49 protein-coding genes and 1 riboswitch (1 of these 50 only partly in view) are annotated in these 57,359 nt (G+C 73.0%); of the genes, 15 read left to right on the top strand and 34 right to left on the bottom strand.

What is annotated here, in order from left to right; all coding sequences use genetic code 11:
- From AB0G32_RS16445 to AB0G32_RS16430, 4 genes are all read right to left on the bottom strand, one after another.
- Positions 1–1,973, bottom strand: the 5' portion of a protein-coding gene (locus tag AB0G32_RS16445; protein WP_361163090.1) for an ATP-binding protein. Its footprint begins 766 nt before the window's first position; only the first 1,973 of its 2,739 coding nucleotides appear in the window; its start codon is at positions 1,971–1,973; the stop codon falls past the left edge of the window.
- Between the two features lie 267 nt (positions 1,974–2,240).
- A complete protein-coding gene (locus tag AB0G32_RS16440; protein WP_361163088.1) occupies positions 2,241–2,996 on the bottom strand; it encodes a DUF3710 domain-containing protein in 756 nt (251 codons plus the stop codon).
- Position 2,997: 1 nt separating this feature from the next.
- Positions 2,998–3,549 carry a dUTP diphosphatase gene (gene dut, locus AB0G32_RS16435; protein WP_361163086.1) on the bottom strand — a complete coding sequence of 184 codons (552 nt, stop codon included), beginning with the start codon at positions 3,547–3,549 and terminating at the stop codon, positions 2,998–3,000.
- Entirely contained in the window at positions 3,546–4,130 is a 585-nt protein-coding gene (locus tag AB0G32_RS16430) for a PaaI family thioesterase (protein ID WP_361163084.1), read from the bottom strand. The genes dut and AB0G32_RS16430 overlap by 4 nt, the downstream gene beginning before the upstream one ends.
- Before the next feature lie 66 nt (positions 4,131–4,196).
- On the opposite strand from AB0G32_RS16430, the gene AB0G32_RS16425 reads away from it, so the two are divergent.
- Positions 4,197–4,661 (top strand): DUF3093 domain-containing protein, encoded by a 465-nt coding sequence (locus AB0G32_RS16425; RefSeq protein ID WP_361163082.1) that lies wholly within the window; start codon positions 4,197–4,199, stop codon positions 4,659–4,661.
- On the opposite strand, the gene AB0G32_RS16420 is transcribed toward AB0G32_RS16425, so the two are convergent.
- The 4 genes from AB0G32_RS16420 to AB0G32_RS16405 form a co-directional block, all read right to left on the bottom strand.
- Positions 4,662–5,582 (bottom strand): hypothetical protein, encoded by a 921-nt coding sequence (locus AB0G32_RS16420; protein WP_361163080.1) that lies wholly within the window; start codon positions 5,580–5,582, stop codon positions 4,662–4,664.
- Between the two features lie 13 nt (positions 5,583–5,595).
- Positions 5,596–5,892, bottom strand: a complete 297-nt coding sequence (locus AB0G32_RS16415; protein WP_003993510.1) for a DUF4193 domain-containing protein — start codon at positions 5,890–5,892, stop codon at positions 5,596–5,598.
- Positions 5,893–6,316: 424 nt separating this feature from the next.
- A complete protein-coding gene (locus tag AB0G32_RS16410) occupies positions 6,317–7,546 on the bottom strand; it encodes a HAMP domain-containing sensor histidine kinase (protein WP_361163078.1) in 1,230 nt (409 codons plus the stop codon).
- A gap of 6 nt (positions 7,547–7,552) precedes the next feature.
- Positions 7,553–8,206 (bottom strand): response regulator transcription factor, encoded by a 654-nt coding sequence (locus AB0G32_RS16405; RefSeq protein WP_003993508.1) that lies wholly within the window; start codon positions 8,204–8,206, stop codon positions 7,553–7,555.
- A gap of 585 nt (positions 8,207–8,791) precedes the next feature.
- On the opposite strand from AB0G32_RS16405, the gene AB0G32_RS16400 reads away from it, so the two are divergent.
- Positions 8,792–8,965, top strand: a complete 174-nt coding sequence (locus tag AB0G32_RS16400) for a hypothetical protein (RefSeq protein ID WP_361163076.1) — start codon at positions 8,792–8,794, stop codon at positions 8,963–8,965.
- Positions 8,966–9,072: 107 nt separating this feature from the next.
- On the opposite strand, the gene AB0G32_RS16395 is transcribed toward AB0G32_RS16400, so the two are convergent.
- Together AB0G32_RS16395 and AB0G32_RS16390 are read right to left on the bottom strand one after the other, a co-directional pair.
- Positions 9,073–9,897 (bottom strand): inositol monophosphatase family protein, encoded by an 825-nt coding sequence (locus AB0G32_RS16395; protein ID WP_361163171.1) that lies wholly within the window; start codon positions 9,895–9,897, stop codon positions 9,073–9,075.
- Between the two features lie 20 nt (positions 9,898–9,917).
- A complete protein-coding gene (locus tag AB0G32_RS16390; RefSeq protein ID WP_361163074.1) occupies positions 9,918–11,045 on the bottom strand; it encodes a ferrochelatase in 1,128 nt (375 codons plus the stop codon).
- Positions 11,046–11,222: 177 nt separating this feature from the next.
- On the opposite strand from AB0G32_RS16390, the gene AB0G32_RS16385 reads away from it, so the two are divergent.
- On the top strand, positions 11,223–12,467 hold the full coding sequence (locus AB0G32_RS16385; RefSeq protein ID WP_361163072.1) for an MFS transporter: 1,245 nt from the start codon (positions 11,223–11,225) through the stop codon (positions 12,465–12,467).
- Positions 12,421–13,746, top strand: a complete 1,326-nt coding sequence (locus tag AB0G32_RS16380) for a D-arabinono-1,4-lactone oxidase (protein WP_361163070.1) — start codon at positions 12,421–12,423, stop codon at positions 13,744–13,746. Before AB0G32_RS16385 ends, AB0G32_RS16380 begins: the two co-directional genes overlap by 47 nt.
- On the opposite strand, the gene AB0G32_RS16375 is transcribed toward AB0G32_RS16380, so the two are convergent.
- Entirely contained in the window at positions 13,670–14,536 is an 867-nt protein-coding gene (locus tag AB0G32_RS16375; protein WP_361163068.1) for a hypothetical protein, read from the bottom strand. The genes AB0G32_RS16380 and AB0G32_RS16375 overlap by 77 nt on opposite strands.
- 437 nt (positions 14,537–14,973) lie before the next feature.
- Between AB0G32_RS16375 and sepH the strand changes: the two genes are divergently transcribed.
- Positions 14,974–16,023 (top strand): septation protein SepH, encoded by a 1,050-nt coding sequence (sepH, locus tag AB0G32_RS16370; RefSeq protein WP_361163066.1) that lies wholly within the window; start codon positions 14,974–14,976, stop codon positions 16,021–16,023.
- Between the two features lie 106 nt (positions 16,024–16,129).
- Here the strand turns inward: sepH and AB0G32_RS16365 are convergent, their stop codons facing one another.
- Complete coding sequence (locus AB0G32_RS16365; RefSeq protein ID WP_361163064.1) at positions 16,130–16,981, bottom strand: sulfurtransferase; 852 nt, start codon at positions 16,979–16,981, stop codon at positions 16,130–16,132.
- A 252-nt stretch (positions 16,982–17,233) separates the two neighbouring features.
- Here AB0G32_RS16365 and AB0G32_RS16360 point away from each other — a divergent pair, with 252 nt between their 5' ends.
- Positions 17,234–18,040 carry a VOC family protein gene (locus tag AB0G32_RS16360; RefSeq protein WP_361163062.1) on the top strand — a complete coding sequence of 269 codons (807 nt, stop codon included), beginning with the start codon at positions 17,234–17,236 and terminating at the stop codon, positions 18,038–18,040.
- Positions 18,041–18,050: 10 nt separating this feature from the next.
- Here AB0G32_RS16360 and AB0G32_RS16355 read toward each other — a convergent pair whose 3' ends face one another.
- The 4 genes from AB0G32_RS16355 to AB0G32_RS16340 all read right to left on the bottom strand — a co-directional run bounded on the left by AB0G32_RS16355 (position 18,051) and on the right by AB0G32_RS16340 (position 23,449).
- Positions 18,051–18,701 (bottom strand): thymidine kinase, encoded by a 651-nt coding sequence (locus AB0G32_RS16355; RefSeq protein WP_361163060.1) that lies wholly within the window; start codon positions 18,699–18,701, stop codon positions 18,051–18,053.
- 41 nt (positions 18,702–18,742) lie between these two features.
- A complete protein-coding gene (locus tag AB0G32_RS16350; RefSeq protein WP_361163058.1) occupies positions 18,743–19,936 on the bottom strand; it encodes a nucleotide pyrophosphatase/phosphodiesterase family protein in 1,194 nt (397 codons plus the stop codon).
- A complete protein-coding gene (locus tag AB0G32_RS16345) occupies positions 19,936–20,532 on the bottom strand; it encodes a DUF5998 family protein (RefSeq protein WP_215170084.1) in 597 nt (198 codons plus the stop codon). Before AB0G32_RS16345 ends, AB0G32_RS16350 begins: the two co-directional genes overlap by 1 nt.
- Before the next feature lie 88 nt (positions 20,533–20,620).
- Complete coding sequence (locus AB0G32_RS16340) at positions 20,621–23,449, bottom strand: GNAT family N-acetyltransferase (RefSeq protein ID WP_361163056.1); 2,829 nt, start codon at positions 23,447–23,449, stop codon at positions 20,621–20,623.
- 180 nt (positions 23,450–23,629) lie between these two features.
- Here AB0G32_RS16340 and AB0G32_RS16335 point away from each other — a divergent pair, with 180 nt between their 5' ends.
- The gene (locus AB0G32_RS16335) at positions 23,630–23,911 is read left to right on the top strand and encodes an HPr family phosphocarrier protein (protein WP_361163054.1); all 282 of its coding nucleotides are present in this window, start codon (positions 23,630–23,632) and stop codon (positions 23,909–23,911) included.
- Between the two features lie 192 nt (positions 23,912–24,103).
- Here AB0G32_RS16335 and AB0G32_RS16330 read toward each other — a convergent pair whose 3' ends face one another.
- The 4 genes from AB0G32_RS16330 to AB0G32_RS16315 all read right to left on the bottom strand — a co-directional run bounded on the left by AB0G32_RS16330 (position 24,104) and on the right by AB0G32_RS16315 (position 28,866).
- Entirely contained in the window at positions 24,104–24,799 is a 696-nt protein-coding gene (locus AB0G32_RS16330) for a GntR family transcriptional regulator (protein ID WP_361163052.1), read from the bottom strand.
- A 186-nt stretch (positions 24,800–24,985) separates the two neighbouring features.
- Entirely contained in the window at positions 24,986–25,750 is a 765-nt protein-coding gene (locus tag AB0G32_RS16325) for a M23 family metallopeptidase (RefSeq protein ID WP_361163050.1), read from the bottom strand.
- A gap of 12 nt (positions 25,751–25,762) precedes the next feature.
- Positions 25,763–25,923: riboswitch (cyclic di-AMP (ydaO/yuaA leader) on the bottom strand.
- 202 nt (positions 25,924–26,125) lie between these two features.
- Positions 26,126–27,514, bottom strand: coding sequence for a pitrilysin family protein (locus AB0G32_RS16320; RefSeq protein WP_361163048.1), 1,389 nt, complete (start codon positions 27,512–27,514; stop codon positions 26,126–26,128).
- A complete protein-coding gene (locus tag AB0G32_RS16315; RefSeq protein WP_361163046.1) occupies positions 27,511–28,866 on the bottom strand; it encodes a pitrilysin family protein in 1,356 nt (451 codons plus the stop codon). The genes AB0G32_RS16320 and AB0G32_RS16315 overlap by 4 nt, the downstream gene beginning before the upstream one ends.
- Before the next feature lie 605 nt (positions 28,867–29,471).
- On the opposite strand from AB0G32_RS16315, the gene AB0G32_RS16310 reads away from it, so the two are divergent.
- Positions 29,472–31,928, top strand: a complete 2,457-nt coding sequence (locus AB0G32_RS16310; protein WP_361163044.1) for a DNA topoisomerase IV subunit A — start codon at positions 29,472–29,474, stop codon at positions 31,926–31,928.
- Here the strand turns inward: AB0G32_RS16310 and AB0G32_RS16305 are convergent.
- Positions 31,925–33,082, bottom strand: a complete 1,158-nt coding sequence (locus AB0G32_RS16305; protein WP_361163042.1) for a GTP-binding protein — start codon at positions 33,080–33,082, stop codon at positions 31,925–31,927. The two genes, AB0G32_RS16310 and AB0G32_RS16305, sit on opposite strands and share 4 nt — an antisense overlap.
- Before the next feature lie 283 nt (positions 33,083–33,365).
- On the opposite strand from AB0G32_RS16305, the gene AB0G32_RS16300 reads away from it, so the two are divergent.
- Complete coding sequence (locus AB0G32_RS16300) at positions 33,366–33,893, top strand: DUF6082 family protein (protein ID WP_361163040.1); 528 nt, start codon at positions 33,366–33,368, stop codon at positions 33,891–33,893.
- A 170-nt stretch (positions 33,894–34,063) separates the two neighbouring features.
- On the top strand, positions 34,064–34,300 hold the full coding sequence (locus AB0G32_RS16295; protein WP_361163038.1) for a hypothetical protein: 237 nt from the start codon (positions 34,064–34,066) through the stop codon (positions 34,298–34,300).
- A gap of 141 nt (positions 34,301–34,441) precedes the next feature.
- On the opposite strand, the gene AB0G32_RS16290 is transcribed toward AB0G32_RS16295, so the two are convergent.
- Complete coding sequence (locus AB0G32_RS16290) at positions 34,442–35,605, bottom strand: citrate synthase (RefSeq protein ID WP_361163036.1); 1,164 nt, start codon at positions 35,603–35,605, stop codon at positions 34,442–34,444.
- Positions 35,606–35,790: 185 nt separating this feature from the next.
- Here AB0G32_RS16290 and AB0G32_RS16285 point away from each other — a divergent pair, with 185 nt between their 5' ends.
- The 4 genes from AB0G32_RS16285 to AB0G32_RS16270 all read left to right on the top strand — a co-directional run bounded on the left by AB0G32_RS16285 (position 35,791) and on the right by AB0G32_RS16270 (position 40,695).
- Complete coding sequence (locus tag AB0G32_RS16285) at positions 35,791–37,029, top strand: citrate synthase family protein (protein ID WP_361163034.1); 1,239 nt, start codon at positions 35,791–35,793, stop codon at positions 37,027–37,029.
- A 100-nt stretch (positions 37,030–37,129) separates the two neighbouring features.
- Positions 37,130–38,080 carry a sucrase ferredoxin gene (locus AB0G32_RS16280; protein ID WP_361163032.1) on the top strand — a complete coding sequence of 317 codons (951 nt, stop codon included), beginning with the start codon at positions 37,130–37,132 and terminating at the stop codon, positions 38,078–38,080.
- A gap of 237 nt (positions 38,081–38,317) precedes the next feature.
- Positions 38,318–40,006 carry a sensor histidine kinase gene (locus AB0G32_RS16275; protein WP_361163030.1) on the top strand — a complete coding sequence of 563 codons (1,689 nt, stop codon included), beginning with the start codon at positions 38,318–38,320 and terminating at the stop codon, positions 40,004–40,006.
- Positions 40,003–40,695: a response regulator gene (locus AB0G32_RS16270; RefSeq protein ID WP_361163028.1), complete on the top strand. Its 693-nt coding sequence runs from the start codon at positions 40,003–40,005 to the stop codon at positions 40,693–40,695. Before AB0G32_RS16275 ends, AB0G32_RS16270 begins: the two co-directional genes overlap by 4 nt.
- Positions 40,696–40,809: 114 nt before the next feature.
- Here the strand turns inward: AB0G32_RS16270 and AB0G32_RS16265 are convergent, their stop codons facing one another.
- The 6 genes from AB0G32_RS16265 to AB0G32_RS16240 all read right to left on the bottom strand — a co-directional run bounded on the left by AB0G32_RS16265 (position 40,810) and on the right by AB0G32_RS16240 (position 47,720).
- Positions 40,810–42,402: a cation acetate symporter gene (locus AB0G32_RS16265; RefSeq protein ID WP_361163026.1), complete on the bottom strand. Its 1,593-nt coding sequence runs from the start codon at positions 42,400–42,402 to the stop codon at positions 40,810–40,812.
- Complete coding sequence (locus tag AB0G32_RS16260; RefSeq protein ID WP_361163024.1) at positions 42,399–42,938, bottom strand: DUF485 domain-containing protein; 540 nt, start codon at positions 42,936–42,938, stop codon at positions 42,399–42,401. Before AB0G32_RS16260 ends, AB0G32_RS16265 begins: the two co-directional genes overlap by 4 nt.
- A 69-nt stretch (positions 42,939–43,007) precedes the next feature.
- A complete protein-coding gene (locus AB0G32_RS16255; RefSeq protein WP_361163022.1) occupies positions 43,008–43,691 on the bottom strand; it encodes a response regulator transcription factor in 684 nt (227 codons plus the stop codon).
- Positions 43,688–44,842, bottom strand: coding sequence for a sensor histidine kinase (locus AB0G32_RS16250; RefSeq protein ID WP_361163020.1), 1,155 nt, complete (start codon positions 44,840–44,842; stop codon positions 43,688–43,690). Before AB0G32_RS16250 ends, AB0G32_RS16255 begins: the two co-directional genes overlap by 4 nt.
- Positions 44,839–45,369, bottom strand: coding sequence for a DUF1453 domain-containing protein (locus tag AB0G32_RS16245; RefSeq protein WP_361163018.1), 531 nt, complete (start codon positions 45,367–45,369; stop codon positions 44,839–44,841). Before AB0G32_RS16245 ends, AB0G32_RS16250 begins: the two co-directional genes overlap by 4 nt.
- 227 nt (positions 45,370–45,596) lie before the next feature.
- The gene (locus AB0G32_RS16240) at positions 45,597–47,720 is read right to left on the bottom strand and encodes a DNA topoisomerase IV subunit B (RefSeq protein WP_361163016.1); all 2,124 of its coding nucleotides are present in this window, start codon (positions 47,718–47,720) and stop codon (positions 45,597–45,599) included.
- A 441-nt stretch (positions 47,721–48,161) separates the two neighbouring features.
- On the opposite strand from AB0G32_RS16240, the gene AB0G32_RS16235 reads away from it, so the two are divergent.
- On the top strand, positions 48,162–48,392 hold the full coding sequence (locus AB0G32_RS16235; protein WP_361163014.1) for a hypothetical protein: 231 nt from the start codon (positions 48,162–48,164) through the stop codon (positions 48,390–48,392).
- Between the two features lie 131 nt (positions 48,393–48,523).
- Here the strand turns inward: AB0G32_RS16235 and AB0G32_RS16230 are convergent, their stop codons facing one another.
- From AB0G32_RS16230 to AB0G32_RS16205, 6 genes are all read right to left on the bottom strand, one after another.
- A complete protein-coding gene (locus AB0G32_RS16230) occupies positions 48,524–49,411 on the bottom strand; it encodes a serine protease (protein WP_361163012.1) in 888 nt (295 codons plus the stop codon).
- A gap of 163 nt (positions 49,412–49,574) precedes the next feature.
- Positions 49,575–51,101 (bottom strand): RNA polymerase sigma factor, encoded by a 1,527-nt coding sequence (locus tag AB0G32_RS16225; protein ID WP_361163010.1) that lies wholly within the window; start codon positions 51,099–51,101, stop codon positions 49,575–49,577.
- Between the two features lie 422 nt (positions 51,102–51,523).
- Positions 51,524–52,411, bottom strand: a complete 888-nt coding sequence (locus AB0G32_RS16220; RefSeq protein ID WP_361163008.1) for an FCD domain-containing protein — start codon at positions 52,409–52,411, stop codon at positions 51,524–51,526.
- A 162-nt stretch (positions 52,412–52,573) separates the two neighbouring features.
- Complete coding sequence (locus AB0G32_RS16215; protein WP_361163006.1) at positions 52,574–54,619, bottom strand: ABC transporter ATP-binding protein; 2,046 nt, start codon at positions 54,617–54,619, stop codon at positions 52,574–52,576.
- Positions 54,620–54,739: 120 nt separating this feature from the next.
- Entirely contained in the window at positions 54,740–55,498 is a 759-nt protein-coding gene (locus AB0G32_RS16210; protein ID WP_361163004.1) for an NUDIX hydrolase, read from the bottom strand.
- Between the two features lie 232 nt (positions 55,499–55,730).
- On the bottom strand, positions 55,731–56,558 hold the full coding sequence (locus tag AB0G32_RS16205; RefSeq protein WP_361163002.1) for a glycogen debranching N-terminal domain-containing protein: 828 nt from the start codon (positions 56,556–56,558) through the stop codon (positions 55,731–55,733).
- Positions 56,559–57,359 lie beyond the last annotated feature (801 nt).

Genomic DNA, 57,359 nt, shown 5'->3' with positions numbered 1-57,359 from the left:
ATGCCTTCGAGCAGTTCGGCCTGGTCCTCCTCGGACCACGCCACGTCGTCGGACCGGAGGCTGGAGACGGCCGCCTTGATCCCGGCCAGCGGGGTGCGCAGATCATGGCTGACGGCGGCCAGCAGGGCGGTGCGGATGCGGTTGCCCTCGGCCAGCGTGCGGGCCTGGTCGGCCTCCGCGCGCAGCCGCCGCCGGTCCAGTACGACGGCGGCCTGGGCGGCGAAGGCGGCAAGGACCCGGCGGTCCTCGGCGGGCAGCACCCGGCCGGTGAGCGCCAGCGCCATGTGGTCCCCGATCGGCATGTCCACGTCGGCGTCCTCGGGGCGCTCGACCGGTGGTCCGGAGCCGGCCCGGCCGGCGCAGGTCCAGGGCGCCACGTCGCTCTCGCGCTCCAGCAGGGCGGCGGATTCCAGGCCGAAGGTCTCCCGGACCCGTTCCAGCAGGGCTTCCAGGCTGGTCTCGCCGCGCAGCACGTCGCCGGCCAGGAAGGAGAGGATCTCGGACTCGGCGCGCAGCCGGGCCGCCTGGTGGGTGCGCCGGGCCGCCAGGTCGACGACCGAGGCCACCGAGAGCGCGACGCCGACGAATATGGCCAGGGCGATGATGTTCTTGGGGTCGGAGATGGTGATGCGGTTGACCGGCGGGGTGAAGAACCAGTTCAGCAGCAGGGAGCCGACCGCGGCCGAGGCGAGCGCCGGGTAGAGCCCGCCGAGCAGGGCGGCCGCGACGGTGAGCGCCAGATAGAGCAGGACGTCGTTGGCGAGCCCGAGGTGGACGCTGTCCAGCAGGGGGGTCAGCAGGATCGGGCCGCCGATGCCCGCGAGCCAGCCCCACAGCAGCCGCCAGCGGCCCAGCCGGGCGCCGCGCGCGACGGGCAGTCCGCGGCCCTTGGCGACCTCCTCGTGGGTGACGATGTGCACGTCGAGGTCGGGCCCCGACTCGCGGGCCACCGTGGTGCCGACGCCGGGTCCGAGGACGTACTGCCAGGTCTTGCGCCGGGAGGAGCCCAGCACGATCTGGGTGGCGTTGACGCCGCGCGCGAAATCCAGCAGAGCGGCCGGTATGTCGTCGCCGACCACGTGATGGAAGGTGCCGCCGAGGTCCTCGACCAGGGTGCGCTGCACCGCCAGTTCCTTCGGGGAGGCGGAGGTCAGCCCGTCGCTGCGGGCTATGTAGACGGCGAGCACCTCGCCGCCGGCGCCCTTCTCCGCGAGCCGCGCGGCCCGCCGTATCAGCGTCCGGCCCTCCGGACCGCCGGTCAGCCCGACCACGATCCGCTCCCGCGAGCCCCAGATCTTGGACACCCGGTGGTCGCTGCGGTACTGCTTCAGATAGGCGTCGACCCGGTCGGCCACCCACAGCAGGGCCAGCTCCCGCAGGGCGGTGAGGTTGCCGGGGCGGAAGTAGTTGGACAGGGCCGCGTCGACCTTGTCGGGCTGGTAGATGTTGCCGTGCGCCATGCGGCGGCGCAGCGCCTCGGGCTCCATGTCGACCAGTTCGATCTGGCCGGCCCGGCGCACCACCTCGTCCGGCACGGTCTCCCGCTGCCGCACGCCGGTGATCGACTCCACGACGTCGCCCAGCGACTCCAGATGCTGGATGTTGACGGTGGAGATCACGTCGATGCCGGCGGCCAGCAGTTCCTCGACGTCCTGCCAGCGCTTGGCGTTGCGCGCGCCGGGGACGTTGGTGTGGGCCAGTTCGTCCACCAGGGCCACCCGGGGGCGGCGGGCCAGCACCGCGTCCAGGTCCATCTCCTCGAAGCGGGTGCCGCGGTACTCCAGCTCCCGGCGCGGCACCTGCTCCAGGCCGCGCAGCATCACCTCAGTGCGCGACCGGCCGTGGTGCTCCACGAAGGCCACCACGCAGTCGGTGCCGCGCTCCGCCCGCCGGTGTGCCTCGGACAGCATGGCGTAGGTCTTGCCGACGCCCGGCGCCGCGCCGAGGTAGATCCGAAGCCTGCCGCGTCCCATGTCCTCATTGTCTTCCGCCGCACCGTGACCACGCAGCGTCGACCCTACGGCGGCCGACCGGGGCAAATCGGACCGATCGCGGCACGGAGGAGCTCTTTGACGCAACCCTGACGCCACTGCGGGAACGGCGAAGGGCCGCGCCGCCCTGACGGGAACGCGGCCCTTGTCGACGCGGGGCGGCCAGACTCGCCCCTGAGGGGCGCGGGGAACTGCGCGAGCAACCACGAACCACCCGCAGCCGCCCACCCACAGCGAGCCCCGCGAAGGTCACCGCACCTCGGTGATCTCCGGCCCGCGCTGAAGCTGGCCCATGCCACCGGCGAAACGGGAGCCGCCCTCTTCCTGCTGGACCCCCTCGGGGACCATCTGCGCGTCGTTCGGCAGCTTCAGGACGATCGGGTCGCGGGGGGCCATCGGGCCCTCGCCGCGGACCACGACCGTGTCCCGGAAGATCTGCTCCAGCAGACCGGCCGCCTGCGGCTGCACCGCGCCCTGCCCGGAGATCACGCCGCGCAGGAACCAGCGGGGACCGTCCACGCCGACGAACCGCACGACCTGGAAGCCGCCGGTGCCGTCCGGCAGCTTGACCGGGACCTGGGCCCGCAGCTCCCAGCCGAGGGGGCCCTCGACCTCGTCGATGATGCCGCCCTGCTGGGTGATGCCGGTGGCGATCTCCTCGCGGACCTCGCCCCAGATGCCCTCGCGCTTGGGGGCGGCGAACGCCTGGAGCTGGACGGCGCTGTCGCGCAGCACGACGGTGGCGGCGACGATCGCGTCGCCCGCGACCTCCACCCGCAGCTCCATGCCGTCGACGCCGGGCACGAACAGGCCGCCGAGGTCCACCCGGCCCTCGGCCGGGTCGCGTACCTCGGTGCTGTCCCAGGGCCCGTCGGGCCGCGGCTCCGGCTCCAGCCGTACCCGCGTGCCCTCGTCGTCCGCCTCGGTCTCGACGCTGTCGACGACCTGCTCGGCCTCGCCGGCCGCGTCCTCGGCGGCACCCTTCTTCTTGCGACGTCCGAACACGTCACTGTCCTTCCCGGTCGGATACGACCGAAGCGTATCGATTCCCACCCGCCGGGCCGCCTGTGACGGCCCGACCGCTTGTGCCGCTTGCCGGGTCCGCGCCGGCGTGCCCGCCGGTGGACCCGAAGCCCCCCTCGGCCCGTGCCGAGTCGGGAAGTGCCGCGACCTGGCGGAAGCGGACCCTCTCGACCTGCTGGACGACCAGTTGGGCAATCCGGTCGAAGCGCTCGAACCGTACGGCCTCACGCGGGTCGAGATTCACCACGATCACCTTGATCTCCCCACGGTACCCGGCATCAATCGTCCCCGGGGCATTCACGAGGGCGACACCGCAGCGGGCCGCGAGGCCGGAACGGGGGTGCACGAAGGCCGCGTACCCCTCCGGGAGGGCCACCGACACCCCGGTCGGCAGCACGGCCCGCTCACCGGGGGCCAGCTCGCGGGCGACGGTGGTGCGCAGATCGGCGCCCGCGTCACCGGGGTGCTCGTACGCCGGCAGCGGTACGTCCGGATCGATCCGGCGCAGCAGCACCTCCAGCGGGGCGCGGCTCACGGGTTCACCTCGAAGGCGCGGGCCCGGCGGACCTGGTCCGGGTCGTCCATCGCGGCCCGGATCTCCGCGGGGCGGCCGTGGTCGGTGAAGTGCTCGACCTTGACCTCGACGAAGAGGGCGTCCGCGCGGACCGCGACCGGGCCGTCGGGGGCGCCGACGCGGCCGGTGGCGGTGGCGTAGATCTTGCGGCCGGCCACCGCGGTGGCCTCGGCCGCCAGGTGCAGGGTGGTGCCGACCGGCACCGGCAGCAGGAAGTCGGTCTCCAGCCGTCCGGTCACCGCGATGGTGCGCAGCAGCCAGCCGAGCGAGCCGAGCGTCTCGTCCAGGGCGCTGGCCAGCACGCCGCCGTGCGCGAGCCCCGGGGCGCCCTGGTGGGCGGGCTGGACGGTGAACTCGGCGGTGATCGTCACGCCCTCGCCGGCCCGCGCCGCCAGGTGCAGTCCGTGCGGCTGCTCGCCGCCGCAGCCGAAACACTGTCCGTAATGGGCGCCGAGCAGTTCGCCGGGCGCGGGGGCGTCGGGGTGCCGTACGGGCCGGACTGCGTCGGCGGGGGGCTGAAGGGCCGGGGAAGTACCACTCACAGGCGCAGACCTTACCGCTCCGCCCTGGCTGCGGCCCCGCTCGGAACCCGTGCCAAGCTTGGCTCCATGCAGCTCTCCGCCGCCCCGTACGAAGAACGCCTCACCGCGCCCCGCTCCGCGTGGCTGCTGTGCTTCCTGGTGGGTCTCGCGATCGCCATCGTCCTGGTGCCGTTCGGCACTCTCCCGATCCTCGGCGGTCTGGCCTGCGGTACGGCCGCGGCGGCGGTCGTCACCAGTTCGTACGGCTCGGTGCGGATCCGGGTGGTGGGCGGCTCGCTGATCGCGGGCGAGGCGAAGATCCCGGTCACCGCGCTGGGCGAGGCGACGGTGATGGACGCGGAGGAGGCCCGCGCCTGGCGTACGTACAAGGCCGACACCCGCGCCTTCCTGCTGCTGCGGGCGTACATCCCGACCGCGCTGCGGGTCGAGGTCACCGACCCCGACGACCCGACGCCGTACCTGTATCTGTCGACCCGCGAGCCGGAGCTGCTGGCCGAGGCCCTGGCAGCGGCGAAGGCCGGCGCCGCGTAGTCAGCGGCCGTCCTCGGGCCCGGGCCCCTCGCCCGGGCCCAGTTCCAGCGCGTTGGGCGGGGTCTCCAGGGGCGGCAGGGCGGGCAGCGCCTCCCAGGGCACCTGGATCTTGCGCAGGTCGGCCCGGATGCGGGCGGCGAGCTTGTGGGTGTCTCTGCGGTTCATCACCGCGCCGACGGCGGCGCCGACCATGAACGGCATCAGGTTGGGCAGGTTGCGCACCATCCGCTTCATGATCTGCTGGCGCAGCTGGCGCTTCATGTGGCCGTTCAGCGCCGTGCTGAACGTCGACGGTTTGGTCACGTCGATGCCGCGCTCGTCGGACCAGGAGCCCAGGTACGCGGTGCTGCGCTGGGTGAGGGAGCCGGGCGGCCGGATGCCGTAGACCTCGTGCAGCTCGGCGATCAGCTTCAGCTCGATGGCCGCGACGCCGGTCACCTCCGCGGCCAGCTCGGTCGGCATGGCGGGCGGCACGGGCAGCATCGCCGCCGCGCCGACCCCCGCGCCGACGGTCGCCGTGGCCCTGGTGGCACCGGCCACCAGCCGGTCGGCCAGCTCCTCGGGCCCGAGGCCGGGGAACTGCCGACGAAGCGTCTGAAGGTCCCGTACGGGGACCCGCGGGGCGATCTCGATGACGCGGTCGGCGAGGTGCGCCAGGGCCGCCCTGGCACGGTCGCCGCCCTTGCGGACGCCGTCTGTCGCCTTCTCCCGCAGCACCGCCGCCCGGCGTCGGGCAGCGGGCGCGGGGGTCGGCACCGGCACCGGGAGGTCAGTCCGGTCGGCAGCCGGTTCGAGCGAGGCCGTCCCCGGGAGGGTCGGGCCCCGCTCTTCGTCACGCGCGCGGTTCGGGCCGCCGGGCGGCCCTTGGTCCGCTCCTCGCCTGGAGAAGCGGCGCTTCCAGGGAGGGGTCGAGCCAGTCACGGCCGACCCCGCCTCAGTCGCAGTCGCGGCAGATCGGCTGGCCGTTCTTCTCCCGGGCCAGCTGGCTGCGGTGGTGCACCAGGAAGCAGCTCATGCAAGTGAACTCGTCCTGCTGCTTGGGCAGTACTCGGACTGCCAGCTCCTCGTTCGAGAGGTCGGCTCCGGGAAGCTCGAGGCCTTCGGCGGCCTCGAACTCGTCGACGTCCACGGCCGAGGCCGACTTGTCGTTCCGGCGAGCCTTCAGCTCTTCGAGGCTGTCCGAGTCGACGTCGTCGTCGGTCTTGCGTGGAGTGTCGTAATCGGTTGCCATGTCGCTCTCCCCCTCTGGGTGTCTGCGGTGTCTCCAGCGCACGTAACGCGTGAGAGGCCGGACTTGTGCCCGACCTGAGGCGGAGATTTTGCCTCACATCAAGGTCTGTTACTCAATCGACACCCAACCGGACTCCGCTCGAGTGATCGGCTTGGATGGCGATGGGGACCGTACACGGTCCCAATACCGCACGCCAAAGGCGTCTCACCGTGTACTTCCCGTGATCAAGACCCCTGAAAACCCGGACTTTCCCGGCTTTCCGACAGGCTTCTTGATCACGGAGAGTAGATGGCTGGAAAAGCCTCGCTGTGATCGATCACACACGCGAGCACCGGAGCGGCGGTCCGAAAATTCCGCGCAAAGCGAACAAGCCCGGACCCTCGGGGCGGCGATCGGCGCCATGATCTCAGATCGGCGGGCCGCCTCAGACCGGCAGGGTCACTCTCATCACAAGTCCTCCCCCCTCGCGCGGCTGGGCGTAGATGTGGCCGCCGTGCGCCCGGGCCACGGAACGCACGATGGACAGCCCCAGGCCGACGCCCTTGTCACTGCCGGTCCGCTCGGTGCGCAGCCGCCGGAACGGCTCGAAGATGTTGTCGATCTCGTACGCCGGCACCACCGGCCCGGTGTTCGTCACCACGAGCACCGCCAGACCGTGCTCCACCTCGGTGGTGACCTCGACCCAGCCGCCCTCGGCGATGTTGTACCGCACCGCGTTCTGTACGAGGTTCAGCGCGATGCGCTCCAGCAGGACGCCGTTGCCCTGGACGACGGCGGGCGCGCGCCGGCCGCGCAGCTCCACGCCCTTGGCGTCGGCCTCGGCGTGGGTCTGGTCGACGGCCTGGGTGGCGACCTCGGCGAGGTCGACCGGCTTGCGCTCGACGATCTGGTTGTCGCTGCGGGCCAGCAGCAGCAGGCCCTCGACGAGCTGCTCGCTGCGCTCGTTGGTGGCCAGCAGGGTCTTGCCGAGCTGCTGGAGCTCCACCGGGGCGCCGGGGTCGGAGAGGTGGACCTCCAGCAGCGTGCGGTTGATGGCGAGGGGGGTGCGCAGCTCGTGCGAGGCGTTGCCGACGAAGCGCTGCTGGGCGGTGAAGGCGCGCTGGAGGCGCTCCAGCATCTCGTCGAAGGTGTCCGCCAGCTCCTTGAGCTCGTCGTCCGGGCCGTCCAGCTCGATCCGGCGGGACAGGTCGGAGCCGGCCACCGCGCGGGCGGTGCGGGTGATCCGGCCCAGCGGCGACAGCACCCGGCCGGCCATGCCGTAGCCGAACGCGAAGGCGATCACCGCGAGGCCCAGCAGGGTCAGCAGGGAGCGGCTGAGCAGGCTGTCCAGGGCGTGCTGGCGCTGCGCGTTGACGCAGTCGTTCATGGCCGTGTTGAAGACCTCGGGCGTGGCCTTGGTGGGCAGATTGCACGTGTCGCTGGTGACACTGCCCGAGGTGATCTTGAAGGGCAGATCGCTGCCCGGGTTCAGCGCCTGGGCGGCCAGCAGGTAGATGATCGACAGCAGCACGATGCCGGCGATCAGGAACATGCCGCCGTACAGCAGCGTGAGCCGTATCCGGATGGTGGGGCGCAGCCACGGGAAGGGCGCGGCCGACGGCGGGTCCCAGGTGGGTTTCGGGGGCGCCTGCGGGGGCGCGGGGGACGCTGCCACGGGCGATCAGATCCGGTAGCCGGAGCCGGGCACGGTGACGATCACCGGGGGCTCGCCGAGCTTGCGGCGCAGGGTCATCACGGTCACCCGGACGACGTTGGTGAACGGGTCGGTGTTCTCGTCCCAGGCCTTCTCCAGCAGCTGCTCGGCCGAGACGACCGCGCCCTCGCTGCGCATCAGCACCTCCAGGACGGCGAACTCCTTCGGCGCGAGCTGCACCTCCTTGCCGTCCCGGAAGACCTCGCGGCGGTTCGGGTCGAGCTTGATCCCGGCGCGCTCCAGCACCGGCGGCAGCGGCACGCTGGTGCGCCGGCCGAGCGCACGGACGCGGGCGATCAGCTCGCTGAACGCGAACGGCTTGGGCAGATAGTCGTCGGCGCCGATCTCCAGCCCCTCGACCCGGTCGCTGACGTCGCCGGAGGCCGTGAGCATCAGCACGCGGGTGGGCATGCCGAGCTCGACGATCTTGCGGCAGACGTCGTCGCCGTGCACGAGGGGGAGGTCGCGGTCGAGGACGACCACGTCGTAGTCGTTGACGCCGATGCGCTCGAGGGCGGCCGCACCGTCGTACACGACGTCGACGGCCATGGCCTCCCGGCGCAGTCCGGTGGCCACCGCATCGGCGAGCAGCTGCTCGTCCTCGACGACGAGTACGCGCACGTCGCTTGTCCTTCCTCTGTCCGCCCGGCGGCGCCTGGCGGGCGCACGCGGGCAGGGCCTGGTGGGTGTGTTGACCTCCATCCTGCCCTTTTCGGCCATAAGTCGGCTGTAAGGCGGGCGGGCCCGGAGCGGGCGGGGGAACGGCCGCCCGGTCGCGGGCCCTTCAAGACCGGTCCCGGCGCGAGCGCCGTGCGAAGCCGGACCAGCCCCCGTGAGGTACCCCGGCGCGGGCCCCCGGCGGACGACCGGCGGACGACCGGCACGGGTCCCGGCGCGCGCCCCGGCGGGCGGGGCGGAGGGGGCGGGGGAGAAAGCGGGTCCGAACGGGAATGCGAGATTTTCTCGGACGGTTGAGGTTTCCGCGGAAGGGAGCGGGGGGAGGACGGCTTTACACCCCGCGATCACGCTCTGTCTGTACCGCACGTCCAGCGGTGCGCAGCGACCGTTCGCCGCAGGGCGGGCGTGGGTGTCCGGCACCGTCGCCGCCCGGCCGCGCGGCGCTGGGCACCTTCGAGACGTGATCGCCCCTTCCGATCGGCACACCCCCGTGCCACCGACCCACGACCCAGGACGAGGGGGCGCAGCATGGACGCATTCACCACAGGACTTCTGCAGCGCATAAAGGCGACCGAGTCCGACCTGACCCGGGCTCGTGACGAGGGGGACGACTTCCTCGTCGAGGTGGAGCTCGGTGAGCTGGACGACCTCCGCCGTCTGGCCGCCGAGCACGGCGTCGAGGTCACCGCGACCAGCGGCTGACCGCCCGGCGGCCCGCACCGCACCACACCGCAACGGCACTCACCCCCGGCGAATCCAGCGCCGGGGGTGAGTGCTGTCCGCAGGCCATGACCAGGGCCGGCCCCGGGTCAGTCGTGCCAGGCGCCGAGGTCTTCCAGGAGCCGCTGGAGGGGCTCGAACACGCCCGGCACCGCGGCGACCGTCAGGTCGTCCGTGGGCCGCTCACCGGGGCGTCCACCGGTCAGCGCGCCCGCCTCCCGGGCGATGAGGTCACCGGCGGCGCGGTCCCAGGGGTGCAGCCCGCGCTCGTAGTAGCCGTCGAGGCGCCCCGCGGCCAGGTCGCACAGGTCGACCGCGGCCGAGCCGCCGCGCCGGATGTCCCGCAGCCTGGGGATCAGCTGCCGGGCGACCTCCGCCTGGTGGGCGCGGACCTCGGCGACGTAGTTGAACCCGGTGGAGACCAGGGCCTGGTCCAGCGGCGGCGCGGGCCGGCAGGTCAGCCGGCGCTCGCCCGCCCAGGAGCCGGTCGCCCAGGCTCCGCCGCCGCGCACCGCGTGGTAGGTCTCGCCGCGCATCGGCGCCGCGACCACCCCGGCGACGGTCTCGCCGTCCTGCTCGGCGGCGATGGAGACGGACCAGGTCGGCAGCCCGTACAGGTAGTTCACCGTGCCGTCGAGCGGGTCGATCACCCAGCGGACGCCGCTGGTGCCCTCGGCGGCGGCGCCCTCCTCGCCGAGGAAGCCGTCGGCCGGGCGGCGGGCGGCGATCACCGTGGTGATCAGCTTCTCGGCCGCGATGTCCATCTCGGTGACCACGTCGATCGGGCTGGACTTGGTGGCGGCGACCGCGAGGTCGGCGGGGCGCCCGTCCCGCAGCAGCTCGCCCGCGCGGCGGGCGGCCTCCCGGGCGAGCTCCAGGAGTTCGGCGTGCAGCGGGTCGGTCGCGTCGGTCACGGGGCTGGTCACGAGGTTCCTCACGCGTAGGGGCTGTCGACGCCCGCGGCGGCGGGGCGGGCGGCGCGGGCCGGACAGCAGCCCACCGGGCAGACGTTGTGGCTCGCGCCCAGCGCGCCCAGGGCGCACGGTTGGACGCTCCGCCCCTGCTCCGCGGCGGCCCGCTCCAGGATCATGTCCCGGATCGCGGCGGCGAACCGCGGGTCGGCGCCGACGGTGGCCGAGCGGCGCACCGGCAGCCCCAGCTCCGCGGCCTTGGCCGTGGCCTCCGTGTCGAGGTCGTAGAGGACCTCCATGTGGTCGGAGACGAAGCCGATCGGGGCCATCACGACGGCCGGCACCCCGGCCGCGTGCCGCTCCTCCAGGTGGTCGCAGATGTCCGGCTCCAGCCACGGGATGTGCGGGGCGCCGGAACGGGACTGGTAGACGAGCTGCCAGGGCCGGTCGACGCCGGTGCGCTCGCGGACGGCGTCGGCGATCAGCTGGGCCACGTCCAGGTGCTGCTGCACGTACGCGCCGCCGTCGCCGTGCTCCGGCAGCGGGCCGGAGGTGTCGGCGGCGGAGGTCGGGATGGAGTGGGTGCTGAAGGCGATGTGCGCGCCGTCCCGGACGTCTTCGGGCAGGTCGTTCAGGGACCGCACCAGCCCGTCGACCATCGGCTCGATGAAGCCCGGGTGGTTGAAGTAGTGCCGCAGCTTGTCGATCTTCGGCAGCTCCAGGCCCTCCTCCTGGAGGGTGGCCAGGGCGTCGGCGAGGTTCTCCCGGTACTGGCGGCAGCCGGAGTAGGAGGCGTACGCGCTGGTGGCGAGGACGAGGATGCGGCGGCGTCCGTCGCGGACCATCTCGCGCAGGGTGTCGGTCAGGTAGGGCGCCCAGTTGCGGTTGCCCCAGTAGACCGGCAGTTCCAGGCCGTGCTCGGCGAAGTCCCCCCGCAGGGCGTCCAGCAGGGCGCGGTTCTGGTCGTTGATCGGGCTGACGCCGCCGAACAGGAAGTAGTGCTGTCCGACCTCCTTGAGGCGTTCGGTGGGGATGCCCCGGCCGCGCGTCACGTTCTCCAGGAACGGGACGACGTCGTCGGGTCCTTCCGGGCCGCCGAACGAGAGCAGGAGCAGGGCGTCGTAGGGGGTGGCATCGAGCACGTCTGGCATGGTCCCGATCCTGCCACCTGGCACTGACAGCCGGGCCACGGCGGGGGGTGTCATCCCGCTCCGGCTGGTCCGGACGGGTGCGGCCGGGCCGACCGGCAAGTAAGCTCTACAGGTTGTATACGGACCTTACCGACTTGCGGTGAGCCGTCCGCGCCGAGCCGTTTCCCGGAGATCCCGTTGCCCAGCCCCTACCGCGCTCTGTTCGCCGCCCCCGGCTCCAGGGGTTTCTCCGCCGCGGGCTTCGTCGGCCGGATGCCGCTGTCGATGATGGGCATCGGCGTGGTGACCATGGTCTCGCAGCTCACCGGGGAGTACGGGCTGGCCGGGGCGCTCTCCGCCACCATCGCGCTGGCCGCCGCCGTGTGCGGCCCGCAGGTCTCGCGGCTGGTCGACCAGTACGGGCAGCGGCGGGTGCTGCGGCCCGCCACCCTGGTCTCGCTGACCGCGGCGGCCGGGCTGCTGCTCACCGCGCACTTCCGGTGGCCCGAGTGGCTGCTGTTCGTGTGGTGCGTCGGCATCGGCTGCGTACCGAGCCTCGGCGCCATGGTCCGGGCCCGCTGGGCGGCGCTGTACCGGGGCACGCCGAAGCTGCACACCGCGTACAGCTTCGAGTCCGTGGTCGACGAGGTCTGCTTCATCTTCGGGCCGATCATCTCCATCGGCCTGTCCACGGCCTGGTTCCCGGAGGCCGGTCCGCTGCTGGCCGCCTGCTTCCTGGCGGCCGGTGTCTTCTGGCTGACCGCGCAGCGCGGCACCGAGCCCGAGCCGCACCCGCGCGGCCGCGGCGGCGCGGGCAGCGCGCTGCGCTCCAAGGGGCTCCAGGTCTTCGTCGGCACCTTCGTGGCCACCGGCGCCATCTTCGGGTCGATCGACGTGGTCACCGTGGCCTTCGCCGAGCAGGAGGGGCACAAGGCGGCCGCCAGCCTGGTCCTCGCCGGGTACGCGGCCGGGTCCTGCGTGGCGGGCATGGTGTTCGGGCTGCTGCGCTTCGCGGGGCCGCCCGCCCACCGCTGGCTGCTGGGGGTCTGCGCGATGGCCGTGAGTATGATCCCTCCCCTACTGGTCGGAAACCTGCCGTCTCTGGCCGTGGCGCTGTTCGTGGCGGGTCTGTCCATCGCTCCGACGATGATCACGACGATGTCCCTCATCGAAGAGCACGTACCACGCGCACAGCTCACCGAGGGGATGACCTGGGTGAGCACCGGCCTCGCGGTCGGCGTCGCGCTCGGCTCCGCCGCGGGCGGCTGGGTGATCGACGCGGCGGGGGCGAGCGCCGGGTACGGGGTGCCGGCCGTGGCCGGGGCCGTCGCGCTGGCGGTCGGTTTCCTCGGGTTCCGCCGGCTCAAGCGGCCGGCCGCGGGTCGGGGAGGCATCGTTGAGCAGCACAGCGAGCGGGAGCGGCAGGAACGGCACATGGCGTAACTGGGGCGGCAACGTCACGGCTCGCCCCGCGCGGGAGGTCGCCCCGGCCTCCGTGCCGGAACTGGCCGAGGCGGTCCGCCGGGCCGCCGAGGACGGTCTGCCGGTCAAGGCCGTGGGCAGTGGGCACTCGTTCACCTCCATAGCGGCCACCGACGGGGTGCTGATACGCCCGCACCTGCTGACCGGCATCCGGCACATCGACCGCGCGGCGATGACCGTCACGGTGGAGGCCGGCACACCGCTCAGGCGGCTCAACCTCGCCCTGGCGCGCGAGGGTCTGTCGCTGGCCAACATGGGCGACATCATGGAGCAGACCGTCTCCGGGGCGGCCGGCACCGGCACCCACGGCACCGGCCGCGACTCCGGCTCGATCGCCGCCCAGATCCGGGCCCTGGAACTGGTCACCGCCGACGGCTCCGTCCTGACCTGCTCCCGCGCGAAGCACCCGGACGTCTTCGCCGCCGCCCGCATCGGCCTCGGCGCGCTGGGCGTCGTCACCGCCCTCACCTTCGCCGTCGAACCGCTCTTCCTGCTCACCGCGCGGGAGGAACCCATGCCGCTGGACCAGGTCCTGGCCCGGTTCGACGAACTGTGGGCGGAGAACGAGCACTTCGAGTTCTACTGGTTCCCGCACACCGGCAACACCAACACCAAGCGCAACAACCGCAGCGCGGGCCCGCAGCGCCCGGTGGGCCGGCTCCGGGGCCTCTACGAGGACGAGTTCCTCTCCAACGGCGTCTTCCAGGCGGCCAACTGGGTCGGCCGCGCCGCCCCCGGCACGATCCCGTCGATCGCCCGGATCTCCAGCAAGGCGCTGTCCGCGCGGACGTACACGGACGTCCCGTACAAGGTCTTCACCTCACCGCGCCGGGTGCGGTTCGTGGAGATGGAGTACGCCGTTCCGCGCGCGGCCGTCGTCGAGACGCTGCGCGAGCTGCGGGCGTTGGTGGACCGCTCCCGGCTGCGGATCAGCTTCCCGGTCGAGGTGCGCACCGCCCCGGCCGACGACATCACGCTGTCCACCGCTTCCGGCCGGGACAGCGCCTACATCGCCGTCCACATGTTCCGCGGCACGCCCTACCGTGCCTACTTCACCGCCGCCGAGCGTATTTTCACCGCGCACGAGGGCCGGCCGCACTGGGGGAAGGTGCACACCCGGGACGCGGAGTACCTCTCCCGGGTGTATCCGCGCTTCGGCGAGTTCACTGCGCTGCGGGATCGTCTTGACCCGGACCGGCGGTTTCGGAACGACCACTTGCGGAGGGTGCTGGGGTCGTAGCCGACCCTCCGGAGTCCTGCTCCTGGTCCTGGGCCGCGGTGCCGCCGTCGCTCGGCGTGGGGGCCGGCGAGGAGGTCGTCCCGCCGTCCGGCGCCGAACCGCCGTCCGACGGCGTGCCCTCGTCGCCGGTGCCCGCCGACCCGGACGGGGTGGCGGCCGGGGCGTCGTCCGAACCGGTGCCGGTGGACTCCCCCGGGTCGGGCGACTGCGCGGACCCGTCGTCCCCCGTTCCGCCGGAGTCGTCCGAGTCTCCGGAGTCGGAGTCGGACGAGGACGAGGACGAGCTGCTGTGACCGGAGATCGCGTCGCTCACCGTCGTACTGCTGCCGCCGCTCAGGTTGTGACCCGTGATCAGTTCGTAGGCCGTGATGCCGCCCATGGTGACGCCGAAGACGACGGCCGCGGCGATCACCGGCCGTTTCCAGCTCCTGACCCGGGCGCGGTAGACCGTGCCCTCGCCGAACTCCCCCGGCAGCGCCGGACCGGACGCCGTGGACACCGCCGTCACCCGGGGCTGCTCGGCGGTGCGCCGGACCTTCAGCTGTTCGCCGGTGCGCCGGAAGACGTGCTGGAAGACCGTGCCGCCGCAAGTGGCGACCACGCTGACCACACCGGCGCCGAGGATCGTGCCGTACACCCCGAAGGAGGCGGCCAGTTTGGCGGCCACCACGGCCGCCAGGGCGCTGCCCGCGACCTGGGGGACGCTCAGATCGATCCGCCGGCCCGCCCCACCCTCCGTGTTGTCCTCCGTGCTCTTCTCCGTGACCTCGTCAACGGACCTTTCCCGCATCACCGGACCTTGCCTGTCTTTCCCGAACGTGAGCTGACAACTGCACGAGAAGGGGACGTACGAACGAAACCATTAGTTCCGTTTCTGGTGATTGCGTGAAGTACGCCACGTGAAAGATCCCCCGTGGAAGTCGGGCGGCGCGGCGATCCACGCACGTGGCCCGAATGGAGTACTGTTGCGAGCCCTGGGTCCGGTCTCCCGTCAGGGGGTTCAGGGCCTGCAAGGACCGCCGGGAGGGGGCTAGTTGCACTGGGTGACTGATACGGTCACTTAGCGTTGCGAACAGGTAACCGTGCCATAACGGCGATCCAGGGCCCCGGCCCGACACGCCGGGCAACTCGGCAAGGTTGTGGCAGGCTGCACCCGGGCAGGCCACACTCGACAGAGCGGAAGCAGCGACGCACGTGACGTCGGCAGGCACCACCCGGGAGGTCCCCATGCCCGAACTGCGTGTCGTGGCCGTCTCGAATGACGGCACACGGCTGGTGCTGAAGGCTGCCGACGCGACGGAGTACACGCTTCCGATCGACGAGCGTCTCCGCGCCGCCGTACGCGGCGACCGGCCCCGCCTCGGCCAGATCGAGATCGAGGTGGAGAGCCATCTCCGCCCCCGAGACATCCAGGCGCGTATACGAGCCGGCGCGACGGCCGAAGAGGTCGCCCAGATGGCCGGTATCCCCGTCGACCGGGTACGCCGGTTCGAGGGCCCCGTCCTCGCCGAACGCGCCTTCATGGCGGAACGGGCCCGCAAGACCCCGGTCCGCCGCCCCGGTGAGAACTCCGGCCCGCCGCTCGGCGAGGCCGTCCAGGAGCGGCTGCTGCTGCGCGGCGCCGACAAGGACACCGTCCAGTGGGACTCCTGGCGCCGCGACGACGGCACCTGGGAAGTCCTGCTGGTCTACCTGGTCGCGGGCGAACCGCACTCGGCGAGCTGGACCTACGACCCGCCCCGGCGGCTGGTCCAGGCCGTCGACGACGAGGCGCGGGCGCTGATCGGTGAGTCCGACGACCTCGCCGCGCCCGAGCCCAGCTTCCCCTTCGTGCCGCGCATCGCCCGGCTGCCGCGCGACCGTCCGCTGGACCGGCCCGGCGACCGGGAGCGCGAGCGGCCCAGCCTGCCCGCCCAGCCGGCCGAGCCCGTCGCCGAGGAAAGCGAGCGGGACTCGCTGACCAGCCTGCTGGAGGCGGTGCCGAGCTTCCGGGGCGACCTGGTCGTGCCCGAGCGCCCGGCCACCGCGCCCGAGCCGGTGGAGGAGCCGCCCGAGGAACCGGAGGCCGAGGAGCCCCCGGCGCCCGCCGCGTCGGCCGGCGCGGGTTCCGCGTACGCCGATGTGCTGATGCCGCGCTCGGTGGGCAGCCACCGGGACCGGCTGGTCGGCTCCACCGACCGGCAGGCCGAGGCCGACGGGGTCCGGCCCGGACGCCGGGCGGCGGTCCCCAGCTGGGACGAGATCGTGTTCGGCACGCGGCGCAAGAAGCAGGAGTAGACGCCCCGGATGTTCGGGCGTCCGGGCATTCGGACGCGCGGGCTTTCGGACCTGCGGACGTTTGGGTAAGGGCCGCTCTCCAGGAGAGCGGCCCTTACCCGTTCCCTCAGTTCGGGTCGGGCCCCACGGCCACCGGGCGCTCCGGGTCCGCCGACCACTCCGACCAGGAACCCACGTACAGCGCGGCCGGCATGCCCGCCACCGCGAGGGCCAGCACCTCGTGGGCGGCGGAGACGCCCGAGCCGCAGTACACGCCCACCGGGACGTCCCCGGCGGCGCCCAGCTCCTTGAAACGGGCGTGGAGTTCGTCGGCGGGCCGGAACCGCCCGTCCGCCGCGACATTCTCGGCCGTCGGGGCCGACACCGCGCCCGGGATGTGGCCGCCGACCGGGTCGATCGGCTCCACCTCGCCCCGGTACCGCTCCCCCGCGCGGGCGTCGAGGAGCAGTCCGGTGCGGGCCAGTTCGGCGGCGCCGTCCGCGTCGAGCAGACCGGCGGCGGCCGGGACCGGCTCGAAGTCGCCGGGCGCGGGCGCCGGGACGTCGGTGGTGAGCGGGCCCGGCCAGGCGGACAGTCCGCCGTCGAGGACCCGCACGTCCGGGTGACCGGTCCAGCGCAGCAGCCACCAGGCGCGAGCCGCCGCCCAGCCCTGGCCGCCGTCGTAGACGACGACCGGCCGCCCGGCCGACACGCCCGCCCGGCGCATCGCGGCACCGAACTCGGCGAGCTCCGGCAACGGGTGCCGGCCGGCCGGACCGGGCGCGGCGGCGAGTTCCCGGTCCAGATCGACGTAGACCGCGCCGGGCAGATGACCGGCCGCGTACGCGGCCCGGCCGTCGAACGGCGGCGCACCGGCCGCCTTGGCCGCACTCAGCTGCCAGCGGACGTCGAGCAGCACCGGCGGGGCCGCCGCCGCCAGGTCGCTCGCGAGGTCGGTTGCGGAGATGATGGCGTTCATGGCCACCATCCTGACGCACCGGCTGGCCGACACGTCGCTGTCGGGTTAACCTGCCCGCCGGGCAGCCCCGATCACGGGGCGTACAGAATCGGGCACATGCTGTACAGCCGATCGGCTTTCGTCAACCAGCGTACGGAAACGGACAGCGCGGTGGGCTGACGCGCTCAGCTCCGGGGCGGGTGCCGGTACGGCCGGGGGGTCCGTCAGTGCGGAAGCGACCGGCCACCGCGAGGGGCCGAGAGAAGAGCGACGATGACCGAGTCACGGGGACGGGCCGGCCAGGACGGCGATGACACCGCCCTGCGCATCCCCGGCACACCCTGCTGGGTGAGCCTGATGGCACACGGCCTGGAGGCGACCCAGGAGTTCTACGGAGCGCTGTTCGGCTGGGAGTTCCGGCCGGGCCCCCAGCAGCTCGGCCCCTATCTGCGGGCCCTGCTCGACGGGCGGGAGGTGGCCGGCATCGGACAACTGCCCCCGGACCGGCGACTGCCCGTCGCCTGGACGCCGTACCTGGCCTCCGACGACGTGGACCGCACGGCCGGCACCGTGCGGTCGTGCGGCGGCACGGTCGCCGTGGGACCGCTGGACGCGGCCGAGGCCGGACGGATGCTGCTCGCCTCCGACCCGTCCGGCGCCGTCTTCGGCGTCTGGCAGGCCGCGGCCCACCTGGGCACGGCCGTCACCGGGGTGCCGGGCACACCTGCCTGGAACGAGCTGGTCACCTACACGGCGGCGGGCGTCGCCACGTTCTATGTGACGGCGTTCGGCCATGCGCAGAAGGCGGTGCCCGCCACCGGCCGCGACTACGTCACCCTGCATGTCGACGGCCGGCCGGTCGCCGGCGTCCGCGGCGTGGGCGACGCCCTGCCCCGGGACCGGGGGCCGCACTGGGTGACGTACTTCGAGACGGCCGACGTGGCGGACGCGGTGCGGCGGGTGGCCGGGCTGGGCGGGCGGGTCCTGGAGGGGGTGCGGGAGGACGACCTGGGGCGGGTGGCGATGGTGGCGGACCGGGAGGGCGCGCGGTTCGCGCTGCTGGAGCGCGCGCCGGGGTGAACGGGGGCCGTCAGGCGGGCGGTACCGGCAGCACGTCCGGCGACAGCGCCGCCGCCCGCGCCGTGGCGCTCGTCATACGGCGGCGGTGATGGCGCCGGCACAGCACCTCGTACCCCACCTCGTCCAGGGACTGGTCGACATCGCCGACGACCACCTGGGCGCCCTCGACCACCATGACGCCGCCGACCGTGCGGGCGTTGTGGGTGGCGCGGGCGCCGCACCAGCACAGCGCCTCGACCTGGAGGACCTCGACCCGGTCGGCGAGTTCGACCAGGCGCTGGGAGCCGGGGAACAGCTTGGAGCGGAAGTCGGTGGTGATGCCGAAGGCGTAGACGTCCAGGTCGAGGTCGTCGACGACGCGGGCCAGCTGGTCGATCTGGTCCGGCGCCAGGAACTGGGCCTCGTCCGCGATCACGTAGTCGGCCCGGCCGCCCTGCGAGAGGTGGTCGACGAGGTACCCGTACAGGTCGGTGCCGTCCGCCACCTCGACCGCGTCGGTGACCAGGCCGAGCCGGGAGGAGAGCTTGCCCTCGCCGGCCCGGTCGTCCCGGGTGAAGATCATGCCGGTCAGGCCGCGCGCGGAGCGGTTGTGCTCGATCTGGAGGGCCAGGGTCGACTTCCCGCAGTCCATCGTTCCGGAGAAGAAGACCAGCTCGGGCATGAGGGGTTGAGCACCTTTCGGCAACGGGACGGCAGTGCGGTTCAGGAGCGTACTTCGAGGAGCGGGACGAACTGCTCGGCCGGGGTCATCGAGCCGTGGTTGCCGACCATCGCCGACTCCTTCGGCTCCCGGTCGGAGGCGATGAGCAGGACGTCGTCCCGGGCGGCGGCGATGACGTCGCCGATCCGGTCGTACACCCGGTCCTCGATGTGCGGGCCGAACCAGCCCGCCTCGATCGCCTCGTCTCGCGAGGCGACCCAGAACTGCTCGCCGAGCACCTCGCGCCAGCAGGCCAGGACGTCGTCGTGGGCGCCCGGCACCGCGTAGACGTGCCGGGCGCGGCCCTCGCCGCCGAGCAGGGCGACGCCGGCCCGCAGCTCCCAGTCGGCGTCGAAGTCGACGCGGTGCTCCTCGTCGAAGGGCACGTCGACCATGCCGTGGTCGGCGGTGACGTAGAGGGCGGTGCGCGGCGGGAGCTGTTCGGCCAGCCGCTGGACCAGCCGGTCGACGTGGGAGAGCCGGCCGCGCCAGGTGTCGGAGTCGACGCCGAAGCGGTGGCCGGCGCCGTCCACCTCCGAGTAGTACGTGTAAACCAGGGCGCGGTCGGCGGCGGCCAGTTGCTCGGCGGCCAGGTCCATGCGGTCCTCGCCGGACTCGCGGCCCAGGAAGGTGCCGCCGCTGAGCGCGATCTTGGTCAGCGGGGTGTGCTGGAAGGCGGGGGCGGAGACCTGCACGGCGTGCACGCCCGCGGCGTGGGCGAGCTGGAAGACGGTGGGGCGGGGCTGCCAGACCTGCGGGTCGGTCCAGGGCTGCCAGCGCAGCTGGTTCATCAGCTCGCCGGTGGCCGGGTCGCGGACCGTGTAACCGGGCAGGCCGTGCGCGCCGGGGGGCAGGCCGGTGCCGACGGAGGCGAGGGAGGTGGCGGTGGTCGCCGGGAACCCGGCGGTGACCGGGCGTCCGGTGCCGCCGCGCGAGCTGCCGAGGAGGGAGGTCAGGAAGGGGGCGTACTCGGGGTGGGCGCGCAACTGCTCCCAGCCGAGGCCGTCGATCAGGAAGACGCAGTTCCGGTCGGCGGGGGCCAGTTCCCCGATCGTCGCGGTCGTGCCGGGCACGGCCATGCCGGCCGCGAGCGTGGGCAGCAGGTCGGCGAGGGAGCCGGTGCCGTACTCGGGGACGGGCGCGGAGTCGACCGGGAGCGGTTCGGGGTGGATGTCCCAGGCGGTGGACTGAGACATCAGTGCGCGGTGTCCGCGGTCGCCTCGGAGAGCGCCTGGGCGAAGGCGAGGGCCTGGCGCACCGTCTCCGGTCCGTCGCCGGCCTCGCTGACCCGCAGGCTGAGGTCGTCGGCGGTCGAGCTGCCGGTGTAGCCGTGGTCCGCCTCGCAGTTGGGGTCGCCGCAGGCGGCGGGCTCCAGGTCGATGCGGGCGACGGCGCCCCAGCCGATGGTCAGCACGATCTCGCGGGGCAGCGTGCCCGGCTTGTACTGCTCGGGGTTGGCGACCACCCGGCTGACCACGATGGACGAGATCCGGCCGATCTTGACGGACTCGGTGGAGGTGGTGGCGTAGGGGGACGGGGAGGTGTCGTCGGCGGCCTGCTCGTCGGTGTGGCTGACGATGAAGCGGTTGCCGGTGAGGACGAGCACGGTCACGTGCCGCCGCACCTCGTTCTGGTCGAACGTGGTCTCCTGGTGGACCAGGTACGACCGGACGGGCTCGCCGCCCACGGCGGCCTCCACCGCCTCGGCCACGAGGGCCGGGTAGTAGCCGCTGCGCTCGATCGCCGCACGCAGCCCCTGGGTCGTCGTACTGGTCTTGGCCATGCCGTCCATCCTACGGGGGCCCACTGACTGCCCGGCACGGTCGTGGCCGTCCCGGTTCCGGCGGCCGCCTCCTCGCGGGGCGGTCGGGCGGGGGCGGTCAGTACGCCGGGAGCGTGCGCGGGCCGAGGTCGTCCCGGGCGGGCGGCGGGGCCAGGCGCACCGAGGCGCCCAGGACGCTGAGGCCGCGCGGGGCGACCACCACCGGTTCCAGGGTGACCGCGACGACCTCCGGGTGGTCGTCGACCAGGCGGGAGACGCGCTGGAGCAGTTCCTCCAGGGCGGCCGTGTCCACCGGGTCCGAACCGCGCCAGCCGAAGAGCAGCGGAGCGGTTCGTATCGAACGTATGAGTGATGCCGCGTCCCGGTCGGTGACCGGGACCAGCCGGTGCGCCATGTCGCCGAGCAGCTGGGTGGCGGCGCCGGCCAGCCCGAAGGAGAGCACGGCGCCGGCCGCCGGGTCGATGACGGCCCGCACCACGGTGTCGACGCCGCGCGGTGCCATGGCCTGCACCACGGGGCGCAGCTCGGCCGGCGTCCCGAACAGGTCGGTCAACTCCTCGTAGGCGCGGCGCAGCTGTTCCTCGTCCGTCAGATCCAGCCGTACGCCGCCCAGGTCGGCGCGGTGGCGCAGGTGCGGGGCGGTGGCCTTGAGGGCGACCGGCCGGCCGAGGGCGCGCGCGGCGGCCACGGCGGCGTCGGGGGTGGGGGCGGGCAGGGTGCGGTGGACCTGGATGCCGTAGCGGCCGAGCAGCTCGCAGGTCTCCGCGTCGCCGAGGGTGAGCCCCGCGCCGCGCGCGAGGTGGCCGCCGATCAGCTCGGCGGCGCCCTTCTCGTCGACGTCCTCGTACTCCGGCACCTTGCCCGGCTCGGCGGTGTCGCGCCGCCAGCGGGCGTAGGCGACGGCCTGCGCGAGGGCCCGGACGGCTCGCTCGGCGGCGGGGTAGGCGGGGATGAGGTGGGTGCCGTCGGGGGGCCGCGGGGCGGGGGGTTCGTCGGCCGGGGCGGGCGCTTCCCCGGTGGCCGGCTGTGCGACCGCGCTCGTCCGGGCCTGCGGAGCCGTACTGGTGGCCGCCGACAGGGCCTCCGCCAGGCCGCCCAGTTCCACGTGGACCACCAGGACCGGCTTGGCGGGCGCCTCGACGGTGGCCGCGCGCAGGGCCTCGGCCAGGGCGGCGTCGCCGGCCGCGCCCTCGCCGAGGGCCGGGATCGCGGTCACCACCACGGCGTCGCACGCGTCGTCGGCCAGCGCCCGGGCCAGCGCCGCCCGGAAGTCCGCCGGGGCCGCGGCCATGGTCAGGTCCAGCGGGGACAGCGGCCGCAGCCCCTCGGCCAGGCAGGCGTCGTGGGTGAGCAGGCCCAGCGACTCCGAGTTGCCCAGGATCGCCACCCGGGGCCCGGCGGGCAGCGGCTGCCGGGCCAGCAGCAGCCCCGCGTCGACCAGCTCGGTGATGGTGTCGACGCGGATCACGCCGGCCTGCCGCAGCAGGGCGGAGACCGTGGCGTGCGGCAGCCGGGTGGCACGCACCGCGTGGCCCTGCGGCGCCGCGCCGCCGTGCCGGGCGCCCTGCACCACCACCAGCGGCTTGACCGCCGCCGTGCGCCGCGCCAGGCGGGTGAACTTGCGCGGGTTGCCGATGGACTCCAGGTACATCAGGACGACGTCGGTGTCCGGGTCGTCGTACCAGTACTGCATGACGTCGTTGCCGGAGACGTCGGCGCGGTTGCCGGACGAGACGAATGTCGAGACGCCGGTCACGCCGGTGACCCCGCCGCCGCGCCGGTGCAGCCGGGAGAGCAGGGCGATGCCGATGGCGCCGGACTGGGCGAACAGCCCGATCCGGCCGGGGCGCGGCATCTCGGGGGCAAGGGAGGCGTTGAGCCGGACCTCGGGTGCGGTGTTGACGACGCCGAAGGCGTTGGGGCCGATGATGCGCATGCCGTACGCGCGCGCCTGCCGCACCAGGGCGCGCTGGCGCTCGCGCCCCTCGGGGCCGCTCTCGGCGTACCCGGCGGCGACCACGACCAGTCCCCGTACGCCGTGCCGCCCGCACTCGTCGACGACCGCCGGGACCTGCTCGGCGGGGACCGCGAGGACCGCGAGGTCCACGGGCGCGTCGATCTCCGGCACGGATCGGTGGGCGGGCACCCCGTCGAATTCCGCGCGCTCCTTGTCGAAGGCGCGGTTCACCGCGTACAGCCGGCCGGTGAAGCCGGCCTCCCTGAGGTTGTCTAGGACGGAACGGCCCACGCCGCCGGGGGTGCGGCCGACGCCGACCACCGCGACCGAGCCGGGGGCGAGCAGCCGCCGTACCGAGCGGCCCTCGGCGCGCTGCTCGCGCGCGTACTGCACGGCGAGCGAGCGGTCGGTGGGTTCGAGACCGAACTCCAGGCGGACCACGCCGTCCTCGAAGCTGCGCTTCTGGGTGTATCCGGCGTCCGTGAACACCTTGATCATCTTGGTGTTGGCGGGGAGCACCTCGGCGGCGAAGCGGCGGATGCCGCGCTCGCGGGCGACCGCGGCGATGTGCTCCAGGAGCGCGGAGGCGACTCCGCGTCCCTGATGGGCGTCCTGGACCAGGAAGGCGACCTCGGCCTCGTCGGCCGGGGCATGCGCGGGCGCGCCGTCGGCGCCGATCCGGTCGAAGCGGACGGTGGCGATGAACTCGCCGCCCACCGTGGCCGCGAGCCCCACCCGGTCCACGAAGTCGTGGTGGGTGAAGCGGTGCACGTCCTTGGCGGACAGCCGGGGGTAGGGCGCGAAGAAGCGGTAGTACTTCGACTCGTCGGAGACCTGCTCGTAGAAGCTGACCAGGCGCTCGGCGTCGGCGGCGGTGATGGGACGCACCCGGGCGGTGCCGCCGTCGCGCAGCACCACGTCCGCCTCCCAGTGGGCGGGGTACTCCTGCCGGTCCGGCGCGGTCTCCATGGGGCCCAGCGTACGGCGCGGGTACGACAACGGCTCGGGGCCGACTGGGGCAGTCTGGGGGGACACCGTATGGAACACTGGTCACCGGTCACTGGTCTAGACAACCTTGCTCCGACCTTGAGCCGATCTTGGTCCAGACCTTGATCCAGACAACCCTGATCACCTGAAGGGCAGCAACACATGGCTGAGCGCCGCGTCAACGTCGGCTGGGCCGAGGGTCTCCACGCCCGCCCCGCCTCCATCTTCGTCCGGGCCGCCACGGCCACCGGTGTGCCGGTGACGATCGCCAAGGCCGACGGCACCCCCGTCAACGCGGCCTCCATGCTGGCCGTGCTGGGGCTGGGCGCGCAGGGCGGCGAGGAGGTCGTCCTGGCCTCGGACGCCGAGGGCGCGGACGCCGCGCTGGAGCGGCTGGCGAAGCTGGTCGCCGAGGGGCTCGAGGAGCTTCCGGAGACCGTCTGAGCCACCGCGCGCAGCACGGTCAAGCCGTGCCAACCCTTCGGGGACGGCACGGCTTCCGCATTTCCGCACCCGGACGCCGGTAATTCACCGGACCGCTGGCGAAAACATCCGCCGGGTCACGGCAAATAGGCAGCGGAAATAGACCTCGCCGAGGTCTCGCCGAATAGCTCCTCTTTGTATACGGCGGCCGTGTTAATGACGCAGGCTCGGCATGTTTACGGCACGTTGCGAGTTCCTCACACGCTCCGCGCGGTCGGCGGCCGGGGCGAAGCGCAGCCGGTGCGCGGCCGTGGACCGCTCGGTGTGCAGCGCGGTGAGCGACCGGGCCCGCTCGCCGTCGCCCCGGGCCACCGCGTCGACGATCGCGCCGTGCTCCGCCCAGGTGTCCGCCGGGCTGGCCGGCGCCTCCACCGCGTACATCCAGGCGATCCGGTGCCGCAGCTGGGTCAGCGTCGTGGTCAGGGACGCGCTGCCGGCCGCCTGGGCGAGCGTCTCGTGGAACCAGCCGCCCAGCGAGCGCAGGTCGTCGCTGTTGCCCCGCCTGGCCCGCTCCTGGCCCAGCCGCACCAGGCCGCGCAGCACCTTCAGATGGGCCTCGCTGCGCCGCTGGGCGGCCCGGGCGGCGCCGAGCGGTTCCAGCAGCAGCCGCATCTCCAGCAGGTCGGCGGCCTCCTGCTCGGTCGGTTCGGCCACGCACGCGCCCGCGTGCCGCCGGGTCACCACGAAGCCCTCGGCCTCCAGGGTCCGCAGGGCCTCGCGCACCGGGACGCGGGAGACGCCGTAGCGGCGGGCGAGCAGTTCCTCGGTGAGCCGGCTGCCGCGCTCGTAGACACCGGCGACGATGTCGTCCCGGATCGCCGTGCATACCGAGTGCGCCGGAATACGCATGACCGACCTCCGCTTTAATCCCCGTGAAACGTCGACGATTGACGCGTGTTCAGTGACTCTATTGCAATGCGCCGCACTTTCCGATGGGGGGTCGGTTTCGGTGGCTGTTCTTGGGCTGTTTTTGGTCACCTTTAACGCCGAAAGCCCCGGCTCGGGGAGCCGGGGCTTTCGAAGGGGCGTGCGGGGTCAGACGGTGACACCGTGGGAGCGCAGGTAGGCCACGGGGTCGATGTCCGAGCCGTACTCCGGGCCGGTGCGGGCCTCGAAGTGCAGGTGCGGCCCGGTGGCGTTGCCGGTCGCGCCGGAGCGGGCGATCTGCTCGCCGGGGTCGACCGTCTGGCCGACCGAGACCCCGATGGACGACAGGTGGCCGTACTGCGTGTACGTACCGTCGTGCATCTTGATCACGACCTGGTTGCCGTACGCGCCGCCCCAGCCGGCCTCGACGACGGTACCGGCGCCGACCGCGTGGACGGCGGTGCCGGACGCGGCGTGGAAGTCGATGCCGGTGTGGGTGCCGGAGGACCACAGGCCGCTGCTGGCCCGGTAGGCGGTGGAGACGTAGGAGCCGCTGACGGGCGCCACGTAGGTGGTCAGGCGCTTGCGCTCGGCCGCGCGGGCGGCGCGCTCCTTGGCCTCGCGGGCCTGCTCGGCGGCCTCGGCGGCCCGCTGCCGGGCGTCCGCCTCGGCCTTCTCCCGGGCGGCGGCGTCCTCGGCGGCCTGCCGCTGGGCGTCCGCCTGGGCGCCGACCTCCTGGGCCACGGAGTCGCCGAGGGTGATGACCGGGGTGAGGCCGGTGTCCTCGGGGGACGGCTCGGCGGCCAGCGCGGGGGCCGCGAGGGTGCCCAGGACGCCGGTGGTGGTGAGGGTCGCGACACCCGCCGCGCGGACGGTGCTGCGGTGGATCCGGCCGGGACGACGGTGCTTCCCGGTGGCGCGCGTGAACGCCATGTAGAGGCTGGTCCTTTCCTTCCCTCTCGCCTACCGGGTTAGCTGACGGGTTCGGAGCAGGAAGGTCTCCTACGGACCCCCTCGCCTCCGCGCGGGTGTCCGATTCACCCCAGGGACGATGGGTCCCCGGCTCCCCTGGCTCGCGCCGTACGGGGACTCGGCGATGACTGTCCGGTGCCGCGGGTGCGGCGCACTGCCTGACGAACAGCCGGGGAGACGCTAAGCGGGCGTCCGTTCAAGACTCAAACGCAACGGGGTTTTTGTTGCTCATCCCACAGGGCAGACAGGCAACCTCCGGATGAATTCGCCCCATTCGGACATAGGGCGGCTCCGGTGACAGAACAGTCACCGGAGCCGCCCCGCGCGCGCGTGCCGCTACTCGGCGCCGACGACCGTGACTTCGCCGATGCCGAGCGCCTCGACCGGCGCCTTGATCTGCGCCGCGTCGCCCACCAGGACGGTCACCAGGCGGTCCACCGGGAAGGCGTTGACCACCGCCGCGGTGGCCTCCACCGTGCCGGTCGCGGCGAGCCGCTGGTACAGCGTCGCCTGGTAGTCGTCGGGCAGGTACTGCTCGACCTGGTCGGCCAGGGTGCCCGCGACGGCCGCCGCCGTCTCGTACTTCAGCGGCGCGACGCCCACCAGGTTCTGCACGGCGACGTCCCGCTCGGCGTCGGTGAGGCCGTCCTCGGCGAGCGTGCGCAGCACCTTCCACAGGTCGTCGAGGGCCGGCCCGGTGTTCGGGGTGTCGACGGAGCCGCTGATGGCGAGCATCGCGGCACCGGTGCCGTCGGGCGCGGACCGCAGCACCTGACCGAAGGACCGGACGCCGTAGGTGTAGCCCTTCTCCTCGCGCAGGACCCGGTCCAGGCGGGAGGTGAGGGTGCCGCCCAGGCAGTACGTGCCGAGCACCTGCGCGGCCCAGACGCTGTCGTGCCGGTCCGGGCCGGTGCGGCCGATCAGCAGCTGCGTCTGCACCGAGCCGGGGCGGTCCACGATGACGACCCGGCCGGTGTCGTCGGCGGTCACCGGGGGCACCGGGCGCGGCTCGGCGGCCGAGCCGGTCCACGAGCCGAGGGTGTCGGCGAGCAGCGCGTCGAGGTCGACACCGGTGAGGTCGCCGACCACCACGGCGGTGGCGGTGGCGGGGCGTACGTGCTTCTCGTAGAAGGCGCGGACGGCCGCCGAGTCGATGCCGGCGACCGTCTCCTCGGTGCCCTGGCGCGGGCGGGACATCCGGGAGTCCGCCGGGAACAGCTCCTTGGAGAGCTCCTTGGCGGCCCGGCGCGCGGGGTTGGCCAGCTCGTGCGGGATCTCGTCGAGCCGGTTGCGCACCAGGCGCTCGATCTCGCTGTCGGCGAACGCGGGCGCCCTGAGCGCGTCGGCGACCAGACCGAGTGCCTTGGCGAGGCGGGAGACCGGCACTTCGAGGCTGAGGCGGACGCCGGGGTGGTCGGCGTGCGCGTCCAGGGTGGCCCCGCAGCGCTCCAGTTCGGCGGCGAACTCCTCGGCGGTGTGCTTGTCGGTGCCCTCGGAGAAGGCCCGCGCCATGATGGTGGCGACCCCGTCCAGGCCGGCCGGTTCGGCGTCCAGCGGCGCCCGCAGGAACACCTCGACGGCCACCACCTGCTGGCCGGGGCGGTCGCAGCGCAGCAGCGTCAGACCGTTGCCGAGGGTGCCGCGCCCGGGGGCCGGGAAGGCCCAGGGCCTGGGCTCGCCGGCCTGCGGCCGCGGGTGGAATTCCATGGTGGCCAGCTCGGTCACTTGGCCGCCTCCTCGTTCTCGTCGGTGGCGTCGTCGGCGTCGGCCGCCGGGGCGGTGGGCTCGTAGACGAGCACCGCGCGGTTGTCGGGGCGCAGGCGGGCCTTGGCGACCTCCTGGACCTCCTCCCGCGTCACCTCCAGGACGCGCTGTACGGCGGTCAGGGCGAGCTGCGGGTCGCCGAACAGGACGGCGTAGCGGCACAGTTCGTCGGCGCGTCCGGCGACCGTGCCGAGCCGGTCCAGCCACTCGCGCTCCAGCTGGGCCTGGGCCCGCTCCATCTCCTCGGCGGTGGGGCCCTGCTCGGCGAACCGGGCCAGCTCCTCGTCGATGGCGGCCTCGATGACCGGCACCTCGACGTCACCGGAGGTCTTCACGTCCAGCCAGCCGAGCGAGGGGGCGCCGGCCAGCCGCAGCAGGCCGAAGCCGGCCGCCACAGCGGTGCGGTCGCGGCGCACCAGGCGGTTGTAGAGGCGGGAGGACTCGCCGCCGCCGAGGACGGTGAGCGCCAGGTCGGCGGCGTCGCACGCGCGCGTGCCGTCGTGCGGCAGGCGGTAGGCGGCCATCAGGGCGCGGGCCGGGACCTCCTCCTCGACGACCTCGCGCACCTGCTCGCCCATCACCTCGGGCAGCGCGCCGTCCCGGGGGGCGGGCTTGCCGTCGTGCGAGGCGATGGAGCCGAAGTACCGCTCCACCCAGGCGAGGGTCTGCTCGGGGTCGATGTCGCCGACCACGGACAGCACCGCGTTGTTGGGCGCGTAGTACGTACGGAAGAACGCGCGGGCGTCCTCCAGGGTGGCCGCGTCCAGGTCGGCCATGGAGCCGATCGGGGTGTGGTGGTAGGGGTGGCCCGCCGGGTAGGCGAGGGCGGTCAGCTTCTCGAACGCGGTGCCGTAGGGCACGTTGTCGTAGCGCTGGCGGCGTTCGTTCTTGACGACGTCGCGCTGGTTCTCCATCGACTCGTCGTCGAGGGCGGCGAGCAGCGAGCCCATGCGGTCGGCCTCCAGCCAGAGGGCGAGCTCCAGCTGGTGGGTGGGCATGGTCTCGAAGTAGTTGGTGCGCTCGAAGCTGGTGGTGCCGTTGAGGGAGCCGCCGGCGCCCTGCACCAGTTCGAAGTGGCCGTTGCCCGTGACCTGGGCGGAGCCCTGGAACATCAGGTGCTCGAAAAGGTGAGCCAGACCGGTACGGCCCTTGACCTCGTGGCGGGAGCCGACGTCGTACCAGAGGCACACCGCCGCGACCGGGGTCAGGTGGTCCTCGGAGAGCACCACGCGCAGGCCGTTGGCCAGGCGGTACTCGGTCGCTGTCAGCCCGCCGGAGCCTGCCTCGGCGGTGGCCGTGTGACCCATGGGCATGTACGTCCCTTCGCTCGCGGAAACCTTGGGTGGAATCACTGGTCCGAACCGAATCACTGGTCGGAACTGCGGAATTCCTACCGATCCTGCCACTGTATGCAAGCGCGCGGAGCAGCGGAGAAGTTCCCGCCGCCGGTACGCCGAGAGCGAGCGCCTCCGGCGGTGGGGCGCGGGGCGGGCGCAGTGGCGGGAGGGAAGCGGGGGGAACTGACGGGGGCCGGGTCTCCCGGGGGCCAGAGGGACCGGGCTCGGGCCGACGGAGGCGGTCGTGGCCGGGCAGCCGGCCCGGCAGGCCGCACGGCGAACGCCGGTCGGGTGCCTGTCGCGGCGGACCGGCGCGGGTCTCGCGGGTCTGGTTTCGCGGGTCTCCCCTCGGTCTCCTCGCGGGTCTCCCCCGGAGGTGCAGCCGGCGCGGCCGGCAGCTGCGGCCGGTGGTGCGCGACGGCGTGCGCGTCAGGTCGCCGGGGGTGAGGGCGTACCCTGCGGGCAGCACCGGGCCGGGCGCCCGCGACGGGTCCTGGCCGGTCGCTGTCAGTGCCGCGGTCCACAATGGACCGCGTCAGATCACCGTTCACCGTTCACGCTTCAGCAAGGAGCCGGCAGCGATGGCCCGCCGTAGTACGAAGACCCCGCCGCCCGACGATCCGTTCGAGGAGAAGATCCTCGACATCGACGTCGTCGACGAGATGCAGGGCTCGTTCCTCGAGTACGCGTACTCGGTCATCTACTCCCGTGCCCTGCCGGACGCACGCGACGGACTCAAGCCGGTGCACCGCCGCATCGTCTACCAGATGAACGAGATGGGCCTCAGGCCCGAGCGCGGGTACGTGAAGTGCGCCCGTGTCGTCGGCGAGGTGATGGGCAAGCTGCATCCGCACGGCGACGCGTCGATCTACGACGCCCTGGTCCGCATGGCCCAGCCGTTCTCGATGCGCGTCCCGTTGGTCGACGGCCACGGCAACTTCGGCTCGCTGGGCAACGACGACCCGCCCGCCGCCATGCGGTACACCGAGTGCCGGATGGCCGAGGCGGCCGGCCTGATGACGGAGTCCATCGACGAGGACACCGTCGACTTCGCCCCCAACTACGACGGCCAGGAGCAGGAACCCCAGGCGCTGCCCGCCGCCTTCCCCAACCTGCTGGTCAACGGCGCCTCCGGGATCGCCGTCGGCATGGCCACCAACATGCCGCCGCACAACCTGCGCGAGGTCATCGCCGCCGCCCGGCACCTGATCCGGTATCCGGCCGCCGACCTCGAAGCGCTGATGAAGCACGTGCCGGGCCCCGACCTGCCCACCGGCGGCGTGATCGTCGGCCTGCCCGGCGTCCGGGACGCGTACGCGACGGGCCGCGGCACGTTCAAGATCCGCGCCTCGGTGACGGTGGAGACGGTGACGGCCCGCCGCAAGGGCCTGGTCGTCACCGAGCTGCCGTTCGCGGTCGGCCCGGAGAAGGTGATCGCCAAGATCAAGGACCTGGTCGGCGCGAAGAAGCTCCAGGGCATCGCGGACGTCAAGGACCTCACCGACCGCGAGCACGGACTGCGCCTGGTCATCGAGATCAAGAACGGCTTCGTGCCGGAGGCGGTCCTGGAGCAGCTCTACAAGCTGACGCCGATGGAGGAGTCCTTCGGCATCAACAACGTCGCCCTGGTGGACGGCCAGCCCCTCACCCTGGGTCTGAAGGAGCTGCTGGAGGTCTATCTCGACCACCGGTTCACCGTGGTGCGGCGGCGCAGCGAGTTCCGCCGCGGCAAGCGCCGCGACCGGCTGCACCTGGTCGAGGGCCTGCTCACCGCGCTGATCGACATCGACGAGGTGATCCGCCTCATCCGCTCCAGCGAGAACTCCGCGCAGGCCAAGGAGCGCCTGATCGAGCGCTTCGGGCTGAGCGACGTGCAGACCCAGTACATCCTGGACACGCCGCTGCGCCGGCTCACCAAGTTCGACCGCATCGAGCTGGAGGCCGAGAAGGACCGGCTCAACGCGGAGATCGAGGAGCTGACCCGCATCCTGGATTCCGACGCGGAGCTGCGCAAGCTGGTCTCGGCGGAACTGGCCGCGGTGGCCAAGAAGTTCGGCACCGACCGCCGGACCGTCCTGCTGGAGTCGGCGTCCGCCCCGGTCGCCGCCGTGCCGCTCCAGGTGGCGGACGACCCGTGCCGGGTGCTGCTCTCCTCGACGGGACTGCTGGCCCGTACGGTGAACGGCGAGCCGTTCGCCTCGGACGGCGGCGCCAAACGGGTCAAGCACGACCTGATCGTCTCGGCGGTGCCGGCCACGGCCCGCGGTGAGTTCGGCGTGGTGACGTCCGCCGGGCGGCTGCTGCGGATCAACGTGGTCGACCTGCCGCAGTTGCCGGCGGACATGTCCCCGCCGAACCTGGCGGGCGGCGCGCCGCTGGCGGAGTTCGTCTCCCTGGAGGACGACGAGACGGTGGTCTGCCTGTCCACGCTCGACGAGTCCTCGCCGGGGCTCGCGCTCGGCACGGAGCAGGGCATCGTCAAGCGGGTGGTGCCCGACTACCCGGGCAACAAGGAGGAGCTGGAGGTCATCACCCTCAAGGAGGGCGACCGGATCGTCGGCGCGGTCGAACTGCGCACCGGCGAGGAGGACCTGGTCTTCATCACCGACGACGCCCAGCTGCTGCGCTACCAGGCGTCGCAGGTCCGTCCGCAGGGCCGGCCGGCCGGCGGGGTGGCCGGCATCAAGCTCACCGAGGGCGCGAAGGTCATCTCGTTCACGGCGGTCGACCCGGCGGCGGACGCGGTGGTCTTCACCGTGGCGGGCTCGCGCGGCACGCTGGACGACTCGGTGCAGACCACGGCGAAGCTGACGCCCTTCGACCAGTATCCGCGCAAGGGCCGGGCCACCGGCGGGGTGCGCTGCCAGCGGTTCCTGAAGGGCGAGGACTGCCTGGCCCTGGCCTGGGCGGGCCCCACGCCGGCCCTGGCCGCGCAGAAGAACGGCACGCCGGCCCAGCTCCCGGAGACCGACCCGCGCCGCGACGGCTCGGGCGTGTCCCTGCCGAAGACGGTGGCGGTGGTGGCCGGACCGGCCTAGCGGTCCGGGTCGGGATCGGGGTCGAGGTCGGGGTCGGGGGCGGGGTCCGGGCAGGAATCGGGCTCCGCCGCCCCGGCGTCGGGGTCCGGATCGTCCGCCGGTCCCGGTACGTAGCGCAGGACGCCCCACATGCCGTGCTCGTCGGCGTGCGGGGCGGGGCTCACGCACTCCTGGAGTTCCTTGGTGAGGGCGGGCGCGTCGATGCCGGTGCCGATCAGGACGAGCTGGGTCAGCCTTTCGGCGCCGGAGCCGGCGGGGGGCCAGGGCTCCGGGTAGAACCGCAGGAAGCGTCCGACGGCGTGCACCAGGTAGCGGTTGTGCGCGTCGTACGGGCCGAAGTCGACGTACCCCTTGATCCGGTACAGGCCCTCGGGCCGGCTGTCGAGGAACCGCATCAGGCGCCGCGGGTCCAGCGGCACGTCGGAGACGAACGACAGGCTGTCGTAGGCGGCGTGCAGATGGCCGGCGTGGCCGCCGGGCAGGGTGTGGTCGTGCAGGTCGTCGAAGGACAACTGCCCGACCCGCTCCTCGGCCGGCCGGCAGTCGAAGAGGAACTCGGGGTCGATCCGGCCGTAGGCGGCCGGGACGACGGCGGCCCGGTCGGTGAGCGAGCCGACCAGGCCGAGTACCCGCTCGCCGCCGTCCGGGGCCCGGTCGAGCTTGTTGACCACGACCAGGTCGGCGAGGGCGAGATGCCGGTCGATCTCGGGGTGCCGGGCCCGGGTGTCGTCGAACTCGGCGGCGTCGACGACCTCGACCAGACCGCCGTAGACGATGCCCTCCAGTTCGCTGGCGAGCAGCATGCGCACCAGTTCCTGGGGCTCGGCCAGGCCGCTGGCCTCGATGACGACGACGTCGACGCCGGTCTCCGGGCGGGCCAGCCGGGCCAGGTAGACGTCCAGTTCACCGGGGTCGACGGCGCAGCACAGGCAGCCGTTGCCGAGCGAGACGGTGGAGTCGCCGAGCGCGCCGGCCACCGCCATGGCGTCGATCTCGATGGCACCGAAGTCGTTGACGATCGCGCCGATGCGGCTGCCGCCGGAGCGGTGCAGCAGGTGGTTGAGGAGCGTGGTTTTCCCGGAACCGAGGAATCCGGCGAGGATGACCACCGGAATCTGCCGGGTCGGTACCCGCGGGGTCGGACTCTGCCCCAATGTGCTGCCTCTCTCACGCCTGCCGGACCGTGTGCAACCTCAGGATACGAGTCCCGGAAACGCCTCGAAGTGAACGATTGTTAGCAGCGCGCACGGGGCAGACGTTGGAGAAGGCGCCGGTGCGTGCGACCCCGCTTCCCTCCGTGCGCCGCCTCTCCGCCTCCCCGCCGATCAGAGCCGCTCGGCACTCTGGAGGTGGCAAGCGCCGCCTGCCGCTCGCCGGTCCCCGTCAGCCGCCCCGCACGCGACGACCGGCGGACGGTTGTGTGAATCGGGGGTTGACATGGTCACACGGAAAGACAGTGCAGGAGGGCTCGGTTCCACCACGGCCGGTCTGCTGCTCGCCACGGCCGCGCTGGCACTGGCCGCGCACCGGCGGCGAGTGACGGCCCGGCAGCGGGAACGAGAGCTGGAACTGGAGGAGTTGGCGATCCGGCGCAAGTCGCTGGCGCACCAGCAGCTCATGCACTGGGAACTGCTGATGCGGGCGATCGACGATCCGTCCCTGGCCGACGTCATCGACACCTACGACAAGAGCATCCCGGCGGAGCGGCGCCGTCAGTTCTTCTACGCCAACGCGTGGTACGTCAACCTGTATCACATCCATCGAGCGGGGCTGATCGGAGACGAGGAGTTCTCCGGGCATCTGCGGGAGTTCCTCCAGAACCCGATCTTCCGTGAGTACTGGGCGGCTTCGAAACGCCCGCGTGCGGCCCTCAACGGGGCGGAGGAGGCCCGGCTCGGGCGGCTCGTCGACGAACTCGTGAAGGAACTCGACGAGGCCGACACCGATGAGTGGTGGGTCGTCTGAAAGCCGCCCGGACCGGCTGACGGCAGCCGGCGGCGCCGCAGGTCAACACATGCGCGCGGAGGACACGACGGAGTGTCTTCGGCCATCCGGTCACTCCTGCCTCCGCGGCACCAGTAGCGTGTGGTCGATACTGCTTCATTCAGTCCCTCTGCACCTAAGGATCAGTACCTTTGAAGATCGTGCGCCGCATCGGTGTGCCTCCCAGCGCGCGGGGCAGTGCCTCGGGATCCACCTGTCCCGACCTGTTCGAACTGAGTGACGGCAACTTCGCCGTCATCGGCACCGAGGCCACTGAGGCGCTGGAACGCGAGTTGCCCGCCGACGCCGCCCGCGCCGACTACGAACGCATCGTCGTCGTGAGCCGGGAAACCCTGATCCGTGCCAAGGCGGACATCCCCGACGCCTGAGCACCGCTCGCTCCGCCGGCCGGCCGCACCCACCGTCGGCCGGGCCGGACCTTCCGGCGAGCAGCCCGGCACCCCCGTTCCTGCTCGACGCTCCACCGCCTGGGCCTGGCGCCGAACACGGCACCAGGCCGCACGCGTTCCTCAGCCCCGGGCACCCGCCCCCACCGCCACCTCCGGCCCCACATACCGGGCCGCCGGCCTGATGATCTTCGTGTCCCGGGCCTGTTCCAGGATGTGGGCGCTCCAGCCCACGACCCGGCCCGCGGCGAAGGTCGGGGTGAACATCTCGCGCGGCAGACCGCAGAGTTCCATGACGACGCCGGCGTAGAACTCCACGTTCGTGTGCAGTTCCCGGCCCGGCTTCAGTTCGGCGAGGATGGCCTCGACCCGGCGCTCCACCTCGATGGCGAACTCGACGCGGGGACCGCCGAATCCCCGGGCCACCGCACGCAGCATCCGGGAGCGGGGGTCCTCGGTGCGGTAGACGGCGTGGCCGAAGCCCATGATGCGCTCGCCCGCCAGGACGCGGTCACGGATCCAGCCGTCGACGCGGTCGGGCGTGCCGATCGCGTCCAGGGTGTCCAGGGCCCGGCTCGGCGCTCCGCCGTGCAGCGGTCCGGACAGTGCCGCGACCGCGCCCGCGAGGCAGGCCGCGACGTCCGCTCCGGTCGAGGCGATGACCCGCGCGGTGAACGTCGAGGCGTTGAAACCGTGGTCGACGGTGGAGATCAGGTACTGCTCGATCGCCCGGGCCCGCCGCTCGTCCGGCTCGCTGCCGGTGAGCATGTAGAGGTAGTTCGCCGCGTACGGCAGGTCCTCGCGCGGCTCGACGGGTTCCCGGCCCTGCCCCAGCCGGTGCAGCGCGGCGAGCAGCGTGGGGACGGCCGCGACCGCGACCAGGGTGTCCTCGCGGCGGCGGCCGGCCTCGATGTCGTACACCGGCCGGAAGCCGCGTGCCGCGCCCAGCAGGGACAGGGCCGTGCGCATCCCGGCGAGCGGGCCGGACCGGCCCTGCGCCGCCGCGACGGCGGGCAGCGCGGCCCGCACCTCGGCGGGCAGCCGGCGCAGCGCGGCGGTCTCGGCGGCGAACGCGGCGGCGCGCGGCGCGTCCGGCAGGTCGCCGTGGACCAGCAGGTGCCAGACCTCCTCGAAGCCGCGGGTCTCGGCGAGTTCGACCGCGGAGTACTGGCGGTAGTGGTAGAAGCCCTCGGTTCCGCGTACGTCACCGATCTCGGTGTCGGTGACGACGACTCCCGCGAGCCCCCGCGGCACCTCGGTCGGGTGCGCGGACGTGTTTCGGGACATGTTGCTCCTCCTCGTGGCCTTTTCTCATGGCCTTTCTCGTGGCCTCTTTCATGGCCTCTGCCTCGTGACTCTCTTCCTCGTATTGATGTGACTGTCCATAATTGATTAGTGCTGTGTCAATATTGATTGAGTCAATGCATATCGTCTGTATCGGTTGAGGGATGAAGGTGGATACGGTGACCGCCATGCGCGATCAGGAGCCCGGCCGGCTGAGCACCAAGGAGGCCGCCGAACTGCTCGGCGTGAAACCGGAGACCGTGTACGCGTACGTCAGCCGCGGTCTGCTCGGCAGCCGGCGGGTTCCGGGCGGCCGGGGCAGCACCTTCGACGCCAAGGAGGTGCGGGCCCTCGCCCGGCGCAACCGGCGCGAGAGCGGCACCGCCCCGTCGCCCGGCGGTGAACCGGCGGTACGGACGCATCTCACGCTCATCGACCGGGACCGGTTCTACTTCCGGGGCGTGGACGCGGTCGAACTGGCCCGGCGGCACAGCTACGAGGAGGTCGCCGAGTGGCTGTGGACCGGGCGGCCGCAGCCCGGGGCCGTCTTCACCGCGCCGGAGACCTCCGTCGCCGTCGCCCGCCGCGCGGCCGACGCCCTGCCCGAGCACACCGGACCCACCGACCGGTTGCGGGTCGCCGCCATCGCCGCCGCGACCGCCGACCCGCTGCGCTTCGACCTGGCCGAGGAGGCCGTGCTCGGCACCGCCCGGACCCTGATCCCCACCCTGGTCGCCGCCCTTCCGCCGGTGTCGCGCGAACCCGCCGGTCAGCAGCGGATCGCCCACCGGCTGTGGACGCGGCTCAGCCCACTGCCCGCCGACGCGGAGTCGCTGGAGGCGCTGGACACCGCCCTCGCTCTGCTCACCGACCACGACCTGGCCGCCTCGACGCTCGCCGTGCGCGTCGCCGCGTCGGCCCGGGCGCACCCGTACGCCGCCGTGTCCGCGGGGCTGGGTGTGCTCGAGGGACCGCTGCACGGCGCGGCCGGCGGTCTCGCCCACCGGATGCTGGTCGACGTGCTCGACCGGGGCAGCGCGGCGCCGGTGGTCGCGGAGGAACTGCGGGCGGGCCGCCGGGTCCCCGGGCTCGGGCACCGCCTGTACCCGGGCGAGGACCCCCGCGCGCGTGCCCTGTTCGCCCTCCTGGCGGAGATTCCCCGGGCCGCGCCCGTGCTGTCGGCGGCCCAGGACGTCGTCGCCACCGCGGCCCGGCACACCCCGCTGCACGCCAACGTCGACCTGGCGCTCGCCGCACTGACCGTCGCCTGCGGCATGCCGTCCTCGGCGAGCGAGACGATCTTCGCGGTGGCCCGTACGGCGGGCTGGATCGCGCACGCCCTGGAGGAGTACGCGGAACGGCCGCTGCGGATGCGGCCGAGCGGGCTGTACGTGGGGCCACGCCCGCCCCGGCCGCTGCCGGGGTAGCCCGGCCACCGGGCGAGTACCGGCGCCGGCGTCACTCCACCGGCGGCTGTCCGAGTGCGGCGGGAGGCCACCGCTGTCAACTCAGGTTAGGCTCACCTCTGTGAGTAGGTGCTCAACCGTCTCCCAGGACCTCGACGAGCCCGTTTCGGGAACCGCGGCGACCACCCGGACCTGGCTGCTGCTGGAGCAGCCCGGCCCGTGGGGTGCCAAGGCGCTCACCGCGAGCCACCTGGACCCCGCCCTGGGCCGTGCCCTGGAGAAGGCCACGCGCGGCACGGGCGTGCGGATCGCGCTCATCCGCCGCCCCGGACGCCACGCGGACCCCGGCACGTCCGCCGAACGGCGCGTCTACGCGGCCCACAGCGCGCCGGGGTCCACCTGGCTGCGCGCCGCCACGGTCGCCGACCCGGCCCGCCTGCTCGACCTGGACTTCGCCGCGCTCGGCCGGGGCGACCGGCGCGGTTTCGACACCGTGCTGCGCGGCGGGCCGCACACCGGCGACCCCCTGGTCCTCGTCTGTACCAACGGCAAGCGCGACCGGTGCTGCGCGCTGCTCGGCCGACCGCTGGCCGCGGATCTCGCCGCCGCCGGGACCGAGGGCGTCTGGGAGGTCACGCATCTGGGCGGCCACCGGTTCTCGCCGACCGTGCTGGTCCTGCCGTACGGCTACGCGTACGGCCGGGTCGACGCGCACGTCGTCGGGGAGATCCTGCGGGGCGTGCGGGAGCGGCGGATCGTCCTGACCGGGTGCCGGGGCAGCTCGGCCTGGGAGCGGCCCGGGCAGGCCGCCGAACTGGCCGTCCGCGCGGCGGTGGGCGAGTACGCGGCCGAGACGCTCGGCGTCGTGCGCACCGACGGGGCGGCACCGCACTGGGAGGTGACCGTGGCGCACGTCGACGGCCGGCACTGGCGGGTCACGGTGGCCCAGGGCGCGTCGCAGCCGCCGCGCCCGGAAAGCTGCGGAGCCTCGGTACTCGGCTCACCCGCGCGGATGGAGGTCACCGGAATCCGTGAACTGGCGGTGGTGGGGGCGGTGGCCCTCGCCGGGTGAGGACTGGCGGTGGGGGGGCGGTGGTCCTCGCCGGGTGACCACGTCCTGGGCCCCCGTACGGGCTCTGGCACTCGCCGGGTGACCACATCCTGGCCCCCGTACGGACTCACCCAGCACCGGAGCGTCCGGAGCGTCGACCCCACCCCCACCACCGGCTGCGCTCGCCGCGAAGGATCCGCGTCTCCGCGTTCACACCCCTTTTCGGCCCCGCGCCCGCACCACGTACCGTCGAGGGCCATGAGCCCCACTACTCCCCCGCGCCGCCTGCGCCTCGGCCTGCCCCGGCGGGTGTTCTCGCAGGTACTGCTGATGCAGCTGGCGATCGCCGCCGGAGTCGCGGTGCTCGCCACCGGGCTGTTCCTCGCGCCGCTCGGCGACCAGCTGGACGACCAGGCGATGCGCCGGGCGCTCGCCATCGCGCAGACCACCGCACAGCAGCCGCAGCTCGCGGCGGACCTGCGCGGTACCCCCGCGACGGCGGACGGCCCGGTGCAGCGGGAGGCGGAACGGATCCGGCAGGCCACCGGGGCGGAGTACGTCGTGGTACTGGACCGGCGCGGGGTGCGCTGGTCGCACACCGATCCGGACCGGATCGGCGCGGCCGTGTCGACCGATCCCGGCGCGGCCCTGGCCGGGCACGAGGTGATGGAGATCGACGACGGCACCCTGGGCCGCTCGGCCCGCGGCAAGGTCCCGCTGCGCGACAGTACCGGCGACATCGTCGGAGCGGTCTCCGTGGGCATCGCCTACGACAGCGTCCGGGCCCGGCTGCTGCACGCCGTGCCCGGCCTGTTCGCGTACGCCGGGGGCGCGCTGGCGGTCGGCTCGCCGGCCGCCTGGCTGATCGCGCGCCGGGTCCAGCGGCAGACCCGGGACCTCGCCTTCTCCGACATCGCGGCGCTGCTCGCGGAGCGCGAGGCGATGCTGCACGGCATCCGGGAGGGCGTCGTCGCCCTGGACCGCGCGGGCCGGATCCGCCTCCTCAACGACGAGGCGCGGCGCCTGCTGGACCTCGGCGACGAGGCCGTGGGCCGAACCCCCGGCGCGGCCCTCGGCCCGGGACGTACCGCCGATGTGCTGGCCGGCCGGGTGACCGGCACCGACCTGCTCACCGTCCGCGGCCCGCGGGTGCTGGTCGCCAACCGGATGCCCACCGACGACGGCGGCGCCGTCGCCACCCTGCGCGACCGCACCGAACTGGAACAGCTCGGCCGCGAACTGGACTCCACCCGGGGCCTGATCGACGCCCTGCGCGCACAGGACCACGAGCACGCCAACCGCATGCACACCTTGCTCGGGCTGCTGGAACTGGAGATGTACGACGACGCCGCGGAGTTCGTCGGCGAGGTGGTCGGCAACCACCGGGCCACCGCGGAACAGATCACCGAACGGATCACCGACCCCCTGCTGGCCGCCCTGCTGGTCGGCAAGGCGACCGTCGCGGCCGAGCGCGGCGTCACCCTGTGGGTCTCGGACCGCACCCGGCTGCCGGACCGGCTGATCGACCCCCGGGGACTGGTCACCGTCGTCGGCAACCTGGTCGACAACGCCGTCGACGCCACCGCCGGTACCCGCCGCGCGCGCGTGGAGGTGGAGTTCCGGGGCGAGGGGCGTACGGCGGTACTGCGCGTCCGCGACACCGGGCCGGGGGTGCCCGCCGGACAGCGCGAGACGATCTTCACCGAGGGATGGTCCACCAAGGAACCGCCGGCGCACCGTCGCCGCGGCATCGGACTGTCCCTGGTCAGGACGTTCGCCGAACGGCAGGGCGGCAGCGCGGTGGCCGGTGCGGCGCCCGGCGGGGGCGCCGAGTTCACCGTCGTACTGCCCGAGGCACTGGCCGGGCCCGGTCCCGCGGCGGACGTCACGGTGCCCTCCCCGCGGCCGGAAACCGTCGGGGCCGGCGGCGAGGAGGAAGCGCGATGATCGAGGTCCTGGTCGTGGACGACGACACCCGCGTCGCGCGCGTGAACGCCGCCTACGTCGAGAAGGTGCCGGGCTTCCACGTGGCCGGCGCGGCGCACAGCGCGGCCCAGGCGCTGCACCGGCTGGAGACGCTGCCGCGCCTCGACCTCGTGCTCATGGACCACTATCTGCCGGACCGGACCGGTCTGACGGTGGTCCAGGAGATGCGGCGGCGCGGCCACCAGTCCGACGTGATCATGGTGACGGCGGCGCGGGACGTGGCGACCGTGCAGGCCGCGATGCGCCAGGGCGCGCTTCAGTACCTGGTCAAGCCGTTCGCCTTCGCGGGGCTGCGGGTCAAACTGGAGGCGTACGCGGAACTGCGCCGCACCCTGGACGGCGGCGGCGAGGCGGAACAGGCCGAGGTGGACCGGATGTTCGGGGCCCTGTCGGCGCCGTCCGAGCCCGGGCTGCCCAAGGGCCACTCCCCCACCACCGCCGAGCTGGTGCGTCAGTGTCTGATGCGGGTCGACGGGTCGCTGTCGGCCCAGGAGATCGCCGAGCGGACCGGCGTGAGCCGGCAGACCGCCCAGCGGTATCTCAAGCTCCTGGAGCGCACCGGACGGGCCAGACTGACCCTGCGCTACGGCGACGCGGGCCGCCCGGAACACCGTTACGTGTGGCGACCCGCGCCTGAAGCCGGCGGCTGACGGGCCCGGACGGACGGCCGGTCCGGACGGACAGCGGCCCGGACGGACAGCGGCCCTCCCCTGGCAACCGCCGCGATCACGCGCCGGCCGGTACGGCACCGCGGGCGCGCTCCGTCACACGGCGCCCGCCCCCGTCAGCGCCCGTACCTCGGTCTCCGCGTGCTTGGCCCGGTCCGCGGGCTCGGCGGAGGTGACGGTGCCGAGCCAGCCCGCGACGAAGCCCAGCGGGATCGAGACCAGGCCGGGGTTCTGCAACGGGAAGTACCGGAAGTCGGCGCCCGGGAACAGCGCCCCCGGGCTGCCCGACACCACCGGCGACACCAGCACCAGCAGCATCGCCGGGACGAGTCCGCCGTAGACCGCCCAGACGGCGCCGCGGGTGGTGAAGCGGCGCCAGAACAGCGAGTACAGCAGGACCGGCAGGTTGGCGGAGGCTGCCACGGCGAAGGCGAGGCCCACCAGGAAGGCGACGTTGAGGTCCCTGGCCAGCAGTCCGAGGGCGATCGCCACCGCCCCGACGCCGACCGCGGCGCAGCGGGCCACGGCCACCTCGCTGCGCGGTTTGGCCCGGCGGCGGCGCAGCGAGGCGTACAGGTCGTGGGCGACGGACGCGGAGGAGGCCAGGGTGATCCCGGCGACCACCGCGAGGATCGTGGCGAAGGCGACCGCGGCGACGACCGCGAAGAGCACGGTGCCGCCGGTGGAGTCCGGGCCGCCGCCCAGGTCGAGCGCCAGCAGCGGCACCGCCGTGTTCCCGGCCGCGTTGGACCGCCGTACCGCGTCCGGTCCGACGAGCGCGGCGGCGCCGAACCCGAGGACGATCGTCATCAGGTAGAACCCGCCGATCAGACCGATGGCCCACACCACCGACCGCCGGGCCGCCCGGGCCGTGGGCACGGTGTAGAAGCGGGACAGGATGTGCGGCAGCCCGGCGGTGCCCAGGACCAGGGCGAGTCCGAGGCTGATGAAGTCGAGCCGGGCGGTCCAGTCCCCGCCGTACCTCAGCCCCGGCGCCAGGAACGCCTCCCCGTGCCCGCTGCGCCCGGCCGCGCTGAGCAGCAGTTGGTTGAAGTCGCCGTGGAATCGGACCAGGACCAGCGCGGTCAGCGCCATCGTGCCGCCGAGCAGCAGCACCGCCTTCACGATCTGGATCCAGGTGGTGGCCCGCATCCCGCCCAGCGACACATAGACGACCATGAGCGCGCCGACGCCCACGACGGTCCAGGCCCGCGCCGCCTCCCCGGTGCCGCCGAGCAGCAGCGCGACCAGGCTGCCGGCGCCCACCATCTGCGCCACCAGGTACAACACGGACACGGTGACCGATGAAGTACCCGCCGCGATCCGCACCGGGCGCTCCCGCATCCGCGCCGCCACCACGTCGGCCAGGGTGAACCGGCCGCAGTTGCGCACCAGTTCGGCGACGAGGAACAGCACCACCAGCCAGGCCACCAGGAAGCCCACCGAGTAGAGCATGCCGTCGTAGCCGTAGAGCGCGATGAGGCCCGAGATGCCGAGGAAGGACGCGGCGGACATGTAGTCGCCCGCGATGGCAAAACCATTCTCCAACGGGGAGAAGAGCCGGCCGCCCGCGTAGAACTCCTCCGCCGATCCCCGCCGGTGCCGGCTCACCCAGGTGGTGATCCCCAGCGTGACCGCCACGAAGCAGCTGAACAGCGCCAGCGCCAGCGTCTGGTGCTCCCCGGTCACACCGCACCGCCCCGGGCCCGGGCCCGCTCCTGGGTGAGCCAGCGCAGCTCCAGTGCCGCCCGGTCCCGGCGCAGCCGGGCATGCCGGGCGTAGGCCCAGGTCAGCAGGAAGGTGGTGAGGAACTGGCCGAGCCCGGCGAGCATCGCCACGTTCACCGCTCCCGCCACCGGCCGGCCCATCAGCTCCGGCGCGGTCGTGGCCGCCACCACGTACCCCAGGTACCACACGAGGAAGCCGATCCCCGCCGGCACCACGAACCTCCGGTACCGGCTCCGCACCTCCCGGAACGCCACGCTCTCCTGCACCTCCACGTACACCTCGGCGGTAGCCGCAGCCGTGGCCGTGGCCGTGGCCGTCACCGTGGCCGTGGCTCCCGCCGGGGTCCCGTTGCCCGGCTCCTGCCGGGTCGGCGGCGGGGAACCGGGCGCCGCGGGGGCGGCGGCACCCATCGCCTCACCCCATCCGGAGGCGAGGGCGTCGTACCAAGGGTCGTCATAGGCCCCCGCCTCGCGGAGGCGATCGTTGCTTGACTGCATGCCCAAGGATGGACAGAACGGGAAGATCACCGACTCTTCTTCCCTCCGCTCTTCACCCCTTCAGGTGACTCACCCCGCAGGAGGCCGCACAAGTCCCTTTCCGTAGGCGTAACGCACCGCCTGCGCGCGGTCCTTGATCCCGGTCTTGGCGAACAGGTTGTTGATGTGGGTCTTCACCGTCGCGGTGGAGACATGCAGCCTGCGGGCGATCTCCTGGTTGCTGAGCCCCTCGGCGATCAGTACCAACACCTCGGTCTCCCGCGCGGTGAGCCCGTCCGGTGCCTCGGCCGGCGGTGCCGGGCGCGCCTCCGGCTCCGACAGCCGCTCCAGCAACCGTCGCTGGATGCCGGGGGACAGACCGGCGTCCCCGGAGAGCACGCTGTGCACGGCCCGCACGATCTCCTCCCCTCCCGCGTCCTTGGTGAGGTAACCACGCGCCCCCGCTCGCAGCGCCGGGAACAGCGACTCGTCGTTCACGTACGTCGTGAGCACCACGACCTGCGTTCCCGGGTGGTCGGCCCGGATCCGCCGGGTCGCCTCGACCCCGTCGCACCGCGGCATGCGCAGGTCCATCAGCACGACGTCCGGAGCGAGCTCGGCCACCAGCCGCACCGCCTCCTCGCCGTCACCCGCGGCGCCCACCACCTCGACGCCCGGCAGCAGCCCGAGCAGCATGACGATGCCCTCGCGCACCACTGTCTGATCGTCCACGACAACGACCCGGGCGTCCTTGCCCCGGACCTCCCCCGTCATACGGGCACCTTCAACGTCACCACGAACCCCTCCTCGCCCGGTCCTGCCCGCAGCGAGCCACCCAGCAGTTCGGCACGCTCCCGCATGCCCAGGAGACCGTATCCGCCTCCCGCGTCGGCGAGTTCGCCGCAACCACCGCCCGAGTCGCGGACGTCCAGGGTCACTTCCCGCGTGCCGTAGTCGAGGACCATCCGTACCCGCGCGCCCGGAGCGTGCTTGCGGACGTTGGTCATCGCCTCCTGGGCCACCCGGCGTACCGTCTGCGACGTCTCGGCCGGCAGCGGCCGGCGCTCACCCGTAATGGTGACCTTCGTATGCGCGCCGTCCGCCATGCCGACGAGTTGCTCCAGGAAGTCCTCCAGTGGCGTCAGCTCTCCGCGCAGGGCGGACAGCGCCTGCCGGGTCTCGGCCAGGCCGTCGCGGGCCATTCCCCGCGCCGCCACCACGCGTTCCAGGATCCGGTCCCGGTCCGCTCCCCTCTCGATCAGCAGCCGCGCCGCCTCCAGGTGCACCATCTGGGCCGACAGGCTGTGCGCCAGCACGTCGTGGATCTCCCGCGCGATGCGGGCCCGCTCGGCGAGCGCCGCCGACTCCGCCTCGGCCGCCCGCGCGGCCCGCTCCTGGGCCAGCAGCCGCTGTGCGTGTCCCCGGGCCTCCGCGTCGAGCCGCAGGACATATCCGCCCAGGGCCAGCCCGGCCGCCAGGGCGGCGCTGCTCGGCCAGGTGTTGCCGCCGACCGCGGCGTAGGCGGCGAAGGCCACCAGGGCCACGGGCAGCGCCGCCGTGAGGGGGAGCCGCTCCAGCGCGATGACCGCGCACCCGCACCAGAGGACCGCCGCGGGGACCTCGTAGCCGGCGGCCTGTGCTGTGCCCGCGAGGCCGAGGAGAGCCGCGGCGAGGCCGAGGGACGACCGGAGCCGGTGGGCGAGCGTGGTCCGGAAGAACGCCCGGACCACCACCACGGACAACAGGACCACCGCCGTGGCGCCGACCGCGCCCCACCCGTTCTCGCCGCCGGCGACCGCGCCCCACAGGAGCGCGCCGAGCCCCAGTACCCGCACGGCCACGGCCAGCAGGCGCCGGTGCCCCGAGCGCCGCTCCCGCCCGAGCGCTTCCTTGGACGGCCACCGCGTCCAGACGTTCTCCGTCACACACGTTCCTTCCCTGCGGGCGCGGACCGGGGCAGGCCGGCACCGTACCTCGCGGCCGCCGGGACCGTCGGGCGCACGGTGCTCAGCCGCCAGGCCAGGGTCGCGGAGCGGGCCAGCAGGGTGGCCGCGACGGCGAGCAGCAGGGCGGAGGTGTCCTGGTGCACGCCCAGAGCCGAACCGAGGACGAACACGGCGGCGCGGACGGCGATGCCGGCTCCCCACACCGAGGCGGTCGCCCTGGTGCCCCTGCTCCAGACGGTGCCGTCGGCCTCCGCCCATATGCGGGTGGTCCAGGCCAGGCCGGCTCCGACGGTGGCTCCGAGGAGCAGTTCAGTGCCGAGCAGGGCCGCCGACGCGGTGTGATGGCCGGTGCCGAGCAGTCCCGGCTGCCTGAGCGCGACGAGGCCCAGGACCACGGGCGCTATCCACCAGCGCTTCTCCGTGTTGATCCGGCTCGGGCGGAGCTGGCGAGAGATCACCAGACCGACCACGACCACGATCGCCAATGCGTCGACAGCGCCGGACATCGAAGCCTCCGTGTGCGAGAACGGGATGTCGGCAGCGAGTCCTGCCGACATCCCCGACGCTACGGAAAGCAACGGGCCGGATGATCGGCGCCCGGGTGGATCATGGGTGGAGCCGCGCATGGGGCCGGCTCCACCCACGGGTGGAGACGTCTCGGTGACGGCTCCGCTCCCGCTCAGCACGGCCCCCGGTCAGTCCGCAACCTCTCCGTGGCCGCTCGATCAACCGGCTACGCGTCGATCCGCGACCGGTCGAGCGTCGCCGCCGAGTTCGAGATGAACTCCTTGCGCGGCGCGACGTCGTTGCCCATCAGCAGGTCGAAGACCTGCTCGGCGGCCTCCAGGTCGGTGAGGTTGATCCGGCGCAGGGTCCGGCGCCGCGGGTCCATGGTCGTCTCGGCCAGCTGGTCGGCGTCCATCTCACCGAGTCCCTTGTAGCGCTGGATGGAGTCCTTGTACCGGACGCCCTTGCTCTGGAACTCCATGAGCTTGTCGCGCAGCTCGCGGTCCGAGTACGTGTAGACGTACTTGTCCTGGCCCTTCTTCGGCTGGGTGATCTCGATGCGGTGCAGCGGCGGCACCGCGGCGAAGACCCGGCCGGCCTCGACCATCGGCCGCATGTAGCGGTGGAAGAGGGTCAGCAGCAGCGTACGGATGTGCGAGCCGTCGACGTCGGCGTCGGTCATCATGATGATCTTGCCGTAGCGCGCCGTGTCGATGTCGAAGGTCCGTCCCGAGCCGGCCCCTATGACCTGGATGATCGCGCCGCACTCGGCGTTCTTCAGCATGTCGGTCACGGACGACTTCTGGACGTTGAGGATCTTGCCGCGGATCGGCAGCAGCGCCTGGAACTCGGAGTTCCGGGCGAGCTTCGCGGTGCCGAGCGCGGAGTCCCCCTCGACGATGAACAGCTCGCTGCGGTCGACGTCGTCGCTGCGGCAGTCGGCCAGCTTGGCGGGCAGCGAGGAGGACTCCAGGGCCGTCTTGCGGCGCTGGGCGTCCTTGTGCTGGCGGGCGGCGATGCGGGTGCGGGCCGCGGCGACCGCCTTCTCCATGACGACCCGCGCCTGCTGGGCGGCGTCGCGCTTGGTGGAGGTCAGGAACGCCTTGAGTTCCTTGGTGATCACGTTGTTCACGATGCGGCGGGCCGCCGAGGTGCCGAGCACCTCCTTGGTCTGCCCCTCGAACTGCGGCTCGGCCAGACGCACCGTGACGACCGCCGTGAGCCCTTCGAGCGCATCGTCCTTGACGACGTCGTCCTCGGCGACGCGCAGCAGCTTCTTGGCGCGCAGCACCTCGTTCATGGTCTTGGCGACGGCCTGCTCGAAGCCGGCGACGTGGGTGCCGCCCTTGGGCGTGGCGATGATGTTGACGAACGACTTGAGGGTCGTGTCGTAGCCGGTGCCCCAGCGCATCGCCACATCCACGCCGAGGTCGCGGGTGACCTCCGTGGGCGTCATCTGGCCGTGCTCGTCCAGGACCGGGACGGTCTCCTTGAAGGTGCCCTGCCCGGTGAAGCGGAGGACGTCGCAGATACCCCGGTCATTGGCCAGGTACTCGCAGAACTCGCTGATGCCGCCGTCGAAGCGGAAGGACTCCTCGCCCTTGCTGCCGCCCTCGCCGAGGCCGAACTCGTCCCGGACGACGATGGTCAGGCCGGGCACCAGGAAGGCGGTCTGGCGGGCCCGCTGGTGCAGCGTGTCGAGGGAGAGCTTGGCGTCCTTGAGGAAGATCTGCCGGTCCGCCCAGTAGCGCACCCGGGTGCCGGTGCGGGACTTCGGGATCTTCCTGGCCTTGCGCAGTCCGCTCGCGGCCTCGAACCTGGCGTCCGGCCCGGCCCCGGCGAAGCCGCCGGGGACACCGCGCCGGAAACTGATGGCGTGGGTGTGCCCGCTGCGGTCCACCTCGATGTCCAGGCGCGCGGACAGGGCGTTCACCACGGAGGCGCCGACGCCGTGCAGACCGCCGGAGGCGGCGTACGAGCCGCCGCCGAACTTGCCGCCGGCGTGCAGCTTGGTCATGACGACCTCGACACCGGAGAGGCCGGTCTTGGGCTCGACGTCGACCGGGATGCCCCGGCCGTTGTCCCGGACCTCCACCGAGCCGTCGTCGTGGAGGGTCACGTCGATGTGGTCGCAGTAGCCGCCCAGTGCCTCGTCGACGGAGTTGTCGATGATCTCCCACAGGCAGTGCATGAGACCGCGGCTGTCGGTCGACCCGATGTACATACCGGGGCGCTTGCGTACGGCCTCGAGCCCCTCGAGGACGAGCAGGTGCCGCGCGGTGTAGTTGGAACCGTCCCGGTCTGCTCCTGCCAGCAGCGCAGTGGACGGCACGGACGTCTCGGCGGTCACGCGGTTCGCTCCTCGCTGAATTTCAGATGGGGCCCTGTTGGGTAAGGGCGCGGCTTCGTTCACCGCTCAGAGGGTACCGAGCCCTGGTAGAGCCGTTGTAACGCCACCCTCGTCGCGGAGGCAGCCTAGTCCACGGTCGCATACCTGTTCGATCCCTCGATGGAGTGAAGTACACATCACGTTCCCTTCGAGGCATGAACCATTTAGGCTCCGGGCACGTCCTCATGAACAACCGGCAAGCCAGCCGGCGGGGACCGACACCGACCGACAGCGCGAACCCGTAAGACACATAGACACGCAATACGGCACATTCGCCGCCAACCGGCAACAGCCAGCCTCCTCGGAAAAAAGTTTCGAGGAAAAGCCACGAGCGGGAACGTTTTGGGGCTGGTTGGATGTTGACCCTGGTACGACAGCTCGTCGAGCTAGAGAAGAGGCGACGTGACTACTGTTCTGACTTCCCCGAGCCCGCTTACGGCCGCCGACCGTTGCGACCGCTGCGGCGCCCAGGCCTACCTGCGCGTCGTCCTGCTGAGCGGCGGAGAACTGCTCTTCTGCGCCCACCACGGGCGCAAGTTCGAGCCGGAACTCAAGAAGATCGCCGCTGAGATACAGGACGAGAGCGAGCGCCTGACCTCCGTTCCGGCAAGCGACTCAGAAGAAGAGCGCTGACCTTTCGCGTCCCACGACGAGCGAACCCGGCACAGGCCGGTGAGGGCGGTCCGCCTCCCTACCAGGAGGCGGACCGCCCTCGCTCTCGTCCAGGACTCGCGGCCGCGCTGCCGGTGGGGCGCGGAGGCCCCTCAGGCCCTGCCGGACGCCCTCGTGCCGCCCTCGGAGGCGGCGGCGGCCGGGTTCCACCCCAGGCTGCTCAGGACGGCGGAGACGCGCGTATAGACCCCCGGGCTGCCCGTCTGCCCGCAGCCGCTCCCCCAGGACACCAGCCCGATCAGCTTGCCCCTGGCCACCAGCGGCCCGCCGCTGTCCCCCTGGCAGGCGTCCCGGCCACCGGCCTGGTCCCCGGCGCACAGCATCGTCGTAGGGCGGTACTGCCCTTCGGCACTGCCCGGATACGCCTGCTCGCAGACGGAGTCGGGAAGCACCTGCACACGTGATCCGTGCAGGCTGTTCGCGTAGTCCCCGGCCCCCGAGGTGTCGCCCCAGCCGTAGACCACCGCGGCCGTTCCCGGTTCGTAGGCGGCGTCCCCGTCGGCCGCCATGGCCAGGGCGGAGCCGGCCGGCAGCGCCCTGACGAGGGTGAGCACCGCGAAGTCGCCGGTGTTGCTGACGTCGTCGTGGTCCGGGTTCACCCAGACATCGCGCACCGGGATCTCCGCGCCCCCGTCCGCCAGCAGGTCCGTACGGCCCGCGACGACCTTCAGGTCACCCACCTGCTCGGGCGGTGTCCCGAGGACCTCCTGACCCAGGCAGTGGGCCGCCGTGAGCACGGTGGTCCGGCCGACGGCCACCGCCCCGCAGAACTGCCCCGCCCGCGTCCCCCCGAACCGGTCACGGCTGGACAGCGCCACCGTCCACGGACTGTCGGCGGCCTCCACCGGGAAGCCCCCGACGACGACGCTGTCGGCGGCCGCGGGGTGCGCGGCCGCCAGCGGTGACACCAGCGGTATGGCGGTCGCGGTGGCCGCCAGCACCAGCGGCCGGGCCAGCGTCCGAGCGAAAGGACGGCGCATACAGACTCCTCACTCCGTGTGTTCGTGAAACACCCAGAGTGATCCACTCGGCGTCGCCCCGCACCCCGCGCGCACGCGCGAACGGGCCCGCCGGCCTGCAAGACATGGCGAAGGGCCCGCCTCCCGGAGGGGAGACGGGCCCTTGCCGACCGGTCGTCCTGACCTAGTCGAGGTAGTCGCGCAGCACCTGGGAGCGCGAGGGGTGGCGCAGCTTGGACATCGTCTTGGACTCGATCTGGCGGATCCGCTCGCGCGTGACGCCGTAGACCTTGCCGATCTCGTCGAGGGTCTTCGGCTGACCGTCGGTGAGACCGAAACGCATGGAGACGACGCCCGCCTCGCGCTCGGAAAGGGTGTCGAGGACCGAGTGCAGCTGCTCCTGGAGGAGCGTGAAGCTGACCGCGTCGGCCGGGACGACCGCCTCGGAGTCCTCGATGAGGTCACCGAACTCGCTGTCGCCGTCCTCGCCCAGCGGGGTGTGCAGCGAGATGGGCTCACGGCCGTACTTCTGGACCTCGATGACCTTCTCCGGGGTCATGTCGAGTTCCTTGGCCAGCTCCTCCGGGGTGGGCTCGCGGCCCAGGTCCTGGAGCATCTGGCGCTGCACGCGCGCGAGCTTGTTGATGACCTCGACCATGTGCACCGGGATGCGGATGGTGCGGGCCTGGTCGGCCATCGCGCGGGTGATCGCCTGCCGGATCCACCAGGTGGCGTACGTGGAGAACTTGTAGCCCTTGGTGTAGTCGAACTTCTCCACCGCGCGGATCAGACCGAGGTTGCCCTCCTGGATGAGATCCAGGAAGAGCATGCCGCGGCCGGTGTAGCGCTTGGCCAGGGAGACCACCAGACGGAGGTTGGCCTCCAGGAGGTGGTTCTTGGCGCGGCGGCCGTCCTCGGCGATGATCTCCAGCTCGCGCTTGAGCTTCGGCGCCAGCTTGTCGGAGTTGGCCAGCTTGTCCTCGGCGAACAGTCCCGCCTCGATGCGCTTGGCCAGCTCGACCTCCTGCTCGGCGTTGAGCAGGGGGACCTTGCCGATCTGCTTGAGGTAGTCCTTGACCGGGTCGGCGGTGGCGCCGGCTGCGGCGACCTGCTGGGCCGGCGCGTCGTCCTCGTCGTCGTCGGACAGGACGAATCCGGCGGCCTCGGTGCCCTCGGGCTCGCCCTCGGCCTTGGTCTCCTCGATCACCTCGTCCTCGAGGACCTCGGCGTCGTCCTTCTTGGCCGTGGTCTTCTTGGCCGCCGTCTTCTTCGCGGCGGTGGTCTTCTTCGCCGCCGTCTTCTTGGCGGTGGTCTTCTTGGCCGCCGCCTTCTTGGCGGGCGCCTCTTCCTCGACGGCGGGCTCGGCCGCGGGGGGCGCCGGGCTGGCGGCGGTCTTCCTGCTGGTCACCGTCTTGGCCGCGACCGTCTTGGTGGCGGTGCGCTTGGCGGGACTCTTCGCTGCGACGCTCTTTCGGGTGCGCTTGGGCTCCGCGGCACTGACCATCAGCGTCACACCCTCTTCCTCGAGGATCTGGTTGAGGCTGCGCAGTACGTTCTTCCACTGAGTGGCCGGAATCTGGTCAGCTTCGAAGGCCCGACGCACGTCATCGCCGGCGATCTGCCCCTCAGCCTTTCCCCGCTCAATGAGCGCCATGACAGAGACGGACTCGGCGATCTCCGGCGGGAGCGTACGGGATGTGCTGGCCGACACGAACAACCTCTCGGAACGTTGAAAACGGCTTCCGGCCCCGTCCTGGCGGACAGGAGCCGACCGCCGGCTTGGGGATGGGCCGACGGCGCGGGCGGGGGCCGGGGAGAAGCACAGCGCCGTGAACGGCGTCCGTATTCCCTCCGCGGCTGTCACCTCTTAGGTCATCGCGTTGTTCCCACGAGCGTTACGCCCAATCCGCGTGGCCCGAGTCACACCCCGTAAGGGAGCAAACTCGGCCAGATGCTGTCAGAAGGGATCAGCGATGACACCGGTCCGGCCCGATCGCGCCAGAAGTGCGACGTCACACCGTCGACCCCGCAGAGCCGTCCAGGCGCTGCGGGGTCGGCGGCGGCGGCGACCCGGCCGGACACCGCCACAGGAGGGGGATGGCGTGGCCGGCCGCGCCGCCGGTGCGGGCGCGGTCAGTGCTCGCGCGGGGCGGGCACCACGCGCTCCACCTCGGGGTGGACGGTGAGCAGTTGACGCATGGCCGCCTCGGCCGCCGCGCCGTCACCGGCGGCGAGGGCGTCGGCGATCCGCGCGTGCTGCGCCAGCGACACGTCGTTGGGCCGGTCACAGCCCGTGACCGGGTTGCCCGAGACCTGGAGGGCGGCGCCCACGATCCCGGAGAGGTGCTCCAGCATGCGGTTGCCGGCGACCTGGATGAGCAGCATGTGGAATTCCGCGTCGGCGCGGGAGAAGGTGAGGGCATCACCCTGCGCCATGGCGTGCCCCATGACGCCGACCATGTCGGAGAGGCGCTGCTGCACGTCCTCCCGGCCGTGCCCGGCGGCCAGCCGCGCGGCCAGCGGCTCGATCGTCAGACGCAGCTCGGTCAGCTCACGGCGCTGGTCGTCGCGCTGCGGCCCGAAGGCCCGCCACTCGATGATGTCCGGGTCCAGCAGGTTCCAGTCGCAGACCGGACGCACGCGCGTGCCCACGTTCGGCCGGGCGCTCACCAGCCCCTTGGCCTCCAGGACGCGCAACGACTCCCGGACCACGGTGCGGGACACCTCGAAGCGCTGGCCGATCTCCTCGGGCACCAGGGGGCGGTCCGCGCCCAGGTCGCCAGAAACGATCATCTGACCGAGCTGCTGAACCAGTTGTCCGTGCAGTCCGCGGCCGCGGTTGCCGGCGGTGCGCCGGCCCACGCGGCCCAGTTCGGGGTCCGCCCCTTCCCAGGCGGGGGCCCCGACGCGGTCGACGCCAGGCGTCTCGGCGTAGGGGTAGCGGTCGAGTTCGCCCGAGCCCTGGAGGCCGGAGTCTGCGGAGCGGGCGGCGGTCATCATGGTGTGCGCAAGGGTACTCACGCATCCTTTGTCGGCGCCGTTCCCAACTCCCTTGAGGTCTTTGGTGAAAAGCACACGAAAGGGTGATCGCTCACCCCTTCGCAATTGACGCCTTATCGGAAAGAAATGGACTTTCCTCGGGGAGTTGCGCGCAGGCCCGGACCGGAGGGGTCCGGGCGGTCGTCATCGGACCCGTCCGCGCAGGGTCGTGAGCAGATACGCACAGAGCAGCGCGGTGAGCGACAACGCCAGCGCGCTGCCCACGGGTTGGACGAGCGCGCGGAGCACCGCCGCCACGTAGCGCTCGCCGCCGAAGGGCCACTGAGTCAGGAGGACCTCGCGCACCCGCATCGGGAAATCCGCGGCGGTGCGTACGGACCGGCCGTTCCAGACCTTCTGTACGAGCGGGACGACGAGGACCGGCACGGCGACCACGGCCGCGAGTCCGGCCGTGGTGGACCGGAAGAGACCCGCGGCCAGTACTCCGGCCCAGGCGCAGCCGATCACCAGGCCGGCCCAACCCGCGCCGAGGGACAGCCAGTCGGCGGGAACCCGCGCGAGCTCCCGTCCGTAGAACAGGTGGAGCACCTGTGCGTCGCAGCCGACCGTGAGGACGGCCAGCAGCAGCGCGGTGCCGGCGGAGACGACGAGTTTGGCGGTCAGCAGCCCCAGCCGGCGGGGCACGGTGCCGCGATCCGCCGCCAGGGCGGGATGGCGGAACTCGTCACCGAACGCGAGCGCCCCCAGCAGCCCCGCCCCCAGCGCCGCCGGCGGCAGGGGCACCTCCCGCGGCCACGCGGCCAGCAGCCGCGGTTGCGGAGTGTGTCCGACACGGGCGAGGAGTACGGCGGCGACGGCGGACAGGACGAGTACGACCGCGCAGGTGACGAGCCCGGTGCCGACACCGGCGACGCGGCGGAGCTCGTAGCGGAGGGGGCGGAGCGGGCTGGGTGCGGAACGGACGGAGATGGGGGGCGGGAGGGCGGACGGCGCGGCGGCGCCGGTGTCGTTGCCGGGGGTGAGGGAGGGGGTGCGGGAAGGGGCGGTGGAAGCGGTGCGGGGCCGGGCACGGGAGGGGGCGCGGTGAACCGACGTCGGCGCGATGGGGCGGGGCACGCTGTCCGGTCGGCCCGGCCCGGCCGGGCGCTCCGCCTCGGCCGCGGCAGCTGTCGGTCGGGCGTGGGCTGCCGTCTGCTGCGCGGTCGTCTCGGTTGTCGGGGTCGTCCCGGCCGTCCCGGCCGTCTCGGTCGTCTCGGTCGTGGCCACGGTGTCGGGCGGTCCGTCGGATTCCGTACCGGTCCCGGCGGAGGCGCCGGTCTGCCTCTCCACTTGCCCCTCCTCCACCCCCTCGCTGGGCCCCATGTCACCTACCTCGTGCGCCAGTTGGTGGACGAGGATGCCGTGACGGAACGCGGTCTCGCCGACGTCCGCGCACGTACTGCCGTACACGGAGAGGCGGTTGCCCCCGTCACGGACCACCTCGACCGAACGGTGAGCGGTGCGCGCCTCCTTGGTGAGGAGCGTGGCAAGGCGGGCGGCGTGCGGGCTGCGGACGGTGACGCGAGGGCGCAGCCGGGTACGTGCGAAGTCCGTCGCCCGCTGGTCGGCGACGACCTTGCCCCGCTCCAGCGTCACGACGTGGTCGGCGGCGCGCGCGGCCTCCTTGGGGTCGGCCGTGGTGTACAGGACCGTGCCGCCCTGGACCACGTACGTGCGCAGGGCGTCGTGCAGCCAGCGGCTCTCGCGTACGGAGAGCCCCTCGGCGGGGCCGTCGAGGACGAGGGTGTGCGGGTCGGCCAGCAGGGCACAGGCGAGACCGAGACGGCGGTCCATGCCGCGCGACAGGGTGCCGAGGCGTTCGTCGCGCAGGCTCACGAGCCCGACCGCTTCCAGCACTTCGTCGGCGCGCCGGACCGGGACACCGGCCGCCGCGGACAGCATGCGCAGATGTCCGCGCACGGTACGGGCCGGGTGTCCTGGCACCTCCCCCAGCAGCACGCCGACTTCGCGTGACGGGTGGGCGATCCGGTGCAGGGGTCGGCCTCTGAAGTGCGTGATGCCTCGACCCCGTTGCAGTTCGAGCATGAGTCTGAGCACCGTCGTCTTGCCGGCGCCCGGCGCTCCGAGCAGCGCGGTGACGCGACCCGCGCGTGCCTCGAAGGAGACGTCGTCGACGGCTGGCGGAAGCTCTTTGCGTGGCGTGCTGGTCAGTCCGAAGGCCTGGATCACTCGCAGCAAGATAGCGCGGTATGTCCGGTTTTCCGGGCAACGCAAGGCCCGCTCGGCACCGGAGGCTCGGCGCTTCGGGCCCGGGGCGCCCTGCGGCTGGCGCACTTCGCGGGCGGGGCGTCAGACCTCGGGCCGCAGCATGGGCGGGTTGAGCAGGGTCGCCCCGCCCGCGCGGAAGAGCTGGGCCGGGCGCCCGCCTTGGCGGGTGGTCGTGCCGCCGGTGGGAACGAGAAAGCCCGGGGTGCCCGTGACCTTGCGGTGGAAGTTGCGCGGGTCCAGCGCCACTCCCCACACCGCCTCGTAGACGCGGCGCAGCTCGCCCACCGTGAACTCGGGCGGGCAGAACGCCGTGGCCAGCGACGAGTACTCGATCTTGGAGCGGGCCCGTTCCACGCCGTCGGCCAGGATCTGTGCGTGGTCGAAGGCCAGGGGGGCGACGGACTCGCCCTCACGGCCGTAGGAGCCCTGTTCCAGCAACTCCTCGACCGACGCCCAGCGGGCGTTGCTGGCGTCGCCGCCCGCCCGGGGTGCGGGCAGGTCGGGCGCCAGAGCGAGGTGGGCAACGCTCACCACCCGCATCCGGGGATCGCGCTCGGGGTCGCCGTACGTCGCCAGTTGTTCGAGGTGGGCGCCGTTGTCCTGGGCGGGCGCGGCGGGGTCGTGGACGCACAGTCCGGTCTCCTCCGCGAGTTCGCGCGCCGCGGCCTGGGCCAGGTTCTCGTCGGCCCGCACGAAGCCCCCGGGAAGGGCCCAGCGCCCCTGGTACGGCGACTCGCCCCTGCGCACCGCCAGCGAGCACAGGGAGTGGCGCCGCACGGTCAGCACGACCAGGTCCACTGTGACGGCGAAGGGCGGGAAGGCTGACGGGTCGTAGGGCATGCCGCGATCATAGTCGTCTGCCTGACGATAAACACGCCCTTCGACGCGTCCGCCGGCCGCTGGTCCAGCGGGCTGCGGAGAGGGGGCCCACCGTCTGCTCCCGGTTGACGTGCGGTGCATGTCCGGCCAGGTCACACCCCTAACTGAAGCCCTTCGGCCGCCTCCTCGACCATGGCGAGACCCAGTCTGCTGACCCGTACGGCGAAGGGGGCGCCCGCGACCCGCAGTCCGGTCAGGCCGATCTCTCCCAGGGGGGTGCCACGCAGGGGGTGCAGTGCCACCGTTCCGGCGGGGGCGTCGGGGCGGATGCCCGCGAGCGTGGTGAGCAGCAGCACACCGGCCGCCGCGGCGGTGCTCGCCGGACGGCAGGCCGCCGGATGCGGCAGGGGCACGCTTCGACGCTCGCCCGGAGGAACGCCGCCACCCCCGGGTCGTCGCCCCTCGCGGCGGCGGGCGCGAACGGGCTGTTCGCCGCGTGGCCGACGGCCCTGACCGGTCCCGCGCCACCCGGCCGCACCCGCAGCTCCAGGGTCCGGCTGCCGCCCGGGGGCAGTTCGAACTCCCAGCGCAGCACTCCCGCGGAGGCCAGCGCGTCGGCGGGGGACGGGTCCGTCGTCACCGAGGACGTTCCGTCCGCGCAGGACCAGCGCAGGCCCGAGTCGTGCACGGTGGCGGGCAGGTCCTGTCCCTCGGTACCCGCCGCGATCGCACTGAGGTCGGCCAGATCCGTGCCGAGGGACAGTTCGACGGGCAGACGTACCGGGCGGGGGGCCCAGTTGCGCAGAGTGATCCGCTCCGTGCCGTCCGCCTGCCGGATCCGCTCGACCACCACGTCCGGGTCCGGCCCCGGTGTTGAGGAGATCCGCACGGTCCCGACGAAGCGGGCACGGTCGGCGGCGGTCCGGTGCGCCTGCACGGGGACCGGTTCGCGGCCCGCCACGAGCAGCCGGCAGCGGGAGAGCAGCCGGCGGCCTTCGCGGTAGAACCCCTCCAGCCCACGGCCGGCCAGCTGTCCCTGGCCGGTCGAGACGGCCAGCCCCGGGAGCGCGACGCAGATCATGACGTCGTGGGCGGACGGCAGAACACCGGACCGCCGCCCTCCCGGACGGACGGCGTTCCGGAGAGGAGGAGAGGGAGGGGAGGGAGGGGAGGGAGGAAGCGGAAAGGGAGGAAGGGGGAGAGTGGGCGCGGCGGCAGCCTCAGGTGGATTCATCCGTAAGTCGATTTCTCGTCCCTGATCCTGGCTCCGCAGGCCCCGAGACACCCCGGCGTCGCCCGGAGCCGGACCGGTGCCGTCGGCGGCGTGGGGCGGAGTCGGCTGGTGCATACGGGGACTTCCTCTGCGCTCGACAGGACTCGGGCGGGAGCGGTGCCGGGTTCGCGCTCGCGAGGGGCGCGCGGGGCGCGGCAGCACGGCCCGTCCCGGTGCTCCGCCACTCAGGTGAACGGCACCGGCCTCCTCCAGGTCACGCTCGCGGCCCGGCACCCGTGGCAGAGGCGGCTCACTCGGGCATCCGCCGCTCTCACCCATGCGGTCGCCGCCCAGCTCGCCGTGTACGGCCCGTCTGCGCCGCTCCCGGACGTGTGCCACCCACGCGGGTGCGCGGACGGACGCGGTTCGTGGACGTCTCCCGGGCCTGCGCTCCGGGACGGCGACGGGTGCCGCCCGCCGAATCCGCCGCGCACGCGCGCGCCGGCCGGCCGGAAGCCCGTTCCGGAGCGGAGGACGCGGGTTCCGGAGCGGAGGACGCGGGTTCCGGAGCGGAGGACGCGGGTTCCGGAGCGGAGGACGCGGGTTCCGGAGCGGAGGACGCGGGTTCCGGAGCGGAGGACGCGGGTTCCGGAGCGGAGGACGCGGGTT

Origin of the sequence: Streptomyces sp. NPDC023723 (assembly GCF_040639815.1) — a bacterium.
Taxonomy (GTDB): Bacteria; Actinomycetota; Actinomycetes; order Streptomycetales; family Streptomycetaceae; genus Streptomyces.
Note: the sequence above shows the minus strand (reverse complement) of the source record. Positions and strands in the feature narration are given on the sequence as shown.

Excerpts from the sequence above, each read along its gene's own strand:
- AB0G32_RS16425 (WP_361163082.1), top strand. The coding sequence starts at position 4,197 with ATGCAGCTCTCCGCCGCCCCGTACGAAGAACGCCTCACCGCGCCCCGC.
- AB0G32_RS16415 (WP_003993510.1), bottom strand. The coding sequence starts at position 5,892 with ATGGCAACCGATTACGACACTCCACGCAAGACCGACGACGACGTCGAC.
- AB0G32_RS16400 (WP_361163076.1), top strand. The coding sequence starts at position 8,792 with ATGGACGCATTCACCACAGGACTTCTGCAGCGCATAAAGGCGACCGAG.
- AB0G32_RS16390 (WP_361163074.1), bottom strand. The coding sequence starts at position 11,045 with ATGCCAGACGTGCTCGATGCCACCCCCTACGACGCCCTGCTCCTGCTC.
- AB0G32_RS16375 (WP_361163068.1), bottom strand. The coding sequence starts at position 14,536 with ATGCGGGAAAGGTCCGTTGACGAGGTCACGGAGAAGAGCACGGAGGAC.
- sepH (WP_361163066.1), top strand. The coding sequence starts at position 14,974 with ATGCCCGAACTGCGTGTCGTGGCCGTCTCGAATGACGGCACACGGCTG.
- AB0G32_RS16365 (WP_361163064.1), bottom strand. The coding sequence starts at position 16,981 with ATGAACGCCATCATCTCCGCAACCGACCTCGCGAGCGACCTGGCGGCG.
- AB0G32_RS16360 (WP_361163062.1), top strand. The coding sequence starts at position 17,234 with ATGACCGAGTCACGGGGACGGGCCGGCCAGGACGGCGATGACACCGCC.
- AB0G32_RS16355 (WP_361163060.1), bottom strand. The coding sequence starts at position 18,701 with ATGCCCGAGCTGGTCTTCTTCTCCGGAACGATGGACTGCGGGAAGTCG.
- AB0G32_RS16350 (WP_361163058.1), bottom strand. The coding sequence starts at position 19,936 with ATGTCTCAGTCCACCGCCTGGGACATCCACCCCGAACCGCTCCCGGTC.
- AB0G32_RS16345 (WP_215170084.1), bottom strand. The coding sequence starts at position 20,532 with ATGGACGGCATGGCCAAGACCAGTACGACGACCCAGGGGCTGCGTGCG.
- AB0G32_RS16340 (WP_361163056.1), bottom strand. The coding sequence starts at position 23,449 with ATGGAGACCGCGCCGGACCGGCAGGAGTACCCCGCCCACTGGGAGGCG.
- AB0G32_RS16335 (WP_361163054.1), top strand. The coding sequence starts at position 23,630 with ATGGCTGAGCGCCGCGTCAACGTCGGCTGGGCCGAGGGTCTCCACGCC.
- AB0G32_RS16330 (WP_361163052.1), bottom strand. The coding sequence starts at position 24,799 with ATGCGTATTCCGGCGCACTCGGTATGCACGGCGATCCGGGACGACATC.
- AB0G32_RS16325 (WP_361163050.1), bottom strand. The coding sequence starts at position 25,750 with ATGGCGTTCACGCGCGCCACCGGGAAGCACCGTCGTCCCGGCCGGATC.
- AB0G32_RS16315 (WP_361163046.1), bottom strand. The coding sequence starts at position 28,866 with ATGCCCATGGGTCACACGGCCACCGCCGAGGCAGGCTCCGGCGGGCTG.
- AB0G32_RS16310 (WP_361163044.1), top strand. The coding sequence starts at position 29,472 with ATGGCCCGCCGTAGTACGAAGACCCCGCCGCCCGACGATCCGTTCGAG.
- AB0G32_RS16300 (WP_361163040.1), top strand. The coding sequence starts at position 33,366 with ATGGTCACACGGAAAGACAGTGCAGGAGGGCTCGGTTCCACCACGGCC.
- AB0G32_RS16290 (WP_361163036.1), bottom strand. The coding sequence starts at position 35,605 with ATGTCCCGAAACACGTCCGCGCACCCGACCGAGGTGCCGCGGGGGCTC.
- AB0G32_RS16285 (WP_361163034.1), top strand. The coding sequence starts at position 35,791 with ATGCGCGATCAGGAGCCCGGCCGGCTGAGCACCAAGGAGGCCGCCGAA.
- AB0G32_RS16275 (WP_361163030.1), top strand. The coding sequence starts at position 38,318 with ATGAGCCCCACTACTCCCCCGCGCCGCCTGCGCCTCGGCCTGCCCCGG.
- AB0G32_RS16270 (WP_361163028.1), top strand. The coding sequence starts at position 40,003 with ATGATCGAGGTCCTGGTCGTGGACGACGACACCCGCGTCGCGCGCGTG.
- AB0G32_RS16260 (WP_361163024.1), bottom strand. The coding sequence starts at position 42,938 with ATGCAGTCAAGCAACGATCGCCTCCGCGAGGCGGGGGCCTATGACGAC.
- AB0G32_RS16255 (WP_361163022.1), bottom strand. The coding sequence starts at position 43,691 with ATGACGGGGGAGGTCCGGGGCAAGGACGCCCGGGTCGTTGTCGTGGAC.
- AB0G32_RS16245 (WP_361163018.1), bottom strand. The coding sequence starts at position 45,369 with ATGTCCGGCGCTGTCGACGCATTGGCGATCGTGGTCGTGGTCGGTCTG.
- AB0G32_RS16230 (WP_361163012.1), bottom strand. The coding sequence starts at position 49,411 with ATGCGCCGTCCTTTCGCTCGGACGCTGGCCCGGCCGCTGGTGCTGGCG.
- AB0G32_RS16210 (WP_361163004.1), bottom strand. The coding sequence starts at position 55,498 with ATGCCCTACGACCCGTCAGCCTTCCCGCCCTTCGCCGTCACAGTGGAC.
- AB0G32_RS16205 (WP_361163002.1), bottom strand. The coding sequence starts at position 56,558 with ATGATCTGCGTCGCGCTCCCGGGGCTGGCCGTCTCGACCGGCCAGGGA.